We start from the raw sequence: 56,892 nt of genomic DNA, 5'->3' as shown, positions 1-56,892 counted from the left end.
GCCGCCGCCTGCGCCGTCCATTCGGTGAACCGGCGGGTTGCGCCGCGTCCCGGCAAGGTAATGCGCGTCCGCCGCCATTCGACCGGCGAAGTCTTCCCGCGCGACCTGCAGGTGAAGGCCGCCGGCCTGATGCCGACCGAAACCGTCGACGTCATTTTCTCCGACATCTGACCGCGCACGAAGAGAGCAACATGGCGTTCGAGAAACTCTGCACGCTCGACGACGTCTGGGAAGGCGAGATGGAGGAATTCACCACCGCCACCGGCCGCGACGTCCTCGTCGTCTGCATCGAGGGCGGCCGGATCAAGGCCTTCCAGTCCATGTGCCCGCACCAGGAAATCGCCCTGATCGACGGCAGCTTCGAGGGCGGGGTTATCACCTGCAAGGCGCATCTCTGGCAGTTCGACAGCGAGACCGGCGCCGGGCTGAACCCGACCGACTGCCGGATCGCCGAATATCCGGTCGATATCCGGGGCGACGATGTCTTCGTCAATGTCGAAGGCGTCGAACCCTGCAAATCACATACCTGACGCGGGAGAGAAACATGTCCAAGCACAATGCCGCCGGCGACGCCTATCGCAACAACCGCGTCGGCCCGATCCTGCGCGCCGGGGAAGTGGCCCAGGCCGCCATCCAGGCGGTCGAGGAAGACAATCCCGGCAAGGAAATCCACGTCGAGGACCGCACCGCCTATATCCGCATCGAATGCGAGGACGAATGCATCCTGACCCGCGCGTCGATGGAGGAAGCCCTCGGCCGGCCGTTCCAGATGCGCGAGATCGAGATCAATCTCGGCTCCTTCTCGGGCCAGATCGACACCTCGCCGGAACGCGTGCGCTTCTACCTCGCCAAGCATATCTGACAAGAACCGACTGCCGGGAAGGAACCCCCAATGTCCGCCGCCCCCGAACCCCTGAAGCCGCTGAAGACCTGGTCGCATCTCGCCGACCGCCGCAAGCGCCCGAGCGAATACGACATCGTCAACACCCGCCTGCATTACCGCCAGCGTAACCCCGACGCGCCGTGGGAACTCGATCCCAACCTGCCGATGAACGACTGGTACCGCAAATATTGTAACGAAAGCCCGCTGAAGCACGGCGACTGGGACCTGTTCCAGGACCCGGACCAGCTGGTCTATCGCACCTACAATATCCTGCAGGACGGGCAGGAGACCTATGTCAACAGCCTGTTCGACCAGTTCAGCGACCGCGGCCACGACCAGATGATCTCGCGCGAGTGGATCGCCACTCTAGCCGCCTTCTTCGCCCCCGCCCGCTATCTCTACCACGGCCTCCAGATGGGCTCGGCCTATGTCGCCCAGATGGCGCCGGCCAGCACCATCACCTCCTGCCTCTATTTCCAGTCCGCGGATTCGCTGCGCTGGGTCACCCATACCGCCTATCGCACGGTGGAACTCGGCAAGGCCCAGCCCGACGCCGGCTTCGGCCGCAACGAGCGGCAGATCTGGGAAGACGCGCCGCAGTGGCAGGGCTTCCGCCGCCTGCTCGAGGAAGCGCTGGTGGTCTGGGACTGGGCCGAAGCCTTCGTCGTCTTCAACCTGGTGCTGAAGCCCGCGGTCGAGGAGGCCATGCTCGGCACCCTGTCGGAGGTCGCTCTGAGCAACGGCGACACGCTGTACAGCCTGCTGTCCCAGGGCCAGATGCGTGATGCCGAGCGTCACCGCCGCTGGGCCTCGCGCCTGGTCGAGATGGCGCTGGCGGTCGAGGGCAACCGCGACTGGCTGCGCGCCCGCGTCGCCGCCTGGACGCCGCGGGCCGAGGAGGCGATCGCCGCCTATGCCGCCGCCCTGCCGGAAGCCGACGGCGGCGCCCAGGCGCTGGCCCGCCTGCACGCCTTCCAGCGCGGCCTCGGCCTCAAGGATTGAGGCAGGGACCGGGCCCCGCCGCAGCGGCAGCGGGGCCCGATGCCGGATTGAACACGAATGACCCCAAACCCGGGGCAACGAAGAATAAAGCCTGAACGGGTGCGTAATCCCGATAGTCGAGGGAATAGTCATGTTATAGTCGCAATCAAACAAGGCTCCGCAACAAACAAGGGCCCGATAAAGATAACGGGGGGGATCCGAAAAATGGCGGCGGTCATCAGAAACTTTGCAGCAGCAAAGAGTGGCATGTCAGACCAAAATTCACCTTCCGGTAAATCGCGCACTTTCCCCGACATGGATGATCTCGCGGCACGTCTGCGGTTCTGCCCCCAGGTGGGGCGGATCTGGCTCGACGACAACCGCATGATCATGCTGCATAATCATGCGTTCGGGGCATTGCGCAACGAGCTGATCGAGACGATCGGCCTGCAAGGGGCGCGCGCCCTGCTCACCCGCATGGGCTATGCCTCGGGGGCGCGGGATGCCGAACTGGCGGTCAAGGTCCGCCAGGGCCGCGACTTCTTCGATTTCTTCAATGTCGGGCCGCAGCTTCACATGATCGAGGGCATCGTCACCGTCGAGCCGGTGCGCGTCGAATCCGATGTGAACACCGGGCGTTTCTACGGCGAATACCTGTGGCACGACAGTTGCGAGGACGAGGTCCATATCGCCTCGCACGGGATCGGTTCCGACCCCGCCTGCTGGATGCAGATCGGTTATGCCTCGGGTTACACCAGCATCTTCATGGGCCGGCCCATGCTGTTCCGCGAGGTGGAGTGCCGCTCGATGGGCCATTCCGCCTGCCGCATCGTCGGCAAGCCGGTGGCCGAATGGCCGGACGCGGAGGAAGACATCCGCTATCTCCAGCCCCATGCCTTCGCCAACCGCAAGAGCCAGGGGCCGATCGTGGTCAATTCCCGCGCCGCGGTCATGCCCGCGGCCGATGCCGCCGAGGCCAGCCGCTCGCCGGTGAAGGACCTGGTCGGCGCCTCCGCCGGCTTCAACATCGTCTGCCACATGCTGGAGAAAGTCTCCCGCACCAATGCGACCGTGCTGCTGCTGGGCGAATCCGGCGTCGGCAAGGAAATGTTCGCCCAGACCCTGCACCGGATCAGCGCCCGCGCCGAGGGCCCGTTCATCGCCATCAACTGCGCCGCGATCCCGGAACACCTGATCGAATCCGAACTCTTCGGCGTCGAGAAGGGTGCCTTCACCGGCGCCGTCTCCTCCCGCCCGGGGCGGTTCGAGCGGGCGAACGGCGGCACCCTGTTCCTCGACGAGATCGGCACCCTGTCGCTGGCCGCCCAGGGCAAGCTGCTGCGCGCCCTTCAGGAAGGCGAGATCGAGCGGGTGGGCGACCAGCGCAGCCGCAAGGTCGATGTCCGCATCGTCGCCGCGACCAATGTCGATCTGCGCCGCGGCGTCGCCGACGGCAGTTTCCGCGAGGACCTGTTCTATCGCCTGAACGTCTTCCCCATCCATATCCCGCCGCTGCGCGACCGGCGGGCGGATATTCCCCTGCTGCTGAACCATTTCCTCGGCTATTTCTGCCGCCGCCACGGCAAGAGCCTGACCGGCTTCACCCAGCGCGCCATCACCAGCCTCTATTCCTACAGCTGGCCCGGCAATGTCCGCGAACTGGAGAACATGGTGGAACGCGGCGTGATCCTGGCGCCGGAGGACGGCGCCATCGACCTCTGCCACCTCTTCACCTCGGGCGAGCGCTTCGAATCGGCCGTGCTCGGCATGGACCAGGAAGGCCACCTGAGCCCGGTGAACGAGGAGCCGGCGCCGGCCTCCGGCACCACCAGCCCGGAACAATTGGTGCAGACCTTGCTGCGCTCGCGCATTCCCCTCGACGAGCTTGAGGAATCCCTGCTGCGCGGCGCGGTCGAACTGGCCGACGGCAATATTTCGGAGGCGGCCCGCATGCTCGGCATCAGCCGGGCCCAGCTGGCCTACCGCCTGAAGAAGAATTGAGCGCCGGCCTATTTCACCTGCCGCTTCTCGAGCTTGCGCGCCAGGGTCCGGCGATGCATGCCGAGGCGGCGGGCGGCCTCGGAAATGTTGAAGTCGGTCTCGACCAGGGTCTCGTGGATGCGTTCCCATTCCAGCGTCTTGATCGAGGTCGGGCGCTGGCCCAGGGGAACCTGGGCGTCGCCGCCCGCGCGCTCGAAGGCGGCGATGATATCGTCGGTGTTGGACGGTTTCGGCAGGTAGTGGCAGGCGCCCAGCTTGATCGCCTCGACCGCGGTCGCGATGCTGGCGAAACCGGTCAGGACCACGATCCGCAGTCCGGCATCGTGCCGGTGCAGCAGCCGGACGCATTCGAGGCCGGAACCGCCGACGACCTTGAGGTCGACGATGGCATGGCGGGGCGAGAAGCCGGCCAGCAGGGCGGGCAGGCCCTCCGCCCCCTCGCAGCAGCGGACGTCGTAGCCCCGGCGCTCGAACGAGCGGCGCAGGGCGGTGGCGAAGGCGACGTCGTCCTCGACGATGAGCAGGCTGAGGTCAGCGCTCATGGGCGCCCCCTGCCGGCAAGGGCACGGGCGAAAGGGCGGCCACCGGCAGGGCCAGGGTGACGCTGGCGCCGCCGTCGGCGCCGTTGCGGGCGCTGACCGTGCCGCCAAGTTTCCGCACCACATTGGCGACGAGATAGAGCCCGAGCCCGCCCCCCGGCCGCCCCTTGGTCGAGCGATAGGGCTTGCCGAATTCCTTCAGCATCTCGGGCGCGAAACCGGGGCCGGCATCGCTGACAGTGACGACGATATTCCCGCCCTGGCGGCCGGCGGCGACGCCGATCCAGGCGGGCGAGGCTTCGAGCGCATTGTCGAGCACGTTGAAGATCACCTGTTTCAGGGCGGTGTCCGAGACGATAGGGACATCGTCGGTGATCACGCTGGTATAGTCGAGGGCGGCGGGATTGCGGCTGTCCCGCCATTCCTCCACCGTCTCGTCCAGGAAGCCGGCGAGGGTCGTGCGCAGCGTGCCCTCGCCCCGCATGTCGCCGGCGGACAGCAGGATGCCGGAGACGATCGCTTTGCAGCGTTCCAGCTGGGCCTGCATTTCCGCCATCTCGCGCTTCAGGTCCGGATCCCCGGCCAGGGCCGGCATGCGCTGCCAGTCGCCGAGGATGACGGACAGCGTCGCCAGCGGCGTGCCCAGCTCATGGGCGGCGCCGGAGGCGAGCAGGCCGAGGCGGACGACGTGATCCTCCTCCAGCGCACGCTGGCGCAGCGCCGCCAGATTGGCCTCGCGCGAGCGGAGGTTGCCCTGGATGCGCGACAGGAACAACACGACCAGGAAGGCGGCCAGGAAGAAGCCGATGAACATGCCCTGGACATGCAGGCTGAACAGGTCCTGCGGCCCGCCGTGGGGCAGGTTGAGCGGGTAATGGGCGAAGGTCAGCGCGATGAAGCCGCCGATCGAGACCGCCACCACCAGCCAGGCCGACCAGGCTTCGAGCAAGACGGCGGCCAGGATCACCTGCAACAGGTAGAGCGAGATGAACGGATTGGACGCCCCGCCGCTCAGGTAAAGCTGGATGGTGAGGGCGACGACATCGAGCAGCAATTCCAGCATCAGCTCGAAATTGGTCACTTCCTCGAGCTGCCGATAGCGGGTCAGGGCGACGATATTGAGTGCGATCAGGAACAGCACCACCGCCGCCATGGACGGCAGCGGCAATGTGATCCCGAGCATGTAGTGGACCACCTCCATGGTGATCACCTGCCCGCAGACCGCCAGCCAGCGCAGCTGGATCAGGATCAGCAGGTTCTTCTTGTTGGTGAAATCCTCCATCGCCCGCCGCTGCCGCCTCTGTCGTCCCCGGACCGGGATCAACTGTCTGATAGGCGATCCGGCACGGGAAGTAACGCACTATCCGGTCAGCGGAAGATCAGGTCGAGGCTGGCCTCGAACATGGCGCCGATGTCGAGCGGCCGGTCCGGCGCGATCACCCCGTTGTTGACCATGCCGACCCAGAGCGGCGCGATCAGCAGGTGGGGATGGCGGGCCAGGATCTCGCCCCCCGGCTCGCCCCGGGCGATGGCGCGGGCGGCATGCAGGCGGATATGATCGACCAGCGGGTGGAACACTTCTTCGCGGTAGACTTCCGCCAGGACCGGAAAGCGCGCCCCTTCCGCCAGGATCAGGCGGGCGACGGCGGCGCGGCCGCTGCTTTCGATCCGGCGCATGACCGGGACCAGGGTGCGGCGGAAATAGTCGGCCACCGTTTCCTCGGCACCGATCGCCTGGGCCTCCGCCTCCTGCAAGGGGTTGGTGACGATATCGCGGACGATGCCGGCGAACAGCGCCTCCTTGGTCGGGAAATAGAGATAGAGCGTGCCCTTGGCGAGACCGGCCCGCCGCGCGACCCCGGCCATGGTCGCGGCCGAATAGCCCTGGTCCAGGAATTCCGCCATCGCCGCCTGGACCACCTGGGCCCGGGTCCGCGCCGTCTTTTCCGGGCTGGGCCCCCGGCGCCGGGCCGGACCGGCCGATGCCCGCGCCCCCTGCCCGCTGTCCGTCCCCATTCGCCGCCCTCCATTCCTGCATGGCCGCATGTTCCGGCGGCATTTGATCTAAAATGACCAATTGGTCATTTTAAATGGGAATCACCGTCCCCCGACGGCTGGAGGCAATGATGGCACCATTTTCGCCGCGCTCTCCCTGGCTTTCCTTCATCCTCGTTGCCCTGGCCCTGGTCGCCGGGACCATGGGGGCGACCATGCCCAGCCCGCTCTATCCCCTGTATGAGACCGCCTGGGGCCTCGTCCCCAGCGACATCGCCGTGATCTATGTCGCCTATATGGCCGGGGTGGTCGCCAGCTTCCTGTTTCTCGGGCGCCTGTCGGCGCGCTTCGGCGCCCTGCCGGTGCTCAAGGCGGGGCTGGTGGTGGTCCTGGCCGGGCTTGCCCTTTGCGCCCTGGCGCCCGACCGCACCGTGCTCATCCTCGGGCGGGCGGTGATCGGGGTCGCGTCGGGCCTGATCACCAGCGCCGCCACCCTGGGCCTGATCGAGACCGAGCCGGCGGGGCCGGGGGGCCGGGCCTCGATCATCGCCTCCTCGGTGACCATGGCGGGGTTCGGCCTCGGGCCCTTCGTCACCGGCCTCGTCGGGCAATGGGCGCCGGCGCCGCTGCTGACCCCCTATGCCGTGGTCTTCGTCCTGGCCGGGCTGGTCCTGGCCGGGCTTGCCGTCTTCGCCGGGCGCGGGCAGCGCCCCGAGCCGCCGCCGGCGCTTTCCTTCATGCCGCGCCTGGTGCTGCCGGCGCAGCGCGGGCTGTTCCTGATCGCGGGCTTCGCGGTCTTCTGCGCCTATGCCCTGTTCAGCCTGATCGCCTCGCTGGCGCCGTCCTTCATCGCCGGGGTGCTGCCCTGGCACGGGCCGGCGGTCAGCGGCACCTTCGTCGCCGCCGTATTATTCTGTTCGGCCTCGGTGCAATGGCCCGGGCGGCGGCTCGACACCGGCCGGGGCCTGACGCTGGCCCTCGGGCTGATGAGCCTCGGCTCGGCCGGGCTCGGCTATGCCGGGGCGAGCGGCTCGATCCTGGCCTTCGCCGCGGCCGATATCGTCATCGGCATGGGACACGGGCTGGCCTTCATGTCCGGCCTCGGCCTCGTCAACCGGATCGGCCGGCAGGAAGGCGGGCACGCCGGCATCCTGGCCAGTTTCCTGACCATCGGCTATCTCGGCACCATCGTGCCCATCCTGGGCATCGGGCTGCTGGCCGATCGCATCGGCCTCGGCCCGGCGATCGCCGCCTTCTGCGCCGGCACCGGCGGCTTCTGCCTGCTGTTGCTGGCAGCCTGCCGCGGGCACCGGCGCCCGGCCCCGGTCAGAAGCTGGTCGTGATGCTGAGATAGAAGGCGCGGCCGGGCTCGTTGTAGGTATTGGCGCCTTCGCCGTTCGAATTGGCCTCGCGGAACAGGCGTTCGTCCAGCAGGTTGCTCACCCCCGCCGTGACCGAGGCATAGTCGGTCACGTCATAGGTCCCCGAGAGACCGAAGATCGCATAGGGATCGCGGGTGCGGAGCTGGTCCCCGGTCGATGCCGCCCCCGAGGTCTGGATCGTGCGCGGTTCCTGCTCGCCGTAATAGGTGACCGAGCCGGTCAGCACCAAAGCCTCGGTCGGGCGCCATTTCAGGGTCGAGTTGATGGTATATTCCGGGATCACCGACAGCGGCTGGCCGTCTTCCTTGTTATGGTTCTTCAGCATGTAGGTGAAATTCGTGTTCCAGGAGATATCCTGCGTCACCGGCACCAGGATATTGCCCTCGAGGCCCTCGACCAGGGCTTCCGGCGCATTGTCCCATTTGAACACGCGGCCGGTGCTGGTGCCGCCCGTGGTGTTGCCCACCGGCACGTCGCCGGCGACGATCTTGTTTTCATAGTCGTTGTGGAAATAGGTCAGGCTGGCGTTCCAGCCGTTCCGGTCGAAGCTGAGGCCGATTTCCTTGTTCACGCTGACCTCGGGATCGAGATCGGCATTGCCCAGGATATAGCAGCCGCCGCCCAGGTTGGGATAATCCACCGGGCAGCCCATGCCCATGGTGTAATAGAGGTAATTCGGATTGGCCTGATAGAGATTGGGGGCCTTGAAGGCGCGGGCGATACCGCCCTTGACGAAGATCCCGTCCGCCACCTCGACCGAAAGATTCAGCGACGGGCTGACGTTCGAGCCGAAATTGGAATTGTGATCGAAGCGAAGGCCGGGCGTCACCATGACCCCGGGCATCACTTCGATATTATCCTCGAGGAAGAGGGCGAAATTGTCCTGCTCCGCCTCGCCCGAGCGGCCGGAAGCCGAGATGCCCCCGATCGAACCGGTGGCGGCGCCGACCGTCTGCGAGACCGAGAACGGGTCGTCCAGCTTCTGCGTGCTCCATTCCGCGCCGGCGGTCAGGGTCTGGGGCGCCAGCACTTCGAAGGGGATGTTGATCTCGCCATGCGCCGTGTAATTGTCGAGCGTGGAAGTCGAAGTTACCGTCGCCGTGTTGATCGAGCCCTCGGGACCACCGGCCAGCCCTTCGTTCAGGCGGGTGTTGCGCGTATTTTCCCACTGGACATAGGCATTGGACCAGGCCCAGCCCCATTCGCCCTTGTGGGTGACCGCGAAGGTCCGCCGCAGCATGCGGTTGGTCTCCGCCCCGTCGTTGGCGAGCGAGGTCAGCAGGTCCGTGCCGGTGCCGCTGACCGCGCGGTCGCCGGCGTAGATATTGCCCTGGCGGCTGTAGGCGGCCTCGAAATCCAGGGTCTGCTGGGCGTCGAGCGCCCAGCGGGCGAGCGCATTGATATCCCAGTTCTCGACGCCCTCGCGCCCGGCCGGCGGGGTGACCCCGCCCGTGGCCAGATAGTCGCCGTTGAGGTCGAGGTCGTCCGCATCGGTCCGGTTGTAACCGCCATAGATGCGGAAGGACAGGGCGTCCTGCACCACCGGGCCGCTGAGGTTGAAGTTCAGGCGGCGGGAATCGCCTTCCTCGCCATGTTCGGGGACATTCACATAGGCCGTGGCCGAGCCGCTCAATTCGTTGGTGATCTTCTTCGTGATGATGTTGATCACGCCGCCGGCGGCGCCCGAGCCGTAGCGCGCGGCCGCCGGGCCGCGGATCACCTCGATCCGTTCGACCTGGTCGGCCGGCACCCAGTTGGAATCGCCGCGGGTGTTGCGCTCGCCGCTGCGGCCCATGCGGATCGAATTGCGCGAGGTCACGGGCTTGCCGTCGATCAGGATCAGGGTGTTTTCCGGCCCCATGCCGCGCAGGTCGATCTGGCGGTTGTTGCCATATTGCCCGGACGAGGAATTGCCCGACAGGTTGACGCCCGGCATGGTGCGGATGATGTCCATCAGGTCGTTGGTCGCGGGGCGTTCCTTCAGGTCCTGTTCCGTGATCACGGAAACGCCCGGCGCCTGCTTCAATTCCTGCTCGGCGGTCACCACCACGGTCGGCAGTTCCTCCGCCGCCGTCTCCTCGGCGGGGGTCGCCTGCTGGCCGAGCGCCACCGCCGGCATCAGGGCAAGCGAGAGATAGATCGCGGTCTGGCAACCGCGGGCAAAGGCATGGGAACGCATGTCGGACCTCGAACCAAAAGACAGGGAAGGGGAGCGCGGCCGGCGCAATCCCGATGGTTACGACGCCGTTCGATGCCGCCACGGTTCCGAAATCGCGCAGACCCCGGCGATGCCCTCCTAGCCCAGGCACCGCGGTCTTAGGATCATGATCTTAGTCGATTTTTCAAAATGATTTTGATTATCATTATTTGATCAAAATGGCGGCGCTAATCACATTATGCGCTCACCCCCGCAGGAGATTTGTGTGCGAAACGTCTTCGCACCGGGACCCCGCAGTCCCGCCCCTTCCCGTCCGATCATTGCAGGGAGAACTGACCATGACGGTGACTGTCCGGTCGACATCGGCGCGCCCCCTTTCGCGCGCCCTCATCCTCGGTTTGCTGCTGGCGCCACTGCCGGCGTTTGCAGACGGCGCCTTCGAGGCCCCGATTCCCTTCGCCGGCACGCTGCGCGTCTCGGGCGAGCAGGCGGGCGGCCCGATCGTCGCCGGCAATACGGTGACGGTGCAGGGCCAGGGGCTGGTCGCGGGCCAGAAGCTGGTCCTGCAGCGCGGCGCCACCGTGCTCAACCCGGGGGCACCGCTCGTCGTCGGCGTGGACGGCAAGGTCAGCGGCGATTTCAAGCTGCCGGCGGACGCCGCCATCGGCATCCATCCGATCGTCGTGATCGCGGAACAGCCCTCGGCCGCCAGCATCCTCGACCTCAAGGTCTCGCCGCTGGTGCCGGTCTCGGGCGCCGACCGTTTCGAGATTTCGGCCAACCGCATGGTCCGCGGCCTCTATCAGGTCGCCTATGGCGAGAACAGCAAGGCGCTGTTCGTCACCGCCGCCGTCGGCCGCCCGCCGGTGCGGGATTCGGCGCTGCTGAAGGTCGATCCGACCACCCTTGAAATCATCGCCCGGGCAACCCCGGCGGCGGCCCCCGAGCGGCCCCGTCCCGATCCCGCGGCGCGCCCCGCCTTCCTGGGCGGCGCGCCGGCAGCACCGGCGGCACCGGGCCCCGGTCCCGGCGGCGAAGGCCAGCAGCCCCAGGGGCCGGCGGTCTATGCCGTCTACGGCGTCGGCGTCGACGATGCCAACGGCACGGTCTGGGTTACCAACACGCGGCAGAACACGGTCGCCGTCTACAAGCAGTCCGACCTCTCCCTGGTCAAGCAGTTCGAGCCCGAGGCGGTGAACCATTCCCGCGACGTCGTGGTCGACGACAAACGCGGCCGCGCCTATGTCTCGGCGGCGATGACCAGCCAGATCGTCGTCTTCGACACCAAGACCCTGGAAAAGACCGCGACCATCGACATCCCCTCGACCAAGCGCGGCGACGAATTCCAGGTCATGAGCCTCGACCTCGACGCGGCGGGCGGCCAGCTCTTCACCGTCAGCCAGACCACGCCCGAAATCGCGGTGATCGACGTCGCCGCCGGCCGCGTGACCAAGGTCATCACCTACGAGGGCGCGAAGGGGGCCACCGGCGTCGCCTATGACCCGGTGACCAAGCGGATCTTCGTCTCCTCCTTCTCGAACGACAATCTCATCATCGTCGACAGCGAGAGCGGCAAGACCCTGCAGGTCGTGCCGGTCGGCGCCGGGGCGCTGAACGTCGAGTTCGAGCCGGTGAAGCGCCTCGCCTATGTCTCGAACCGGGGTTCGGGCACGCTGACCGTGGTCGATCCGGACGGCAAGATCGTCGCCAACCTGGACAATGGCGCGATGCCGAACTTCGCCGCCGCCGACGGCAAGGGCACCGTCTATGCCGTCAACAAGGGCCGGGGCGAGGATGAATCCGCCGATCGCCTGACCCGCATCCGGCTGGTGAAGTAAGCCGGCCCGCTCTCAGGCCCTCGGCAGTGCGCTGCCGAGGGCCGCGACGGCCCGCCAGCCATAGGCTTGGCCTTCCCCCTCGATCAGATCGTTCACCCGGCGTTCGTCGCCCCGCCCGGCCGGCAGCACGGGATGGGCGAAGCCGGCGAACAGGGCCATGGCCAGCGCCTGCCACGCCGCCCCGGCATTGCCGCGAAAGACCGGCAGGCGGGCGAGATCGGCGAAATTCCGGGGCCCGGCCGCCAGGGCCTCGAACAGCGGCGTGAACAGGGCGCCGGCCCCGGTGACCGGGCCGATCGGCGTGGCGAAGCTGATGTCGCCGCCCCGGGGCGCCCGGTCCGATCCGGCATAGGCAAAGCCGCACAGCGCCTCGATCCGCGCCTGGCCCGCCAGGGGTTGCACGCCCCGGACATAGAGATCCTGGCGCCGCCCCTGGTTCCGGGCGAGGTCGCGGATGGTCTCGGCCATGGCGGCATCCGCCACCCCGGCCAGGGCGGCGGCGGTCTGCCCCGGCAGGCACACGGCATCGATATTGTCGAAGGGATTGGCGCTGCCGGCATAGGCGCAGCCGATCCCCGACAAAGCACGGATGACGTCGCCCACATGCTGCGGCTGCCAATGCTCGTTCAGCAATTCATGGGCGAGAAAGCGGGGATCGTCCGCCAGGGCCCGCTCCACCCCTTGCGACAGCACCAAAGGATGGACGGCGAAGTAACCGGCCCCGGCCCGGCCGAGATCGGCCAGCAGGCGCAGGCCCGCGGTCAACCGTGCTCCCCGGTCCGACCCCGCGCCGGCATGGAGACGCAGGAACTGCCGCGCACCGGCAAAGGCCGACAGGCCGGGGTGGCACATGTAGTGAAGATAGACGACCCCGCCCGGGCGCAGGCGGCGGTCGATGAAGTCGAGCACGGCCTCGCGCTTTTCCGGCGCCAGCCAGGACCAGACGCCGTGGCAGACGATGAAATCGAAGCCGTCCCCATCCGCCGCGGCAGCGGCGAAATCCGCCGCCTGGAAACGGGCGTTGCCGATCCCGGCCCTGCCGGCGAAATCAACGGCATGGGCGATGTGCCGGGCATTGAAATCGATCCCGGTGAACTGCCCGAGGGGGTTCACCGCCGCCGTCAGCGCCGTGCCGAAGCCGGTGCCGCAGCCGAGGTCGCACCAGCGATAAGGCTTGCGGATGTCGGGCGCCGGCCAGCCGCGCCCGGCCAGCAGGGCGGCGATCCACACCGGCGTCATTTCCCGGTGGAAGAAATGCGGATAGTCGAGATCGTCGATATAGCCGGCCATGGCGCCCGCCGTCAGCGCCCGAAGGCGGGCCCTGCGAACAAGCGCCCGCGCTCGGTCCAGCCGGTCACCCCGAGGGCGAGACTGCCGAGGACCAGGAAGCCGCCCGCCAGCGGCACCACCGTGCCGTCGTAAAGCGCCCCGACCACGCCGCCGAAGACCGCCCCCAGCAGCATCGAATAGAAGCCGATGACCGAGGACGCGGTGCCCGCGATATCGCCCAGCGGCATCATGGCCAGCGCATTGAAATTGGGCATGGTCAGGCTGAGCAGGAACAGGCAGGCCGAAAGCAGCGCGGCGAAAAGCAGGAAGGGCGGCCGCCCGTCGAAGGCCAGCGCCACCAGGAACAAAACCGCCGACAGGACGACGAAGCCGCATTGCCCGGTGTGCAGCAGCCGGTGGATGCCGAGCCGCCGCACCAGCCGGGCATTGGCGAAGGAGGCCCCGCCCATGATCGCCGCGATGATCCCGAAGGCGAGCGGAAAGCCGGCGCCGAGCGGGTAGATCCCGGTCGCGAAAACCTGTTCGGACGAGGCGATATAGGCCATCAGGCAGGCATACATCAGGCCCATGGCCGTGGTCGCCCCGGCGCTCTGCCGGGTGGTGAAGCAGCGCGCGGCGGCAGCGGCCACGCGCCCGGGGGCAAGCGGCAGGCGCCGGGCGGGGGCCAGGGTTTCCGGCATGCGAAGCGTGAACCACGCCGCCAGCAGCAGCCCCGGCACCAGCATGCCGACGAAGGTCGCCCGCCAGCCGCCCGCCAGCAGCAGCAGGCTGCCATAGGCCGGCGCCAGCACGGGCACGGTGATGAACACCATCATGATCAGGGCCATGACCCGGGCCATGTCCGGCCCGTTGAAACGGTCGCGGGTGACGGCGGTGGCGATGATGCGGGTTGCCGCCGCCCCGCTGCCTTGGATCGCGCGGGCGACCACCAGGGTCTCGATATCCCGGGCGAGCAGGGCGACGATCGAGCCCAGGGTGAAGACCGCAAGCCCCGCCAGCAATACCGGGCGGCGCCCGAAGCGATCGGCCAGGGGGCCGTAGGCAAGCTGGGCGACGGCGAAAAAGCCCATGAAGACGATGACGACCAGTTGGATATCGTTCGGATCATGCAGCCCGAGATCGGCCCGCATCGCCCCGAAGGCGGGCAGCATGCTGTCCATCGCCAGCGGGCCCAGGGCCATCATGAAGGCGATGATGGCGACGAATTCGGCGAAGGGAACGCGGGGCGTGGCATCGGTCATGAAAGGGGCTTTCCCCGAAGGACAAGGGCGGCGCGTACCCTACAACCCCGCGCGCCCCGACCCATGATCGACATTTCCGATGCAGGGCCGCGGCTTTCTGCGGTCGGCACGGCCCGCTTGATCTGCTAGGACAGCGGGGCCGCTGCCTTTCGGGATCGACCATTGCCGCATCCGACCGATGGCGCGCTCGCCGCCTATGACAGGCTGGTGGCCCGCCGCCTCGCCCTGCTCGCCGCGCTTGCCGCCGGCGTTCTTGTTGCCGTCGCGCTCGACATGGCGACGGGCGCCTCCGCCCTCAGCCTGGACGATCTTCTGGCCGGGATCGCCGCGCCGGACAGCCTGTCGCCGCGGGCGCGGGTGATCCTGTTCGAGCTCCGCCTGCCGCTGGCCCTGATGGCGGCGGTGGTCGGCGCCGCCCTGTCGCTGGCCGGGGCCGAGATGCAGACGATCCTGAACAATCCCCTGGCCAGCCCCTTCACCCTCGGCGTCTCTTCCGCCGCTTCGCTGGGCGCGGCGCTGGCCCTGGTGCTGGGCATCAGCCTGCCGGGCATTCCGGCGGACTGGATCATTTCGGCCAATGCCTTTCTCTTCGCCTTCGGCTCGGTCCTGCTGTTGCAGGGCCTGACCAGGATCCGGGGCGCGGGGGTCGAGACCCTGGTGCTGCTCGGCATCGCCATGGTCTTCACCTTCAATGCATTGGTCGCCCTGCTCCAATATGTCGCCAGCCAGGAAGCCCTGCAGCAATTGGTGTTCTGGAGCATGGGCAGCCTCGGCCGGGCCGACTGGAACAAGCTCGCCGTGCTGTCCCTGGTGGTCGCCGTCGTCCTGCCCTTCTCGCTGCGGGCGGCGTCGGCGATGACGGCGCTGCGCCTGGGCGAGGACCGGGCGCGCAGCTTCGGCATCGACATCGGGCGGCTGCGCTTCGCCTCCATGCTGCGGGTCAGCCTGCTGGCCGCGACCTCGGTCGCCTTCGTCGGCACCATCGGCTTCATCGGGCTGGTCGGCCCCCATGTCGCCCGCCTGCTGATCGGCGAGGACCACCGCTTCTACCTGCCGGCCAGCGCGCTGGCGGGCGCGCTGATCATGTCGCTGGCCTCGGTGGTGGCGAAGATCCTGGTGCCGGGCACGGTGATGCCGGTCGGCATCATCACCTCCCTGGTCGGGCTGCCGGTGTTCCTGGCCCTGATCCTGGCCGGGCGTGGGCGCTGACCATGGCACTGGCCTTCGAGGTGCGGGGGCTTTCCGTCGGCTATCGCCGGCGCCCGGTGATCCGCGAGCTCAGCCTGTCCCCCCTCGCGGGCGGGCAGGTGGTCGCCCTGCTGGGCCCCAATGCGGCGGGCAAGACCACGTTGATGCGCGGCCTTGCCGGCCTGCTGCCGGCCCGGGGCTCGATCCGGCTGGACGGGCGGGAATTGATCGGCCTTGCGCCCGCCGCCCATGCCCGCCATGTCGGCTATATGCCGCAGACCCTGCCGCAGGGGGTGAGCCTGTCCCTGTTCGAGAGCGTGCTGGGCGCGCTCCGGGCCAACGGCCTGCCGGGGGGATCCGCCCGCACGGCGCGGGAACAGGCGCTGGCGACCATCGAACTGGTCGGCCTCGGCGCGCTGGCCCTGCGGCCGCTGGCGGAAATGTCGGGCGGGCAGCGGCAATTGGCCAGCCTCGCCCAGGCGATCGTCCGCGCGCCCGAAGTGCTGCTGCTGGACGAGCCGACCTCCGCCCTCGACCCCCGCCACCAGTTCGAGGTCATGCGCCTGATCCGGAGCCAGGCGCGGGCGCACGGGCTGCTCGCCATCGTCGTCTGCCACGACATCGCCCTCGCCTGCCGCTGGGCCGACCGGGTGGTGGTGCTCGACCCCCGGGGCCTTGCCGCCGAAGGCCCGGCGGCCGAGGTGATCACGCCGGAGGTCCTCGCCCGGGTCTATGGCATCGTCGCCCGGGTGGAGCGCTGCGCCCGCGGCTATCTTCAGGTCATGGTCGACGATACGGTCTGAGGGAAGAGCAAAGGCACGATCCGCGCCACCGCCGCCGCCCCGGTCAAGAGACCGTGGGGCAGCGGCAGGTCGTGGCGGACCAGCCGGCCGACATGGGGCAGCCAGCCATCGGGATCGATCACCCGGCCGTCCTCGCCCTGGGCCGCGCGGAAATGGAGCACCGGCCCGTCGAAATGGCCGTGGCGGTGACCGCGCACCAGCCGGTCGTTCGCCTCGACCACCCGGATCACGCCATCCAGCGCCCGGTCGTCCAGCGCGGCCAGGGCATGGCCTTGGGCGCGCAGGAAGCCGACCACGCCATCCCGGGTCAGCGGCCCGGCGCCGAGATCGGCGGGATCATGGCCGGCGATATAGAGCAGGGCGCGCAGGGCGGCGCCCGGCGCCGGCGGCGGTTCCGCCCGCCAGACCTCGGCCGGATAGGAATCGAGCATGGCGACGAGGCCGACCTCGCGCCCTTGCCGCCGCAATTGCACTGCCACCTCATGCGCGACGATGCCACCCACCGACCAGCCGAGCAGGTGGCACGGGCCGGCGGGCCACAGGCGTTCGATCTCGCCGGCATAATCGGCGGCCATGGCCGACAGGCTGTCCGGCAGGCGGGCCGCGGGATCGAGGCCCCGGGCCTGCACGGCATGGACCGGCCGCGCCGGCGCCAGCGCCGCCGCCAGTTCGCGATAGCACCAGCCGATCCCGCCCGCCGGGTGCAGGCAGAACAGCGGCGCCCCCGGCCCCTGGCCGAAGGTGATGACCGGGCCGAGGCCGTGGCCACCCTCGCCCCCCTCGCCCTCGATCCAGGCGGCAAGGCGGGCCACGGTCGGCCGCTCGAAGACGAGGCCGAGGCCGATCTCGCCCCCGAACCGCGCACGCAGGCGCAGCGCCAGCCGCGCCGCCAGCAGGGAATGGCCGCCAAGGGCGAAGAAATCATCCTCCGCCCCGACGTCCGCCCCGCCGAGAACCTCGGCGAAAAGGGCGGCGATCGCCTGTTCCGTCGCCGTCTCCGGCGGGCGCCCGGCCGCGGCCGCCACCACGGGCAGCGGCAGGCGGCCCCGGTCCAGCTTGCCGTTGGCGGACAGCGGCAGGGCATCCAGGGGCACGATGGCCGCAGGCACCATGTAATCGGGCAGGACGTCGGCAAGGCGGCGGCGGATCAGGCCGGGGTCCACCGTCGCGGGCACGGCATAGCCGACGATCTGCGCCTCCCCGCCGGCCCCGGGCGCGGTGATCACCGCCGCCTGGGCCACGCCGGGCTGGCGGGCCAGGTGCACCTCGATCTCGTCGAGTTCGATGCGCAGGCCGCGGATCTTCACCTGATGGTCCGACCGGCCGAGATAGACGATGGCGCCATCGGCCCGGTAGCGGGCGACATCGCCGGTCCGGTACATGCGCCCGCCGGGGCGGAAGGGATCGGCCAGGAAGCGTTCCGCCGTCAGGTCCGCCCGGCCGAGGTAACCGGCCGCGACCTGGCGCCCGGCGATGTAAAGATCGCCCGCCACCCCGGGCGGCAGCGGGCGCAGACGCCCGTCGAGAATGTAAAGCGCGGTGTTCCAGACCGGAAAGCCGATCGGCACCGGCCGGCTGTCGTCGTCCGGGCCGGCGGGCCAGAAGGTGACATCCACCGCCGCCTCGGTCGGGCCATAGAGATTGTGCAGCTCCACCCCGGGCAGCAGGTGGTGGAAACGGTCGCGCAAGGGCGCGGGCAAGGCTTCCCCGCTGCAGAAGACCCGGCGGGGGGCAAGGCCCGCCACCGCCGGCTCGTCCAGGAATACGGCCAGCATCGAGGGCACGAAATGCAGGGTGCCGACCGCTTCGTCCCGGATCAGGCGGGCAAGGCCGGCGGGATCGCGGTGCAGGCCGGGCGGCGCGATCACCAGGGTCGCCCCGGCGATCAGGGGCAGGAAGAATTCCCAGACCGAGACATCGAAGGTCGCCGGCGTCTTCTGGAGGATGCGGTCCGCCGGCCCGATGCCGTAATGATCCCGCATCCACAGCAGCCGGTTGACGATCCCCCGGTGCAGGTTGACCACGCCTTTGGGCGCGCCGGTCGACCCCGAGGTGAAGATGACATAGGCCGGATCCTCCGGCCCCGCCGCCGGCAGGTCGCCCGCCGCCCCGCCATCGGGGCCGAGCACCGGCACGCCGTCCGGCACCAGGGCTGCCAGGGCGGGCGACGCCACCGCCAGCACCGGGGCGGCGGTGGCGACCACGGCGGCGATCCGGGCCGGCGGATGATCCGGGTCCAGGGGCAGATAGGCGGCGCCTGCGCGCAGGATCGCGACCAGGGCGATCACGAGGTCGAAGGAACGGGGCAGCATGACCGCGACCACCCGCCCCGGCCCGGCCCCCTGCCCCACCAGCCGGCCGGCCAGGGCCCGGCTGGCGCGATCGAGGTCGGCGAAAGACATGTCCCGCCCGTCGAAACGCAGCGCCGATGCCGCCGGGTCCAGGGCGAACCCGGCCTCGATCAGGGCGGTCAGGGTGGTTTCGGGTACCGGGTGATCGGTCGCATTCACCTGTTCGACGAAGCGGCCGGCCTCGGCCGGGGTCTGGCTGGGCACGCCGGCCAGCCGGGGCGCCGTGGCGGCGGCGTCCAGGAACCACAGCAGGCGGTCGCGATGGGCTTCGGTTTCGGCCGCGCTGAACAGGTCCGGGTTGGCATCGACATCGAGGGTGATCGCGCCGCCGGCCGGATCGGCCCGGAAGGTCAGGGTCAGGTCGTCGACCGCGCCCGTGCCCAGGGTCACGCTGCGGCACGCCAGCCCCGGCAGGGCGAAGGGCCGCTCGAAAGGCAGGATATTCACCAGCGGCCCATGCAGCCGCCGCCCGCCGCCGACAAGGCCGAGGTCGCGGCGCACCTGTTCCCCGCGATAGCGCCCGTGGCGCCGGGCCTGGCGCAGGGCCTTGGCGGCCGCGACCAGGACATCCGCCAGCGGCGCCTCCTCGTCGACCGCGAAACGGACCGGCAGGACATTCATCACCATGGCCGGGGCCCGGGCCGCGACACTGCCCATCCGCCCCATGAAGGGCACGCCGAGCACGACTTCCGTTCCCCCGCCGCCGTGGCGGGCGACATAGGCGGCGACCAGGGCCGTCAGCACGTCCGGCCATGTCAGGTCGTTGGCCGCGGCAAGGTCGTGCAGCGCCCGCGCCAGCGATGCCGGCACCAGGGCGGCGGCGCGGTGGAAATGGGCGGCGGTGGTGGCCGGGCCCGGATCGGGCGCCGGCCGCGCGAACAGGTCGCGCCAGAACTGCCGGTCCCGGTCCCGCCTTGGATCGGCGCGGTAAGCCCGGTCCTCGTCGATCACCGGGCCCAGGGGGGCGAAGCCCGGCCCGGCCGCCTCCTGCCCGCTTTCTTCGCCGTAAAGCCCGGCGATGCGGCCAGCCAGCAGGGCGGCGCCATAGCCGTCGACGGCAAGATGGTGGATGCGCTGATACCAGAGCACCAGCCCCGGGCGCAGCAGGAACAGGACCTCCGCCGCCATGGGGGCGCGGGTCGGGTCCAGCGGGCTGGCCATGTCGGCGGCGATGCGGGCCCGGGCCTCCGCCCCCGGATCGGGCAGGGCGGTGAGATCGACCACCCGCAGGCGGGGGGCTTGGGCGGGATCGATCACTTGCAGGGGGCCGTCCGCCGTCTCGATCACACGCAGGGCCAGGGCTTCCGCCTCGGCGGCGGCGCGATCGACGGCGCGGGCGAAGGCGGCGACATCGAGCGGGCCTTCGATCTCGACATAATGCCCGGTGTTGTAGATCGGATTGCCCGGGGCGAGACGCTGGGCATACCAGATGCCTTCCTGCGCCTCGGTCAGCGGGAACGGCGGCGCGCTCATGACCCGCCCTGGGCCCGGCGCGCCACCGCCCACCAATGGGCCAGGGTCGGCACTTCGGCGAAGGCGGCGAATTCCGCCTTCAGGCCGCGCTCCTGCCAGCGCTGGACCAGGGTCATCGCGCGCATGGAATCGAGGCCCAGGTCCATCAGATTGTCGCCGTCGCCGATCTCGGCCGGGTCCTCGTGCAGGATCGCGGCGATCTCGGCCCGCATGGTTTCAAGCGTCAGCATCAGCCGGCCTCCGGCCCCAGGGTGGCGCGGAGATGGGCGCGCAGCGCCTTGCGGCTGATCTTGCCGACCGCCGTTTCGGTGAAGCGCTCGACGAAGACCACCTGGTCCGGGACCTTGAATTCGGCCAGGCCGCGCTGGCGGATCCAGGCCTTCAGGGCCGCCGCCTTCGGCTTGTCGCCGCGCGGGATGACGAAGGCGCAGCTCCGCTCGCCCAGGAACTCGTCGGGAATGGACACCACGGCGGCATCGAAGACCTGGGGATGGGCCAGGAGATGATCCTCGATCTCTTCCGCCGAGATTTTCTCGCCGGCGCGGTTGATATGGTCGCCGGCCCGGCCCTGGACGACCAGGGCGCCGTCGGCCCGGCGCAGCACGATGTCGCCGGTGCGGTAGAAGCCGTCGGCGGTGAAGGCGCGGGCATTGGCGCCGTCGTCGTTGTGATAGGCCCGGATGGTATAGGGCCCCCGGGTCAGGAGATGGCCGGCCTCGCCCGGGGCGACGTCCCGGCCGTCGTCGTCGACGATCAGGATCTCGTCGTCCGGGCTGATCGGCCGGCCCTGGGTGGTGACGATCGTCTCCTCGTCGTCGTCGAGGGCGGTGTAATTGACCAGCCCTTCCGCCATGCCGAAGACCTGCTGCAAGGTGCAGCCCAGCACCGGGCGGATGCGCCGCGCCACTTCGGGCGCCAGCTTGGCGCCGCCGATCTGGATCACGCGCAGGCTGGAAAGATCGTGCTGCCCCGCCTCGGCCGCGCTCAGCCACAGCAGGGCGACCGGCGGCACCAGGCTGGTCATGGTCACCCGCTCCCGCGCGATCAGGGGCAGGCAGGCATCGGGCGAGGGCGAGGGCGCCAGCACCACCCGCGCCCCGACATAGAAGGCGGACAGCGAGCCGGGCGAACTCATGGGGAAATTATGCGCCGCCGGCAAGGCGATCATCAGCGTGTCCGCCGCCGTCAGGCCGCAGATCCGCGCACTTTCCCGCAGGGTGTAGATATAATCGTCATGGCTGCGCGGGATCAGCTTGGACAGCCCGGTACTGCCCCCCGAAAGTTGCAGGAAGGCGACGCCGGCGGGATCGCGCGCCGGCAGGTCGCGCGGGGCGGCGCGCAGCAGGTCGTCATAGCCGACCTCCCCCGCCCCCGCCGCGCCGACGGTGACGACATGGCTCAAGCCGGGCACCCGGCCCCGGACGTCATGGGCCAGGGCGCAATAATCGAAGCCCTGGCCGGCCGCGACGATATGGGCCGCGGCCTCGCCCTTTTCGGCGAAATGGGTGATTTCGGCGCTGCGATGCCCGGGCAGGGCGAAGATCGGCAGGATGCCCGCCTTGAACAGGCCGAAGACGATGATGAAATATTCGCCGATGTTCGGCAGTTGCACGATCGCCCGGTCCCCGGCGCGCAGGCCGAGGTCCAGCAGCCCGGCGGCGAAGGCATCGCTGTCGCGGTCGAAATCGGCATAGGTCCAGCGCCGGGCGCCGCAGACGATGGCCACCGCATCGGGCGTCGCCTGCGCCCTGGCGCGGAGAAAGGCCCCGAACGTCTCGCCCCGCCAATACCCCTTGCTGCGATAGCGCGCGGCGGCTTCCGCTGACCAGGTCTGGGTGACGGGGATCATGTCCGCTCTCCGGCGCTGTAACATAGCCGATAACGGGCGGCCCGGCGGCGGGGCCCGGCACGGCGACCGAGGTTTCGGCTATGCCCCCTCCGGGCTTCTCCTGTCAACCGCGGCAGGGTCTTTCCCGCCCTCGATAAGATATTGATATCAAAGGCTTGCGCGGGACGAAGGAGACCCGGCACGTTCAATGCTATGTGGTGGTCCGGGCAGTTTCGGCGGTGAGCGGTGGCGCAGATCTTCGCACTTCAGGACACGGAAATCCTCGACGGCGGCGGCGGGCGCCGGCTTGCCCTCGGCGGGCCGCTGGCGCCGGCGCCGGCGGGGGGCATGCCCGTGCTCTATGTCCTCGACGGGGAAGAGATGTTCGCGACCGTGGTCGAGAGCCTGCGCCGTGCCTGCCGCCGGCCCGGCGCCACGGGCGTCGCGCCGGCGCTGGTGGTCGGCATCGGCACCGGGCCGCGCGGCCGGGCGTTCGACTTCGCCCCGGGGCCGGAGGGGGGCGCCGACGCCTTCCTGGCCATGATCGCGGACGAGATCTTTCCGCTGGTCGCGGCCCGCCACCCGGAAGCGACCGGGCCGCGCTTTCTCTTCGGCCATTCGCTGGCCGGGTTCCTGGCCCTTTACGCATTGGCGACCCGGCCCGCGCTGTTCGACGGTTATGTCGCCGCCAGCCCCTCGATCTGGCGCGACCCGGCCCGGCTGTTCCAGGGTATCGGCGCGCTTCCCGCCGCGATCGGCGACCGGGCGCTGCGGGTGATGACCGCGGTCGGCACCTGGGAACAGGATATGGCCCCCTGGCAGGCGCAGGCGCCCGACCGCGCCGCCATGGCCGCACGCCGGGCCGACCGGCGCATGGTCGACAATACCCGCGACTTCGCCGCCGCCCTGGCCGCCCTGGCCCTGCCCGGCCTGACCCTGCGCCATGAAACCCTGCCGGGGGAAGACCATGCCTCGATCGTGCCCATCGCCATTGCCCATGGGCTGCGCTTCCTGACCGCGCCGCCGGCCCTGCTCAAGGGCTGGCCCCAGCCATGACCGCGACCGCGCCATGATAGCCCTCAGGCACCGCGATCAGCGCCACCCGGACCGCCGCCGGCCCTGCCGCCAGGGGCTGGAGTTCCGGGCCGGGGCGATGCAGGACGAGGCCGGGGAAGCCGGCGCCGATGCCCTGGCCGGTCGCCTTCACCACCGCCTCCCGCGCGACCCAATGGTCGAACAGCGCGTGCAGGGGCCGGCCGTCCCGCGCGATCCGCTCGGCCTCGGCGGGCGCGAAGGCGCGGCGGGCGAAGGCCCCGACCTCCATCGCGCGGCGCTGCTCGACATCGATGCCGACCGGCACGGCGGCAAAGGCAAGCGCGATCAGGCCGCCGCTGTGGGCAACGCTGAAATGCAGGCCGGCACAGCCGGGGCCCAGCCCGGGCTTGCCGCCCGGCCCCTCCACGATCGGCACCGCCAGGGGATCGAGGCCCAGGCGCCGGCCCAGCTCGCGGCGCAGCAGGGCGCGGGCCAGCAGGCCGCGGGCCCGGTCCGCCGGCTGGCGGCGGCGGCCGATCGCCGCCCGCTCCGCCGCGGTCAGGGGCAGGCCGGCCTCGTCCGGGGCCTGGGCCGGGTCCAGGGCCTGGAGAATCACGTCGAACACCCTGCCGCCCCCCTCGCCCGGAAGCCGACATGACCCCCGCCTACGACCGTATCGCCATCGCCCTGCATTGGGCCGTCGTCCTGCTGATCCTGGTGCAATATACGACGGGCTGGACCTGGGGCAATTTCGAGCGCGGCAGCGAACCCCGCTTCTATCTGTTCAGGACCCATATCTATTCCGGCTATGTCGTGCTCGGCCTTGCCGTGATCCGCCTTGCCTGGCGCCTGGGCCATCCGGCGCCGCCCCTGCCGGCGGGTATGGGGCGGGCGGCGGTACTGGCCGCCGGGGCGACCCACGGCCTGCTCTATCTCGCGATTTTCGTCATGCCCGTGCTCGGCATCCTGGCCTCGACCGCCTTCGGCAAGAGCCTGGGACGCTGGCCGGGGGGCGTTCATGTCGCCCTGTCCTATGTCGTGTTCGGGCTGGTCGCGCTTCATGCCGCCGCCGCCTTCTGGCACCAGTTCGTGCGGCGCGACGGCCTGCTGCTGCGCATGTGGCCGGCCCGCCCCCGATGAAAGAGGAGACCATCTTGATCCGCGCCCCGATCACCCTCGACCGCCGCCGGGCCCTTGCCGCCGGCGGCGGGCTGTTCCTGGCCCTGATGGGCGCCGGGCCCGCCCGCGCCGCGCTCGACTTCACCGACATCCGGGGCCGCCCCATCCACCTGGACGGGCCGGCGCGCGCCCTGATGATCGACGACAGCCGCTATCTCGTCGCCCTGTCGATGATCAGCCCGGAACCGATCGCCCGGGTGGCGGCCTGGCCACGCGACCTGAACCGCCTGGGCGCGACCAATTTCAAGCGCTTCCAGGCCCGTTTCCCCGCGATCGACGGCCTGGCGCGGGTGCCCTCCTCCTCCGAGAGTTTCGAGGCGGAGCCGGTACTGGCGGCCATGCCCGATGTCGCCATATTCACCCTGAACACCGGCCCCAGCGACGCCCAGGTCGCCCTGCTGGAAGCCGCCGGGATCAAGGTCGTCTTCCTCGATTTCTTCACCGCGCCGTTCCGCCACCAGGCGCCGAGCTTCGAGATCCTCGGCCGCCTGATCGGGCGCGAGGACCAGGCCGCGGCCTTCAACAAATTCCGCCAGCAGCGCCTGGACCGGATCGCCGCGCGTCTCGCCGGGGCGACGGGCACCCCGCCCAAAGTCTTCGTCGAAGTCCATGCCGGCATTTCCCCCGAATGCTGCAATTCGCCGGGCAAGGGCAATGTCTCCGATTACATCGCCTTCGTCGGCGGCCACAATATCGGCGCCGACGTGCTGGCGACCACGGTCGGCCGGCTCAATCTCGAATATGTGATCGAGGCCGCCCCCGATATCTATGTCGCCACCGGCGGCTCCCATCTGGAGAAGGCGGGCGGGCTGGTGATCGGCGCCGGCTACGACCGCGAGCGGGTGCTGTCCGCCTTCCGAAAGATGGCCGGGCGCCCCGGCATCGCCCAGCTGGGCGCGGTCACCGGCGGGCGGGCCCACGGCCTTGCCCATGAATTGCTGAACTCCCCCCTCGACATTCTCGCGGTGGAAAGCCTGGCGCGCTGGATCCGGCCCGATCTCTTCGCCGATCTCGATCCCGCGGCGACCATGGCCGAGATCAACCGGGACTTCCTCGCCATCCCGCTCGACGGCACCTATTGGATCGACCTGCCACCAATTTAGAGACCTCTCAGGCGCGCAGCGTCGCGCCGCCGTCGACATAGAGGTCGGCCATGGTGATATGGCCCGCCCGGTCGGAGAGCAGGAACAGCACCGCATTGGCCACATCCTGCGGCACGGCCAGCTTGCCCAGCGGAATGCCGGCCTTGAAGGCTTCCGGCACGCCGGCGATCACGCGGGCGGCGCCGTCCGCGTCCGCCCACATGCCGGTCTGCATCGCCGTCAAGGTCGAGCCCGGGGCGACGATGTTGCAGCGGATGCCATGGGCCGCGAGTTCGAGCCCGAGGCAGCGGGTGAACATGGTCGCCGCCGCCTTGGACGCGGCATAGGCGGCCATCGAATGGCGCGGCACGCCCGCCGCATTCGAGCCGACGGTGACGATGGCGCCCCGGCGCCGCGGCTTCATGTAACCGGCCAGCGCGCGGGAGACATGGAAGACGCCATGGGTATTGACGGCGAAGACCCGCTGCCAGGCCGCGTCGCTGGTTTCCGTCACCTCGGTGGTCGAGAGCACGCCGGCGACATTGACGCCGAAATCGATCGGGCCCTCGTCGCGTTCCACCGCCGCAACCAGTGCATCGACCGCGCCGCTGTCCGCGACGTCGAGGGGGCGGATGCGGCCGCCGCCGGCGATATCGGTGGCGATTACGCGGGCGCCCGCCGCCTCCAGCCCTTCGACCACGGCGGCGCCGATGCCGCCGGCGGCGCCGGTGACCAGGGCGATGCGCCCGGCGAATTCACCCGCCGTCATCGCGCCGCCCCCGCGAAAACATCGGCAACCGTTTGCGTTGCCAGCGGCACGCCGACGCAATCGGCAATATAGGCAAGCGTCATCTCGTGCTGTTCCCGGGAAAAATCGGCCATGGCATCGGCGACGACGAAAGCCTCGACATCGCGCATGAAGGCATCGGTCGCCGTCGCCAGGCAGCCGATATGGGCATAGACGCCGCAGATCACCAATTGGTCGCGCCCGCGCGCCCGCAACAGGTGTTCGAGGTTGGAGCGGTGAAAGGCGCTGTAGCGGTGCTTGGTCAGGACGATATCGCCCGCCGCCGGTTCGAGGCCGGCGGCGATATCGCGATGTTCCGGCGCCGCCGTCATGCCCGGGCCCCAGAGATCGGCCTGAAGGCCCCGGTCGGGCCGGTACTGGTCGCCGTCCTGCGCGGTATAGAAGACCGGCACGCCGGCTTGCCGCGCCGCCCGGACCAGCAGGGCGACGTGGCGGACCAGGGGCGCCAGCGGCGCGGCGCCGGGGTCGTAGATGCGCAGGAAGTAATTCTGCATGTCATGGACCAGCAGGGCCGCCCGCGCGGGCGCCAGCCGCCAGGGCCCGCGCGGCGCCGGCAGGCGGGCGGGATCCGGCATGTCGTAGGGAGCAATCTTCGGCAGGGCCATGGGCGGACGTCAAACCTCCTTCCGGTCGAGATCGAGGGCGTCGAGCATGGCGCGGAACTTGGCCGCCGTCTCGGCGATCTCGGCCACCGGGTCGGACCCCGGGACGATGCCGGCGCCGGCATAGAGCACGGCCGCCGCCCCCGCGATCTCGGCGCAGCGGATCGAGACCATCCAGCGCCCGTCGCCCGCCTCGTCGACGTAACCGACCGCGCCGGCGAAGAAATCCCGCTCGAAGCCCTCGAGGTCGGCGATCAGGCGGGCGGCCTCGGCGCGCGGGGTGCCGCAGACCGCCGGTGTCGGGTGCAGCGCCCGGACGAGATCGAGCAAAGGCGCTTCCGGCACCTTCAGCGTGCCTTCGATGCGGGTGCCGAGGTGCCACATGCTGTCGGTCGAGATCAGGTCGCCGACCTTGGGCGCGGCCAGGTCGCGGCACCAGGGGGCGAGCGTGTCGAGAATGGCCTCGACCACCAGTTCATGCTCGCGCCGGTCCTTGTCCGAGCGGGCCAGCCCTTCGGCCGCCGCCCGGTCCAGCGCCGGGTCGCGGTCCCGCCGGGCGGAACCGGCAAGGGGATGGGAGAGGACACGTGTCCCCCGCTTCTCGATCAGAAGCTCGGGCGAGGCCCCGACCAGGCGGCGCGGTTGCCCGGCCCGCGCCGGCAGGGCAACCCCGAAGGCGGTGGCCGCGCCGTCCCGCGCGAGACGGCGCAGGATCCACGCCGGATCGAAGGGTTCGGCGGCGAGAAGGCGCAGGCTTCGCGCCAGCACCACCTTGCGCAGGCCCGCGGCCCCCTCGAGGGCGGCCAGCGCCCTTGCCACCGCGCGGCCATAGTCGGCGGGTGACGGCCGGGGCTCGATCGACAATACCGGGGGCGCCGCCGTGCCGGCCGCCATTTCGCGGCGGACGAGGCCGCGGCCGCGCCGCACCTCTTCGGGCACGAAGAAATGGCCGGCGCGGGTGCGGTCGAAAGGCAGGGCCCCGGCGATGAACACCGGGCGCGCAACCGGATCGGTTCCGTCCCGGGGACGGAGTCCGTGGCAGACGATATCCTCCGCCGCGGCGAGAAAAGCAAAAGACGAGGACGATAGATCCCAGCGCCCCGGCACCCGCTCGTCGGGCGCCGTCATGAAGCTGGCCATGGCATTCTTCCTGTTGTGCGCCGCTTCGGGGGCAGCGCGTGCACCATTATCGCCGCCCGAGCCCCCGGGGGCCGAAATCGGAATTCACGATCGGGCGGCGCCGCGCTCAAAGCTCGGCCCATTGGCGCAACAGGTTGTGATAGGTCGCGACCAAAGTCCGGACCGAGGGATGATCGTCCGGCAATTCCCCGCGCAGGCGGCGGATCGCGCCGTCCATCTCGTAGAGAAGGGCGCGCCGGCCGTCGTCGCGAATCATCGATTGCGCCCAGAAGAAGGAGCACCAGCGGCTGCCCCGCGTCACGGTTTCGACCCGGTGCAGGCTGGTCGAGGGATAGACCACCATATGGCCCGCGGGGAGTTTCACCCGCCGGGTGCCGAACGTATCCTCGATGGTCAGGTCGCCGCCGTCGTAAGCGGCGGGATCGGACAGGAACAGGGTGCAGGAGACATCGGTGCGCAGGCGGATGCCGTGCCCCGTGACCGAACGGATGGCGTTGTCGACGTGATCGTCGAACTTCATGCCCGCGTCGTAGCGGTTGAACAGCGGCGGATAGACGCGGAGCGGCTGGGCCGCCGAAATGAATTCGGGGCAGGTGCCGAGAGCGCGGAGCAGGCGGTCCGCCAGCCGGCGCGCAACTTCCGAGGTTTCCGGGATCTGAAGGTTGAACTTCGCCTTGGCCGATTGCTCGCCCGCCGTCACCTTGCCGTCGACCCAGGCGCTCCGCTCCAGTTCGGCGCGGATTCCGGCGACCTCGGCAGGTTTCAGGACGTCGGGGATGGCGATCAGCATGGGTTCTCCCTCAAGGCATGGGGCGGGCCGCCCGGCCCGCCCCCGCCCCGTTGCGCGTGACGCTCAGAAGGTCGCCGTGGTCGAGAAGATCACGGTGCGGCCGGCCGCCGGCACCAGGCGGTTGCTGCGGGTCTGGTCGTAATTGTCTTCGCGGTCGAACAGGTTGTAGCCGTTCACCTGTACGGCCAGGCCTTCCGAGAAGCGGTATTGCGCCATGGCGTCGACCGCCAGGTAATAGGGCACTTCGGTGGTCGTAACCTCGTTGGTGCCCGAGCGGTAGCCCTGCGAGACGAACATCTCGTCGTGGTAGCGGACGCCGGCGCCGAGGGTCAGCGCCTCGAGCGGGACATAGGTCGTCCACAGGTTGAAGGAATTGCGCGGCACGTTGTTGACCTCGCGCCCGTTCATCAGGGCGTTGGTGGTCGCATCCGTGCTGGCGAAATCGAGATATTCGCTGTCGATGAAGGCATAGGACGCCTGCACCGTCCACGCCTCGGTCAGCTTGCCGGTCGCGGTGAGTTCGAGGCCGCGGTTGCGGACACTCTGGCCCGAGGTGGTGATCGTGTTGGTGACCGGATCGACTTCCTTCGAATTGTCGCGCTCGACCTGGAACACGGTGATCCCGGTGCCGAGGCGGCCGCCGAAGAAGTTCAGCTTGGCGCCGACCTCGAAAGTCTCGCTGGTCGTCGGCTGCAGGTCCTGCACCGCCGTGGTGGTCGAGACCGGGTTGGTGCTGTTGCCGACGGAGGTGCCCGTCGCCGGCTCCGACGAACGCGACCACGACAGGTAATAGGTCTGCTCGTCGCTCGGCTCCCACACCAGGCTGGCCCGCGGGTTCCACAGGGTCTCGTCGATTTCGGCGCTCGACGTCGTGTTGGGCGTGGTCGGCACGAAGGTGGTGCCGGTCACCGTGCCGAAGGTGGTCAGGGTGCTTTCGGCGCTGTAACGCTCGAAGCGCAGGCCGCCCAGCAGCGACAGTTCATTGGTGAACCAGATCTGTTCGCTGGCGAAAAGCGCGAAACTGGTCGCATCCGAATCCCGGTTGTTGGTCGCGACATAGATCGGCGCCCAGTCGGCCTTGCTCGGGTTCAGCATGTCGACGGCGGCGGGACGGCCCTGGCCGATATTGCCGTTGGACTTGCGCACCGCCTCCTCATAGGCGAGGTCGGCGCCCAGGACGAACTGGTTCTTCAGCCCGCCCAGGGTGAATTCGGCAATGCCGGTGGTGATGTTCTGGACACCCCATTGCTCGGTATAGGTCGGGGTCGACGGGCCGCCCCGGCTCGCCACCGGCACCGTCGCCGGGTTGCCGTCGAGCAGGTTGGCCAGGCAGCTGCCGGCCGTAACCACGCCGGTGGTGGCGTTGGCGCCGGCGCAGCTGGGAGCGGTGGGCAGGAAATCGCGGGTGTAGAAGCCGAGCCGGCTGTCGTTGTGGACCTTCAGCCAGGGCGTCGCCTGATGGGACAGGCGGACGGTCAGGACATCGGCGACCGTATCGTCGTGATCGAGCGTGCCGCCGTACCAATTGCTGCGGTCGACCGGGGCCGGGCCGCTCGCCGCCGAGGCGATGCCGCCGGTGATGGAATTGGCGGTGGTCGGAATGCCGTAGTCCGGTACCCGGTCGTCTTCCTGGTGGAAATAGCCGATGGTCAGCTCGGTCGAGGTGCCGAGGCCGAAACCGATGGAGGGCGCGATGCCCCAGCGCTTGGATTCCGGGCCGTCGCGGTCGACCGGCCTTGTATCCGTATACATCAGGTTCAGGCGGACCGCCGTGGTATCGCCGATCTTGCGGTTGACGTCCGCCGTGGTGCGGGCGTGCAGGCCGAGGCCCAGTTCGCCGTGCAGGGTGATGAAATCGCCCAGCACCGGCGCCTTCGAGGTGGTGTTGATCGTGCCCGCGAAATTGCCGCGGCCGAACGTCTCGCCCGAGGGGCCGAGGAAGACCTCGACACTTTCGGTGTTCCAGGTGTCGCGCGTGTAGACGCCGAAATCGCGCAGGCCGTCCTGGGTGACGTCGGTCTGCGAGGAGAAGCCGCGGATGCGGAACTGGTCGCCGTTCAGGGCGCCGCCCTCGCCGATCTCGACCGTGACACCCGGCACGTTGCGCAGCGCCTGTTCGAGGCTGGTGACGCCCTGCTGCTCCAGCGTTTCCTCGTTGATCACATGGATCGTCTGCGGCGTGTCCTGGACGTCCTGCGGCAGGCGGTCGACCGCGGTCTCGCGCTTCTGGTTGTTGGCCGGGGCCGGCTCGCCGGTCACCGAGACCGTGGGCAGGGTCTCGACCGTCTGCCCGGAGGCGGCGGTCGGCGCCCAATTCCCCTCGGGCGTCAGCGTTTCGCCGGCAAAGGCGGGTGCCGCCATTGGAACGGCGGCAAGAAGCACCAGCATGGCGCAATGCGACACCCGGTTGCGTGAAATCATCGACATGGGCAGTCCCCCTAGACCTGCTCGATGGAAGGTGGGGTATTGCTATATTTTTTGATAATGACTCTCAATATCATTATCAGAAATAAAAATATACTCCCGGACGGATGCCCCGGCATTCCCGCGTTCTCGGTTGTGAAATTGGGCGGCACCGCCCCTCGCCGGCACAAATCGCCTGAAGTTCCGGCGGTGGTTTGCGCGAAATCAAATGCCGGCCGCAGTGCCCGTGATTACCTGACGCAAGAACATCTGCACTCGAATGGTGGTTACATGACAGTTCTGTTTCAATTGTTTAACCCCGTCGTCACAAGAAACGATGACGGCTTGTCGTTTCATCGTCTCTCGCTTGACTGTCCCGAATATTGCTCCCCACCACCCCCGAGGTCCGAGGAAAGAGGCCGATAATGGAGAAAGCGGAAGTCGTCGCCGCGCTTGGCCAGCAGAAACTGCTGCTGCCCGCACAGATCAAGGCCGCCCTGGCCGCCAACGACCGCCTGAAGTTCGCGCTGACCGCCCTTCAGGCCGCCGCCGCCCATGCGGACGGCGGCACCGAGGCGCCGCCCGACCTGCGCCGCGACTATGCGGCCGCCCATCTCGACGCGCCCTGGCTGCTGGCGCTGCCCGAGACCGCCTGGCGCGAGGGCGGCCTCCTGCACCTGACCGACCTGCCCCGGCTGGCCGAGCGCCTGCGCGAAGACATCCGCCTGATGGCGCGCCCCCTGAAGGACAGCGGGGACGCGGAACACCAGGCCCAGACCGCGCGGGTGGAACATTGGTGCGACTGGCTGGGCGGCTTCGACGCCGGCACGCTGGATGCGCCCCAGCTTGCCGCATTGACCGGCGGACGCCGGGGCGGCGAGGACACGTTCCACATCCTGGTCATGGACCTGCACAAGAGCCTGAACCGGCTGGCCGCGGCGCTTTCGGACGAAACCATCGACGGCGCCCACGCCTGGCAGCTCGAGACCGACGACCGCCTGCGCGTCGCCGCCTTCATGCGCGGCCTGAACAGCACCAAGGGCCTGAAGTTCGACCATCCGGGCCTCGATACCGCCGCCACCCGCGACGGCAGCCGGCTGCTGATCCAGAACGACATCGGCACCAACGACGTCCACGTCCTGGTGATCCAGGTCGAAGGGCTTGCGATCACGCTGATCTATTCCGACCTGCACGAGCTTCGCTTCAATTTCTTCCGCGACCTTCTGTCCGAAATCGGGGCGCAATGGTCGGGGGTCGGCGCGCAGCGCAGCGCCGGCCTGAACGCGGGCACCGACTATATCGTCGGCACCGCGCGCTTCGACTCCGCCGACACGGTGGCGCTGGACGCGGCACTGGAGGCGCTGGGGTCGCGCATCGTCTTCCTGATCGACTGGAACCGGGCGCGCAAGCGGCTGAACCGGCTGGTCGCCAAGCCGCTGTCGCTGTCGGTCCTGGCCGAGGCGGCCCGCCGCCGGGCCGGCCATATGGGCTGGCTGCTGGCCGGGGCCGAACAGGTGATCTTCGATGCCATGGAAGCGCTCTCGCCCGGCCATTTCCGCATCGGCGACCGGCTCGACACGGTTCTCGGCAGCCAGGACGCGGCGGACTTCCTGATCGAGGCGCTGGATCTGTCGGCCCAGGCGATGCTGGCCGGCCAGACGCCGGCCCTGATCGCCGACCAGATCCGCCTGCTGCTCTCGCGCCATGTCGCCCGCCACCGCGACGAATTCGCCCTTCTCGGCGAACATGCGGCCTTCTGCCACGCCCTGGCCGAGGGGCTGCGCGATGCGCTCGCCCATGGCCACGAAAGCGACCTCGCCGCGGCCCGCCGGCTCGCCGAACGGGCCAAGGTATGGGAGCGCAAGGCCGACCATCTGGTGATGCGCCTGCGCGAACAGGCCGCCGGCAACCCGCGCTGGCTGCCCTTCCTGCGCCTGATCGAAGAGGCGGACGATGCCGCCGACGCGCTGGAGGAAGCGGCCTTCATCCTGTCGCTGATCGCCGAGGACCATCACCAGGGCTGGACCGGGGAATTGCGCGCGGCCATCCAGCGGCTGGCCGACCGGGTGCTGGAAGCGACCCAGGACCACGTCAAGGCGATCGCCGTCGCGCGCATGCTCGACGAGGCGAGCCTGGCCGAGGACCAGGACGAATTCCTGGCCGCCTGCTGGCGGGTGGTCAATGCGGAAAAGGCTTGCGACGCCCTGACCCGCGAAGCCCGGCGCCTGTTCGCGCGCCGGGTGACGGATGCCGCCGCCCTCACGCTCGGCAATGATTTCGCCGCGGCGCTGGAAACCTCGACCGATGCGCTGCTGCGCACCGGCTATGCGATGCGCGACCTCGTCTTCACAAGGGTCGGCGCCGACGGCGAGAAGAGGCGGGCATGAGCGGGACGACCATCGGCGCGCCGGACCAGGAGCGCGCGGCACTTCACCTGATCGCGGCCGGAGCCCCGCTGGAGGCGGCGGCACGGCCGGAAACCATGGGCTTCAAGGCCTACAACCTGGCCCGGATGGCGGCGCTGCGGCTGAATGTGCCGCCGGCCTTCGTCCTTGGCACCGGTTACTGCGCGATGCCGGCGGCGGTCACCCCGGACCTGTGGCGGGGCGCCCTGGCGCGGCTGGAAGGGGCGACCGGGCTTCGCTTCGGCGACCCGCGGCGGCCCTTGCTGCTTTCCGTCCGCTCCGGTGCGCCGGTGTCGATGCCGGGGATGATGGAGACCCTGCTGAACATCGGCCTGACCGAGGAAACCCTGCCCGGCCTCATCCGCCTGACCGGCCACCCGCGCCTTGCCTGGGATGCCTATCGCCGGCTGATCGCCGGCTATGGCGAGGTGGTGGCGGGCATTGCCGCCGATGCCTTCGAGGCGGATCTTGCCGCCGTCCAGCAGGGCGAGGACGAGCGCGCCCTGGATTTCGCGGCCCTTCGCGATCTCGCGCGCCGGCATCTCGAAACCTACCGCCGGCTGGCCGGCGCCCCCTTCCCGCAGGATCCGACCGCCCAGCTCCAGACCGCGATCGCCGCCGTGTTCCAATCCTGGTCGAGCCCGAAGGCCACCGCCTATCGCGACCTGCGCGGGCTGGATCACGGCATGGGCACGGCGGTGACGGTGCAGCGCATGGTCTTCGGCAATGCCGGCGGCCTGTCCGGCGCCGGCGTCGGCTTCACCCGCAACCCCAGCGACGGCGTGCCCCTGCCCTGGGTCGATTTCCTGTTCAACGCCCAGGGCGAGGATGTGGTCAGCGGCCGCCGCAGCGCCCAGGGCCACGACCGGCTGGAGGCGGTGGCGCCCCGGGTCTGGGCCGAGCTGGTGGAGGCGACGAAAATCCTCGAGCGCCATTTCGGCGACATGCAGGACTTCGAATTCACGGTCGAGAACGGCGAGCTGTTCATGCTCCAGACCAGGGACGGCAAGCGCACGCCCCAGGCGGCCGCCCGCATCGCCCTCGACATGTTCGACGAAGGCCTGATCGACCGCGACACCGCCCGCGCCCGCACCGCCGGCCTCGATGCTGCGGCCCTCGCCATGCGCGTGGTCGTGACCGAGGCGGGCGAGGTGCCCGTCGCCCTCGGCCATGCCGCCACGGCGTCGAGCGGTGTCGCCACCGGCGCGATCGCCCTGGACGAAGCCCAGGTCGCCGCGCTCGAAGCCGGGGGACGGCCGGCGATCCTGGTCCGGCAGAACGCCGAAACCCATGACGTCGCCGTGCTCGACCGCGCGGTCGGCCTTCTCACCCGGCATGGCGCCCGCACCTCCCACGCCGCGGTGGTCGCCCGGCAATTGGGCAAGGTCTGCCTCGTCGGCTGCGAGGCGATGCGCATCGACGAGGCCGCCGGCCGGATCGGCTTCGGCGAGGCCTGGCTGGACCCGGGCGCGGAAATCACCCTGGACGGCAACAGCGGCACCATCTACCCGGGGCGGCTGCACACGATCGAACAGGTGCCGCCCGAGCTTCTCGACCGGTTGAGCCGGCTGGCCGAGCCCGCGTAAGCGGCGGCGCCCGGGCCGGGCGGAGGGTGTCGCCCCGGGGCGGCCCCCTCTCGCCGCCGCCCAAATAAACACATTAATTACGTAAATATATAATTTCTATTCGAAGAAAGTGTTTTTTCTGTCGGATCACAGAAGCATGCATTATTTTTATCTCATGAAACCCGGTGCCGTAGATTCCCGCCTCAGTCTTTCTAGGCTGCCGCCCATGACGGCGCTGCGCGCCTTCGTGGTCGCGGCCCAGCATCGGAGCTTCGTGCGGGCGGCGGATGCCCTGAACGTGACCCCGGCGGCGATCGGCCAGCAGATCCGGCAGTTGGAGGCCCATCTCGGCCAATCCCTGTTTCACCGCGACCGGCGCCAGCAACTGGTGCTGACGGAAACCGCGCTGCGCCTGCTGCCCGGGCTTGTCGACGGTTTCAACGCCATCATGGCCGCCGTCCAGCAATTGGCCGCGGACGACGGCGACCTGCCGCTGAATGTTTCGGTCGCGCCCTCGTTCGGGCTGAAATGGCTGCTGCCGCGCCTGAACCGGCTGCGCGAACGCCACCCGCAGTTCGACGTCCGCATCAATACCAGCGCGGCCCTGGTCGATTTCGCGCGGGAACAGATCGATTGCGCCATCCGCTTCGGCGCCGGCAATTACGAGGGCCTGTATTCGGAACTGCTGCTGTCGGATTTCATCCTGCCGGTGTGCTCGCCTGCCCTGCTGAACGGGCCGAACGCCCTTACCGATCCGGCCATGCTGCGCCATCACACGCTGCTGCATGACGATGGCGAAAGCTCGGCCGTCGGCGCGCCCGACTGGCGCAGCTGGCTGAAGCTGGCCGGCCTGCACGATATCGACGCCAACCGCGGCCCCCGCTTCGACCAGGCCCTGATGGTGATCGAGGCCGCGATCGCCGGCCAGGGGGTGGCGCTCGCGCGCAGCAACCTGGTCAGCGACGATCTTGCCGCCGGCCGGCTGGTGCATCCCTTCGGCGACCCGAAGAAGGTGCAGCATTCCTATTATTTCGTCTGCCCGCCGCACCAACTGCCGTCGCGGCGGATCCAGCTCTTCCTGGCCTGGCTGAAGGGGGAGGCGGCGCAGGAAGCGCCGCTGCTGCGCGCCCCCACCTCACCCCTCCCCGCGGAGGAGGAGGGCGCGGGCCGGTGAAATCCCGAGGGTAACCGCGGCCCCGACCCCCGGCACCGCATCGCCGGGGCTGAGACGGGCGACGACCTCGTCCCCGGTTTCGGTGCGGCCGTGCAGCAGGCGCCCCTCGCCGACGAAGATCACCTTCTCGACCCGGACGATGATCCGGTTCGCACTGTCGAGTGCCGGATGGGCATCCTCCGGCCGGAACGCCAGCAGGGCCTCCGCCCCCGGAGCGAAATCGGCGCCGAAACGGGCGGCGACGGTGAAGGTGCCCACGGCGCCGCGCACCCGCAGCCCCTGGTCGCCCGGCCCCTCGACGATCACCGGCAGGAAATTGGTGCGGCCGACGAAATTGGCGACATAGCGGGATTGGGGCCGGCTGTAGATTTCATCCGGCGTGCCGACCTGGGCCACCCTGCCGTCGCGCATGACGGCGATCCGGTCCGACATGGTCAGCGCCTCGCCCTGGTCATGGGTGACGAAGATCGCGGTGATGCCCAATTCGCCCTGCACGCGCTTGATCTCGGCCTGCAATTCCTCGCGCAGCTTCAGGTCGAGGGCGCCCAGCGGCTCGTCCAGCAGCAGGACCTTGGGGTTGATCACCACCGCTCGGGCCAGCGCCACGCGCTGCTTCTGCCCGCCGGACAATTGCGCCGGATAGCGTTCGCCGAAGGCTTCCAGCCGGACGAGGCGCAGCGCCTCCCGCACCCGGGCCGCCACTTCGGGCTTGGGCAGGCGGCGGACCTTCAGGCCGAAGGCGATATTCTCCGCCACGGTCAGATGAGGGAACAGGGCATATTGCTGGAACACCATGCCGATGTTGCGGCGGTGCGCCGGAACCCTGGTGATATCCTCGCCGTCGAACAGGATGCGCCCGCTCGACGGCGGCACGAAGCCGCCGATCATGCGCAGGCAGGTGGTCTTGCCCGATCCCGAGGCCCCGAGCAGGGTGACGAATTCCCCCTGCCCGATATGCAGGTCCACCTCGCGCGCGGCGTGGGACTTGCCATAGACCTTGCTGATATTGTCGAGACGAACCGCGACCATCTGCCTGCTCCCCGATACGCGTTACATCGATACGCTTTACATTACTTCCGGGCGATCACGAGGCGCTGCCAGAGCTCGACCGCCTTCTCGTGGTTGTCCCAGAACACTTTCCAGTCGGGCTTGAACAGGGCGCGGATCTCTTCGACCGTGCCCGGCAGCCGCTGCGCCAGTTCCGGATAGGCGGCGATCACCGGCGCCACCGATTTGTTGGACGGGCCATAGGGGATTTCCCAGGCCTGGCCGACCTGCGCCACCGGATCGAGCACGTAATTGATGAAGAGATTGGCCTCGCGCACATGGGGCGTGCCCTTCACCACTTCGATCGTGGTGGTGGAAGCGACGGCGCCTTCCTTCGGCAGCACGAATTTCAAGGGGAAACCCTTGTCGATCAGGCCCCAGCCCCGGCCGGAGGCGATGGGCGCTGCCCAAATGTCGCCGGTCGGGAACAGTGCTTCCAGCTGCACGGTCGAGGAGAAATAGGAATGGGCCTTCAGTTCGGCGATCTTCTCGATGCCTTTCTCAGGCGTGGAAACATCGCCGCCGGCAAGGCGTTCCGCCTGGATCAGCAGGGCGCGGCCGGCGCCATGGGACAATTCGCCCACCGCCACCTTGCCGGCCAGGCGCGGATCCCAGAGATCGGCCCAGGAGGTCGGTTCCGGAATGCCCGCCGCCTTGAACTTCTCGACATTGTAGAGAATGCCGAAGGAATAGAAGATCTGCACCGGGCCGTAACCGTCCGGGTTCTTGGCCTCGTCGTAGAGCCGGTCGAGGTTGGTCACGATCGCCGGATCGACCTTGTCGATGATGCCGGCCTCGATCGCGGTCGGCTGCAGGTCGCCATCGATATAGATGACGTCATAGGGCACATTCCGGCCCTTGGCCGCGACCAGCTTGGCGATATGGTCGAGGGGGTTGGCGTCGATGAACTGGACCTTCACGCCGGTATGCTGGGTGAAGAGGTCGGCGGCATATTTCTTCTGCGTTTCGGTGAAACGCCCGCCGTAATTGCCGACGCGGAGCACGACGTCCGACGTCGCCTGCGCCAGGGCGCTACCGGCCAGCAGCGTGGTCAGGGAAACTGTTGCAGCGGCGATGATGGTCTTCAACATGGTGGTCACCAGGAAAGAATGGGATCGAGAGCGGACGGGGGAGCGGCAGCGCGGCGACAACAGGCGAAGGCAGGGGACATGATACGGTTCTCCGTCGTTGGAAAGGTCAGCCGCGGGCGGCCGTGGCGAATTTCTCGATGCCCGTCAGCCGGTCGAGGCCGAGCATGATGAGCAGCGAGGCAAGGGTGACCAGGGTGCTGATGGCCATGATGTCGGCATCGAAATTGAACTCGACGGCGGTATAGATCTTCACCGGCAGGGTCATGGCATCGCCGCCGCCGACGAACAGCCCGACCGCGATATCGTCGAAGGACATGACGAAGGCGAAGATCGCCCCGGAAATGATGCCGGGCAGCAGGATCGGCAGTGTGACCTTGAAGAAGGTCTCGACCGGGCCGGCGCCCAGGCTCTGCGCCGCCTCCTCCAGGGAAACGTCGAAATTGGCCTGGGCCGCGATCACGGCGCGCACCACGAAGGGAATGGTGAAGGCCGACTGGCCGAGGATGAGGCCGGTCACCGTCCCGGCCAGGGAGAGATCGAACAGATCCCACAGGACCAGGGTGAATTGGAAGGCGGCGACCGCGATCACCAGGGTCGAGACCATGAGCGGCGACAGGCAGAAGGCGGACAGCGCCTCGCGTAAGGGAAAACGCCCGCGCACCAGGGCGAGCGCCGCCGGCGTGCCGACCAGGGTGGCCAGCGCGGTGGTCCCGGCCGCGACCACGAGGCTGACCTTCAGGGCATCGATGTAACCGCTGCCGATCGATTCGTACCAGGCGGTGGTGAAGCCGGTGGGCGGAAAGGTGAGCGCCCCGGAGGTCGAGAAGGACGAGACCGCGACCGCGAGGATCGGCAGCAGCAGGAAGACGAAGACGCCGGCGATGAAGAAGGCCAGCAGGACGCGGACCAGGCGGTTCATTGCCTCTCCCTCCCGATGCGAAGTGCGAGCAGGGTGGCGGCGATCACCACGGCGAGAAGCACCACCGCCGCCGTCGCCCCGAAGGGATAGTTGAGGACGGAGCGCACCTGCTGCTCGATGAAGACGGCCATGACCAGCACGCGCTTGCCACCCATCATCGCCGGGGTGATATAGGCCGCGATCGACAGGGTGAAGACGAGAAGGCCGCCGGCCAGCAGGCCCGGCCGCGACAGGGGCAGCACCACCCGCCAGAAGGTCTCGAACGGGCCGGCGCCGAGGTTGGTCGCCGCCTCCTCCAGTTCCGGTTCGATGCGGCGGATCACCGTGATCAGCGACATGATCATGAAGGGCGACAGGGCATGCACCAGCCCGATCACCACCCCGGTCAGGTTGTAGACCAGCTTCACCGGCTGATCGACGAGGCCGAGCGACAGCAGCAGCCAGTTGACGAGGCCGGAATCGCCCAGGATCGGCAGCCAGCCGAGGTTACGCACCACGACGCTGATCAGCATGGGCGCAAGCACGGCAAAGGTCAGCGCGCCGCGCCAGCGCGACCGGGTGCGCGCCAGGAAATAGGCGACCGGGTAACCGATCACAGCGCAGATGGCGACCACGGCGAGGCCCACCACCAGCGTGTCCAGCAGGATGCCGAGATAGAAGGGATCGCCCAGGAAACGCAGGTAATTGTCTAGCGTCCAGGCCGGGCCGATGCGCCCCATGCTGCCGCCTGGGTGCAGGCTGTTGACGGCCAGGAAAGCCAGCGGCAGCACGAAGACCAGCAGCAGGGTCAAAAGCGCCGGCACCAGCAGGCTGAACCACCCCGGTTTCACGATGCGCCGCGCCGGCGCCGCCAGGCGCACGGGCCGGCCGGCCGCCGCCCCCGCCGCCAGCAGGACATCGATATCGGCCGTGGCCGTGGCGGCATGTTCGCCCCTCGCCTGTTTCGAAAATGCCATTGCCCGCCCCTTTTACACACCACGAAATCCGGTCAACCTGCCCACGGAAACATTGATCCGTATTTATCGACGTCCATCACGTCATTTGTGTATTTTACAGGCGCAAGTTTTTCTTTCCCGCCCGCCCGTCATCATAGCTTGGTCGAGATCGGCGGCAGGCGGCCGTTCAGCAGGAAATCGCCGATGGTCCGGTATTTGTAACTGACCGGATCATGGGTGGTATGGGTGCGGGCATTGCGCCAATGCCGGTCCATATTGTGCCGCCGCAGCGTGGCCGAGGCGCTGCCCAGGCGATAGAGCCCCTCACTGACCCGGAGCGAGCCGACCTCGGCGCTGGCCTTCGCCTCGGCCACCGCGATCGAGGCTTCCGAGAGGGCAAGCTCCAGGGCCTCGCCGCTCAGGGTGCCGGTCACCTGGGCCTCGGCGGCTCGGTCGAGAATGCGGGCGGCGCGCAGGATCATGGCTTCCGCCTGATGGACCAGCACCGCCATCTCGCCCGCGGCCAGCAGGGCATAGGGATCGTCGGTCTGGCGCTCGACGCCTGCTTCCGGCATGGGACGGGTATTGTTGCGGGCGTAGTCGATCACCTCGTCCAGGGCGGCCCGGGCGATGCCGGCGTCGATGGCGGCATGGAAGATCTGGGCGCTGGCCCCGACATAGGAGCGCTGGCGGCCGAAATGGGGCTGGCGGATCACCTCCGCCTCCTCGACCGGGACATCGTTCAGGATCGCGGTGCCGCTGGCCGTGGTGCGCTGGCCCATGCTGTCCCAGTCGTCCTCGATGGTGAAGCCTTCGCGCTTGCGCGGCACCACGGCCAGGATGCGCTCGCCCTGCTCGGTATCCGCCGAGACGAAGAGATATTCGGCGAAGAGACTGCCGGTGCAGTAGTATTTCCGCCCGCGCAGCAGCAGGCGGCCGTCTTCCCGCACCAGGCGGGTATTGACCTCGCCGATGGTGCGGCCGCCGCGCTCGGCGAAGGCATTGGTGATCAGGTTGCCCTCCAGCACCTTGCGGTACCAGAATTTCCGCTGCTCCTCGGTCCCGTCCAGCAGCAGGACGTCGAGGAAGAACAGATGCGGCTGGATCGACTGGGCGATATTGGGATCGCCCCGGGCGATCTCGATCAGCGCCTCCGACATCTCCACGAAACCGACGCCGCGCCCGCCATAGCGCCGGGGCACGCGCAGGGCATGGAAGCCGCTGGCCTTCAGGCGCTTCATCTCGTTGAAGGGCAGGCGGCGCTCGCGGTCGCGGTCGGCGGCGTCGCGGGCGAAATCATCGGCCAGAAGGCGGGCGAGACCCAGGGCGTCGCGGGGATCGTCGCCGTTCTGGGCCAGGAGGGTGACATTGCGGCTCATGACGGGTCCTCAGACGGCAACGGGCTGGCGCAGCAGGCGGAAACGATTGTCGGGGTCCCGGTTCAACTGGCTCAGCAGCTTCACCTCCCAATCCAGGTAATCGATCATGTGGCTGGTGGTGTCGCCCGGCCGTTCGCGCGGCGTGAACCAGACGTCGTCCACCGTATCGAGCGGGTGGGGAATGCCCTTTTCCAAAGGCTGGCCCGCCGCCGCCCAGGCCCGGTTGCCGCCGCCGAGCAGCAGCAGGCGCGGCCGCCCCGGCACGCCGGCGACCCCGGCCGCCCGGAGATCCGCCGCCGCCAGCCGGGCCCAGGTGCCGTCTTCCGAGGTCAGCACCAGCGCCTCCGCCCCTTCGGGCAGATGGTCCGCCAGCCGGGCCCGGATGCCGAAGCGCGCCCCCGGCACATGCCCCGCCTTATGGGCCTTGCTCAGCGCCAGGTCGATCACCTCGACCCCGCGATCGCCCAGCAGGGCCAGCAGGCGCTGGGGCGAGACGCGTTCGATATCCTCGTCCTCGATCCCGGCGAGGCCGAGCACGCGGGGCGTCCCCGGCCCGGTTTCCAGGGCGCCCTGGCCAAGGCCGCCATCGAGGACGAAGACATCCGCAAAGCCCAATTGCTTCAGCCAGAAGGCGGTGATCCGCGCCCGCCCGAGGCCGGCATCGTCGACCAGCACAATACGGGCGCCGAGCACGGCGGCGAAACTGTCCGTCTCCTGCACCAATTGGCCGCCGGGGGCGGACAGGCTGCCGGGCATATGGCCCTCGCCATATTCCGCCGGGGTACGGACATCGAAGAGATAGAGCGTGCGCTCGCCCGCCGCCTGCCACGCCTCGAGTTCCGAGCGGGCGACGGTGCGAACCCCGGCCTCGGCCGCGACGCGGGCCCCGGCCACTTCGGCGAAGGCCCGGGCCTTGGGCGAGACGGTGGCGGGCGGCCGCCCCTCGGCGCCAATGGCAAGGTCGAGCCCCGCCATCGCCCAGGCCATGGTGCCATCCTTCAGGGAAACCACGGGATTGGGCAGGCCGGCGCTGATCAGGGCCTGGGCGCCGATGATGCTGCGCGTGCGCCCGCCGCAATGGACGACCACGAGTTCGTCCGGATCGCGCACCAGATCGGCGATCCGGAACGGCAATTCGGCGCCGGGCGCGAAGATGGAACCGGGCACGGTGTGATTATGGTGTTCCTCGAAGGGGCGGGCATCGAGCAGGGCGATCTTCTCGCCCCGGGCCCGCCGGTCCGCCAGCTCGCGCGCGGTGATCCAGGGCGTGCCCCATTCATGTTCCACCACTTCGGCGAAAGCCTTGCTCGGGACATGAACGCCGGCATAGAGCGGATGGCCGGCCGCCGCCCAGGCGCCGTTGCCGCCCTCAAGGACATGGACGCCGGTATAGCCGAAATCCGCCAGCCGAACGGCGGCACGCTGCGCCACGCCCTCGCCCGCATCGGTCAGCACGAGCCGCACCGCCGGCCGGGGCAGCAGCGCGGGCGCCAGCACTTCGAGCCGGGACAGCGGCAGGTTGGCGGCATGCAGCAGGTGGGAGGCGGAGAAACTCTCCTCTTCCCGCGCGTCGAGAATGGCCAGTTCACCGCCGTCATGCAGCCATTGGCGCAGCGTGGCGGGGGTGATCGCGGGGATTTTCGTCGTCATGTCGCTGCTCCCTCAGTGGCGCAATCCCGCCTGCCGCAGCAGGGGCAGGATGCGGGCACCGAAAAATTCTAGATCCGGTTCGTAATCGAAGAAGTTCACCTGGATGCCGTCGCAGCCCGCCGCCTTCAGGCGCAGGCATTGCTCCACCACCTGTTCCGGCGTGCCGAAGATCTGGATATTGCCGCCGATGATCCGCTGCTCGCGCCGGTGGCCGGACCAGGACTTGGAATCGCCGCCGGAGAAGCCTTCGACGAAGGCGGTCAGCGCCGCCTCGTCGGCGCCCTCGACGATGCGGCGGTGGACGGCCTCCACTTCCGCCGTACTGTCGCGGGCGATGATATGGGGGTTGATGATGGTCTGAAGGCGCCGGCCTTCCTCCGCCGCATAGGCTTTCAGCCGCGCATTCACCGCCGGCAGCACGTCGAGCGCAGCCTCGATCGCGGCCCCCGCCGGGCTGGTGATGAAGACGAGGTCGGAATGGCGCGCGGCATAGCGAAAACCGGCATCCGACGAAGCCGCACTCACCAGCAGCGGGCGGCGATGGGCCGGCCGGGGCGAGACATAGGCCCCCTTCAAGGACCAGCGCGCCCCCTGGAAATCCAGTTCCTCATCCTCGGTCCAGAGCTTTTCGACGATGGTCGAGAATTCGTCGAGCAGGCGGTAGCGCTCGTCATGGGCGATGGGGGCCTGGCCGAATTTATCGGCCTCGCCCTGCAGGAAGCCGGTGACGAGATTGGCGCCCCAGCGCCCGCCGGTGATGTGGTCGAGGGTCGCGCCGATCCGCGCCAGATTGAGCGGATGCCAGCCGTAAAGCGCATGCACGGTGGACAGCAGCACGATGCGCGAGGTCCGCGCCGCCAGCGCCGCACTGGACGCGAGCGAATCGAGCGAATTGGCCCGGAACCGGGTGCGCCCGCCGAAACCGTCCTTGCCCAGCCAATTGGCGAAGCCGAAGGCGAGGTCGAAGCCGATCGCCTCCGCCCGGGCGACGAGGCGGGCGTTGTAGTCGAATGTCCAGTCGGTGCCGCGCGGGGCGTCCGACACCGTCCAGCCGCCGGCGTATAGCGGCAGGAACAGGCCCAGCACCAGGGGCTGGGCCTGCAACCGCGCCAGGGGCGCCTGATCTTCCCGCGCAGGGGTGATGATGGACAATGCGGTGTTCCATTGCGTTGCCGGTTCCAGCCGGACTATCCGCGCAGGCACCGCTTTCGGCCAAGGCAATTACAATCGTGACCCGACAAACAAATTTTTTCCGAATTCCATCTGTGCTTAATGGAAAGCCGCGCTTTAGCCCGGCCCAAGAATTCCTTTCTTGCAAGGCCGGCCCCGGGCGGCGGCAAATGGCCGGCCGGCGGCCCGCGCCCGCCGGATACCGTTTATGTTACATGAAGGCAGCCCATGTCCGACCGCGCCCGCCAGATGTCCCTTGCCGGTTTCCTGATCGCCGGCCCGGTGGTGCACAGCCATGCCCTTTGGCGCAACCCGGCCCGGCCCCTGCCCTTTCTCAGCGCCGATTATTATCTCGATATTGCCAGGACGCTGGAGGCCGGCTGTTTCGACCTCCTGTTCTTCGCCGATCGCCTGGGCATCGGCGACCGTTTCGGCGCGGACAAGGACACTGGGCTCCGCCACGGCGACCAGGATGCGACGCGCCTGGACCCGATCCCCGTGCTGTCCATGATCGCGGCGGTGACCCGGCACCTGGGGCTGGGGGCCACGCGCTCCACCACCTATGACCAGCCCTATAACCTGGCGCGGGAATTCCGCACCCTGGATCACCTGTCGGACGGGCGGGCGGCGTGGAATGTCGTCACCTCGATGAACGACGGCGAGGCGGCGAATTTCGGCGTCGACAGCCACATGGGCCACGACGAGCGTTACGACCGCGCCGACGAATTCCTCGACCTCGCCTTCAAGCTGTGGGACAGCTGGGAAAGGGACGCCCTGATCCTGGACCGCGAGACGGGCCTGTTCGCCGATCCGGCCAAGGTCCATTACGTCAACCACGAGGGGCGTTACTTCAAGTCCCGCGGCCCCCTGAATATCCCGGCCAGCCCCCAGGGCCGCCCGGTGATCATCCAGGCCGGCTCCTCCGACCGGGGGCGCAGCTTCGCCGGCAAATGGGCCGAGGTGATCTTCACCCTGGCGCCCGACCAGCCGTCGCGCCGGCGCTTCACCGACAGTATCCGCGCGTCGCTGGTGGAGGCCGGGCGGGCGCCGGACAGTTGCAAGGTGCTGCCCGCGATCATGCCCTTCATCGGCGAAACCCGGGCGGCGGCGGAAGCGAAGCGCGACCTGCACAACAGCCTGGTTTCCCCCGTCGTCGGCCTGTCCACCCTGTCCGGCCATGCCAATGTCGATCTTGCGGGCTTTCCCATCGAGGCCCCGGTCGACGAATTGCGCGGCAGCGGCACCCAGGGCAATCTCGCCATGGTTTCGCGCATCGCCCGCGAACGGCAGATGACGCTGGCCGATGTCGGCCGGGAATACGGCCAGAGCGTGATGGTGCCCCAGATCTGCGGCACCGGCGCAGAGGTGGCGGAGGAACTGGCGGCGATCTTCCTGTCCGGCGCCTGCGACGGTTTCGTCGTCTCGCCCGCCTTCCTGCCCGAGACTTATCGCGAGTTCGTGGCCGGGGTGATCCCGCATCTACAGGAACGCAGCGTGTTCCGCCGGGCCTATCCGGCCGGGACGCTGCGGGACAGGCTGTTCAATTAAAACAGAACACGTCAGTAAAAATTTCCATTTCTCACCATCGATAATTTAATTGGCTTCAAGAACACACATCATCCGTCCAAATTCGGCCGTGGATATCGACCGCGCGGCCCGCCGCGCGGCATGGAGGGGATATGATGCGTGTGACGAAGACCCTGGGCCGGCTCGCGGCCCTGAGCGGGGCTGCCCTTGCCCTGGCCCTCGGCCTTGGCGCGACCGCTGCGCGGGCCGAGGAGAGCTTTCCCATCGGCGTCTGCCAGAGCACGGCCCAGGGCCCGGCGAAATTCGCCGCCGCCCTGCTGAAGGGCACGGAACTCGCCCTTGAAGGCGTCAATGCCAATGGCGGCATCGACGGCAAGAAGGTCGTCATCGTGCCGGTCGACGTCGGCAACAACGATCCGGCGCAGGCACGGCTGTCCTTCACCAAGGCGTTCGAAGTCGACAAGATCAAGGCGCTGCTGTGCTGGGGCACCAATGTCCTGGTCCAGAACGGCCCGCTGATCGACGAGGCGGGGGTCGCCACCTTCACCATCTCGCAAGGCTTGAATGTCACCGCCAAGGCGAAGCTGATCCAGCAGTTGGAGGCGGTCACCACCCTGCAATGCCGCGCCGTCGCCCGTCACCTGAAGGCGAATTTCCCGCAGGTGAAGACTTTCGCCGTGCTCTATGTGAACTACGAATTCGGCATCGAAAGCCGTGACCAGTGCGAGATCGAATTCGGCAAGGAAGGGATCAAGCTGGTCGCCTCGGAAGGCCATCCGAACGCGCCGAGCGACCTGCGCGCCCAGACCACCAAGCTGCTGGAAGCGAAGCCGGATGCGATCTATCTCGCCCCGATCGGCGGCGGCACGGTGCCGCTGGCGATCCGCGCCGGGCGCGAACTCGGCTATGAAGGCCTCTACATCACCCATAGCGCCGGCGATACGCCGGACGTCTATCGCCTGAAGCTGGCCGAGCAGAATTTCTTCTTCATCAGCCATGTGACGCCGGATCAGGCGCCGCAGGCGGTGAAGGATGCGATGGACACGCTCGGCGGCTATGCCGGCGCCGGCTTCGACTATGGCTGGACCATCGCCCATATCGCCAACGAACTGAAGGCGGACGGCAAGGAAATCACCGGCACCGCCCTGATCGAGCGCCTGCGCGCCGACAGCCGGGTCACCACGCCGCTGAACGACTTCATCTTCCTTGCCGACGGCAAGACCGTGCGCCCGCTCGGCGTCTTCGGCGTGAAGGACGGCGGCCGTTACCTGGTGAAATCGATCGCGGCCAGCGATCTCGAATGACGCGTACGCATCCGGCCGGCACCCGCCGGCCGGACCGTTCCGGCGGAGGCAGTACATGCTTGGCAGCCTGACCCCCTATGTGATCAATGGCATCGCTCTCGGCCTTGCCATTTCGCTCGTCGCCCTCGCCCTGGCGCTGGTCTGGCGCACGGTCGGGCATATCGATTTCGGCCTGGGCGCGGTCTATCTCGGCGCGGCCTATACCGTGCTCTATCTCAAGGGGGAAGTGCAGGCGCCGCTCTGGGTCGCGACCCTGGCGGCGCTGGCGGTCGGGCCGGCCATCGCCATCGCCATCTACTGGCTGGTCTATCGCCGCTTCGTCTCGCGCGGGGCGCCCCTCTTCGTCCTCGTCCTGGTGGCGCTGGCGGTCTTCATCGCGGCGCAGAACGGTGCCGGCGCTGTCGTTTCCGCCCAGAAATTCTATTTCATCGACGACATCATCCCGGGCTGGACCGTGGCCGGCACGCGCCTCAACGCCGTGCAGATGGTGAAGGTCGCGGTCAGCCTGCTCGCCCTCGGCGGGGTTGCCCTGTTCTGCCTGCGGACCGACATCGGCCGCTGCATCCTGGCGGTCGCCGACAACCGCAACCTGGCCCAGGGCCTCGGCATCAGCAGCGCCGTGGCACATACCTGGACCTATGGCGTCGCGGGGCTGATCGTCGCCGCCGCCGCGATCCCGGAGGCGGCGGAATCCGGCGTCGATCCCTATATCGCCACCAGCCCCGTCTTTCTCGGCATGGCGGCGATCATCATCGGCGGGCTCGGCCGGTTCCGCAATCCGGTGCTGGGCGCCATCCTTCTCGGCCTCTGCTTCCACCTCGCGGTCTGGGCCTTCTCGTCGCGCTGGCAGGAGGTGATCGCCTATTCCCTGGTGATCGCGGCCCTAGCGATCCGGCCCCAGGGCCTGTTCGGCGGCATGACCATCGCCCGCGAGCGGCCTTGAGCGCGGGAGACCCAGCATGTCCTATCTGATCGACGTCGCCACCCTTGCCGCAATTCTCGCCATCGCCACCCATGGTTACATGCTGATCAAGGGATTGGGCGGGTTGCTGCACCTCGGCCATGCCGTCTTCTACGGCCTCGGCGCCTATGGCGCGGCCATCGCCAGCGTGAAACTGCTGCCGGCCGGGGCCTTTCCCCTGTCGCTGCTGCTCGGTGCCCTTACCGCCGGCGTCGGCGGGTTGCTGGTCGGCCTGCCGGGGCTGCGCGACCGGGCGCGCTATTTCATGATCGTGACCTTCGCGATCCAATTGATCTTCGTCACCTTCATGATCAACCTCGAGATCACCGGCGGGCCGGACGGCTTGAACAATATCCCCGGCATCGCGCTCGGCCCCTGGCAGCCGGGCTCGAAGGACGTGATCGCGCTCGGGCCGCTTCAGGTCACCTATCCGGTCCTGAAGCTGGCGGTGATGATCGGCTTCGCCGCCCTTTCCTTTCTGCTCTGCACCCGGCTCATCCGCTCGCCCTATGGCCGGCTGGTCCGGGCCACGCGGGAAGATGAACTGGTGGTCGAGGCCTATGGCCGCGCGGCGACGCCGGTCAAGCTCGGCATCCTGGTCATCGGCGCGGCGCTGACCGGCTTTGCCGGTGCGCTCTTCGCCCATCATTTCAACTATGTCGGCCCCAGCCAGTTCGAATTGGACGCCACGGTTCTCTTCCTCGTCATGCTCATCGTCGGCGGCCAGTACAGCCTGCTGGGGGCGACCCTCGGCACCGTGCTCATGATCGCCCTGCTCGAAGTGCTGCGCTATCTGCTGGAAAGCGTGCTGGTGGTGCCCTTCGAGATGACGGCGCACCTTCGCCAGGTCTTCTTCGCCGTCGCCCTTCTCGCCATGCTGTCGCTGCGCGGCGGCGGCATCATGCCCGAGCGCCTGCCGCGCTACCGCAACGCCCGCCCCGCCCCGGCGCCCCAGGGCGACGATGAATTCGCCCCCGTGCCGGTGGACTCCTTGCCGGTGGACTCCGCGCCCCGCGTCGTGCCCCTGCCCAATCACGGACCGGAGACGAAGCCGATCCTGAGCGCCCGGGGCCTGGCCAAGCATTTCGGCGGCGTGCAGGCGGTGGCGGATGCCGGTCTCGACCTCTACAAGGGCCGGATCGTCGCCATCATCGGCTCGAACGGCGCCGGCAAGACCAGCACCTTCAACATGCTGAGCGGCTTCGAGACGCCGGACAGCGGCACGATCACCCTGGCCGGGCACGCGATCGCGGGCAAGCGCCCGGCCGCGGTCGCCCGCCTCGGCCTTGCCCGCACCTTCCAGGATGTCCGCATGTGGAAGGGCCTGACGGTGATCGAGAATATCCTGGCCGCCGGCCTGGACCAGCCGGGCACCCATCCCCTGGCCCTGCTGTTCCGGGGCGGCCGGGCGCGGGCGGCGGAGCGGGCCAATGTGGAACGCGCCTGGGCCCTGCTCGAACGCTTCGGTCTCCAGCATCATGCCAACCTGCGGGCGGACCAGATTTCCTATGCCCAGCGGAAGATGCTGTCGCTGGCCCGGATCACCGCCTTCGACCCGGAAGTGATGCTGCTGGACGAGCCGACCTCGGGCGTCGATCCCCGGCGGCTGTCGATCTTTCTCGATCACATCCGCGCCTTCGCCAAGGTGGACAACCGCGCCGTCTGCCTGATCGAACACAATATGACCGTGGTCCGCGAGCTGGCCGACTGGGTGATCTTCATGGACGAGGGCCGTACCGTCGCCGCCGGCCCGCCCGAGGAAATCCTGGGCGACCACGGTCTCATGCGCACCTATCTCGGCCACCGCGAAAAGAAGAGGGCGTGATGCTGGCGATCGAACATCTCGTCACCGGTTACGGCAGCGACGCCATCATCCGCGACGTCAGCTTCACCATCCCCGAACGCAGCATCACCGCCGTGCTGGGCCACAACGGCGCCGGCAAATCGTCGCTGGTTCGGGCGCTGATCGGGCTGATCCCCGCGTGGTCGGGGCGGATCGTGCTGGACGGCACCGATCTCGCCCCCCTGCCCTCGGCCCGGCGCATCGATGCCGGCATCGCCGTTTCCTTCCAGGACGATGCGGTATTCCCGACTCTGAGCATCGCCACCAACCTCCGCCTCGGCGCCAAGGTGCGCTGGGGCCGGAAGGCTTGGGTGGAGGAACGGCTGGAGCATATCCTCACCCTCTTCCCCAAGCTCAGGGAGCGTTACACCCAGGTCGCCTATACGCTGTCCGGGGGCGAGCGGCGCATGCTGTCGATCGGCATGGCGCTGATGAGCGATCCGCGCCTGATCGTCCTCGACGAACCCTCCACCGGCCTCTCCCCCAGCATGACCCAATTCGTGCTGGAGACGGTCGGCGACATCCGCGACCGCCTGGGCAAGTCCATCCTGCTGGTCGAACAGAATGTGCAGCAGGCCCTGGCCCTGGCAGACCGGGCGGTGGTGCTGAAGACCGGGCAGGTCACCTACCAGGGCAGCGCCGCCGATCTTGCCAGCGACGCCACCGATCTCGTGATGATGTTCTGATGTCCCGGCCGATCCGCCTCAATGCCTTCGCGATGAATTGCGTGGGCCATCTCGCCCCCGGCCTCTGGGCCCATCCGCGCGACCAGTCCCATCGCTACCGCGAACTCACCTATTGGATGGACCTCGCCCGTCTCCTTGAACAGGGCCTGTTCGACGCCCTGTTCCTGGCCGATGTGAACGGGATCTACGACGTCTATGGCGGCAAGCCAGATACCGCCATCCGCAATGCGGTGCAGGTGCCGGTGAACGATCCCCTGCAGATCGTGCCGGCCATGGCGGCGGTGACCCGCCATCTCGGCTTCGGCATCACCTGTTCCACCGCCTCCGAGCATCCCTTTCCCTTCGCCCGGCGCATGTCCACCCTGGATCATCTGACCGGGGGGCGCGCGGCGTGGAACATCGTCACCTCCTTCCTCGCCAGCGGCGCCAAAAGCCTGGGCCAGGACCGCCTGACGGCCCATGACGACCGCTATGCCTATGCCGACGACTATCTCGACGTCTGCTACAAGCTGTGGGAGGAAAGCTGGGCCGACGGCGCGGTGATCGCGGACAAGGCCCGGGGGATCTATGCCGATCCCGCCCTTGTCCGCCCCGTGCAGCACCAGGGCCCGCATTTCACCGTCGAGGGCATTCATCTGTCCGAACCCTCGCCCCAGCGGACACCGGTGCTGTTCCAGGCCGGCGCCTCGGGCCGGGGCCGGCTGTTCGCCGCCACCCATGCCGAATGCGTCTTCATCGGCGGGCCCAGCCGCACGGTGCTGAAAGGCTACGTCAAGGCGATCCGGGAGCAGGCGGCGGCGCTCGGCCGCGATCCCCGGGATCTCGTCATCTACAACCTGCACACCGTCATCCTCGGCCGGACCGAACGGGAAGCGCGGGAAAAACTGGAGGATTACCGCGCCCACGCCAGCCTGGAAGCGGGTCTTGCCCTGCTCTCCGGCTGGACCGGGATCGATCTCTCGCAATACGACCCGGACGATCCCTTCCGCCGCATCCATACCGAGGCCGGACAATCGGCGATCGACTCCTTCACCTCCGCCGATCCGAACAAGGTCTGGACCATTCGCGAACTGGCGCAATGGGCAGCACTAGGCGGCCGCGGGCCGGTCAGCGTCGGCACGGCGGCCAGCGTTGCCGACGAGCTGCAAGCCTGGGCGGCGGAGACGGGCGTCGACGGTTTCAACCTCGCCTTCGCGGTGATGCCGGAAACCTTCACCGATGTGATCGAACACTTGATCCCGGAATTGCAGCGCCGCGGTGTCTATCAGACCGCCTATGCCGAGGGCACGCTGCGCCAGAAACTGTTCGGCCGGGGCGACCGCCTGCGGTCGCCGCACCCGGCGGCCGGGCACCGTCAGGCCCTGTCGGCCTGACCGTCGGTTTCCGCCGAACGCACGCGCCACGCCTCGATATCACGGCGGAAGGCGTCCGTCCTGGCCAGGGCGCGGCCGATGGCATTGCCGCCGACCACCAGCCGGAGCGGGGGTTCCGCCGCCGCCAGCGCCTCCACCACCAGGGCGACGGCCCGGGCCGGATCGCCGCCCTGGGGTGCTCCCACCGCCGCCCGGCGCCGGCCGGCCGGGGTCTCGGCATAATCGGGATGGGCGGGCGCCAGTTTCAGCGAGCGGCCGGCGAAATCGGTCTTGAACGGCCCCGGTTCCACCACGAGAACCCGGATGCCGAAGGGCGCCACCTCGATCGCCAGGGCATCCGACAGGCCCTCGACCGCGGCCTTGCTGGCGGCGTAATAGCCGACCCCCGGATTGGGCGCGATCCCGGCAATGGACGAGAGGTTGACGATCCAGCCCCCCTGGCGGCGGCGCAGCACCGGCAGCACCCGCCGGGTGACATCGGCAAGGCCGAAGACATTGACATCGAACAGGGCGCGGATGCCCGCGTCCTCCCCCTCCTCGACCGCGGCGATGTAACCATAGCCGGCATTGTTGACCAGAATGTCGATGCCGCCGAAGCGGGCGACGGCGGCATCGACCGCCGCCTGGACCGAGACGCCGTCGATCACATCGAGCGCCAGCACCAAGGCGCGCTCCCCCGCCAGATCGGCAATCGTGGCGGGATTGCGCGCCGTCGCCACCACCCGGTCCCCGCGGGCGAGCGCCGCCGCCGCCAGCAGGCGGCCGAAGCCGGACGAACAGCCCGTGATGAACCAGACCGCATTCCCGGGCAGCGCCATGCCCCGCCTCCATCCTTGACCACCGCCGATTGATAGCCGGCGGCAGGGCTTCCGGCCAGCATTCAACACATGATTTCGAAACAATAATTCTTTCATACACAGGAAGTTTATTATTCTCGCCTCCGGGCGGCGGGCGCACCACCATGGCGACATCGGTGTTCGAGGTTGCCCATGTCCACGCCCCTGCGTTCCGTTACGAATGACGTTCCACCAGTCCTGCCCGGCAGCGCGGCGCTGGACGACCTGATCGCCGCCATCACCGCCGATGCCGAGGCGCGGGACCGGGGCGAGATCGGCGCGCAGCCGGCCGTGGACCTTCTGAAGCGGGCCCGCTTCGGCGCCTTCCGCATTCCCCGCGCCGAGGGCGGCGGCGGTGCCAGCCTGGTCGAATTGTTCGAGGCGGTGATCCGCCTGGCCGAGGCGGATTCCAACATCCCCCATATCGTCCGCAATCACCTGGCCTTCGTCGAAAAGGCGCTGCGCACGCGCGACAATGCGAAGTACCGCCACTGGCTGCGCCTGTCGGCGGCAGGCAACCTCTTCGGTCTCGGCGCCAGCGAATTGGGCGTGCAGCATATCGGCAAGGGCAATGGCGCGACCGTGCTGGAACGCCGGGGCGATGCCTATGTCCTGAACGGGCGGAAGTATTACAGCACCGGCAATCACTATGGCGATTACATCTTCGTCTATGCCTATACGCCGGCGGGCGAGCCGGTGGCCGCCATGGTGCCGGTCGGTCGCGACGGTGTGGACACTACCGACGATTGGGACGGCATCGGCCAGCGCCTGACGGCCAGCGGCACCACCACTTTCACCGCCGTCCATGTCGCCCCCGACGAGGTGATCCACCAGGGCGAGGAAGACTTGAAGCTGCCCTTCGAGGCGACCTTCCCGCAGATCTACCTGACCGCGATCATCACCGGGATCCTGCGCGCCATCGTCCGGGATGGCGCCGATCTCCTGCGCGGGCGGGGCCGGAACTATTATCATGCGGTCGATCCCGTGCCGGCCAACGATCCCCTGCTGCAACAGACGATCGGCCGCCTGTCCAGCCTTGCCTATGTCGCCGAGGCGGCGGTTCTCCGCGCGGTCGAGGCCTTGGGCCGGGCGCAGGACAGCGCCGAGGCCGGCCACCCCGATCCCGCCCTCTACCGCGAAGCCAGCCTTCGCGCGGCGAAAGCCAAGGTGGTTCTCGACGAGTTGTCGATCGCGGCCGCCGGCCAATTGTTCGATGTCGGCGGGGCGTCCGCCGCGCGGCAGGCAACCCGCCTCGACCGGCACTGGCGGAATATCCGCACCCTGTCGTCCCATAACCCGGTCGCCTACAAGGCGCGCGCCATCGGCGCCTATGTCATCGACGGCAGCCCCCTGCCCAATGCTTCCTTTTTCTGAGGGCCGGCCATGACACAGGATCTGACCGGCAAGGTGATCTGGATCACCGGCGCTTCCGGCGCCCTGGGCAAGGCGACGGCGCTTGTGCTGGCCGCGCGGGGGGCGGTGGTGATCGCCTCCGGCCGCAGCGTGGCCGAGACGGCTTTCGGCACCGCCGCCATCGACCGCCTGCCCCTGGACGTGCGGGACGATGGCGCCGTGCGCGCCGCCCTCGCGACCCTGCTGGCGCGCCACGGCCGGATCGACGGCCTCGTCACCAGCACCAATGTCGGCGCCTTCGGCGATTTCCTGGACCTGACCGACGAGGACTGGCAGCGCGTGCTGGAGGCCAAGCTGCTGGGCACGGTCCGCCCCGTCCGGGCAGTGGCGCCCCATCTGGCCGCGCAGGGCGCTGGCTCCATCGTCATCATCGGCGGGCGCGGCGGCATCGATCCGCCACCCCAGCATTTTCCCGGCGCCAGCGTGAATGCGGCGCTCGACCTGCTCGTCATCGGCCTCGGCCGCCGCTTCGGGCCGCAGGGGGTGCGCAGCAATGTGATCGCCCCCGGCCCTATCCAATCGCCCCGCTTCGCCGGCATGGAGGCGACCAAGGCGGGCACGGCGCGCTACAACACCGAGAGTTCCATCCCCGGCCCCGGCCTGCCCGGCGACGTGGCCGAGGCGGCGGCCTTCCTGCTGTCGGACGCCGCGCGTTTCGTGAACGGCACCTCGCTTCTCGTCGACGGCGGCGGCCCGCCCTATAATTGATCGAGTTCCACCATGGCCAAGGAAATCAGGCTGAACGCCTTTCACATGAACACGCCCAGCCATTCCTGGGCGGGCCTGTGGCAGCACCCGCGCGACCGTTCCCTCGATTATACGACGCCCGGCTATTGGGCCGATCTCGCCCGCACGGCCGAGCGCGGCTTGTTCGACGGTGTTTTCCTGGCCGATGTCTTCGGCACCTATGACGTCTACGGCGGCAGCCGCGATGCGGCGATCGCGACGGGGGCGCAATCGCCCTCCAACGATCCCTTCATGGTCGTGCCCTTCATGGCCCAGGCGACGAGCCATATCGGTTTCGGCATCACCGCGACCTTGACCTACGAGCAGCCCTATCAATTCGCCCGGCGCTTCTCGACCCTGGATCACCTGACCGGCGGGCGCATCGGCTGGAATATCGTCACCGGTTACCTGAAGTCGGCGGCCACCGGCATGGGCCAAAGCACCGTCCGCAGCCACGACGAGCGCTATGACGCCGGCGACGATTTCATGGCCGCGGTCTACAAATTATGGGAAGGCAGCTGGGAACCGGGCGCGGTGCTGCGCGACAAGGCCCTCGGCCGCTTCACCGATCCCGCCCGCGTCCATACCGTCAGCCACCACGGCCCCTATTACCAGGTCGAGGCCGCGCACCTGAGCGAGCCTTCGCCCCAGCGCACCCCCGTGCTCTATCAGGCCGGCTCGTCCGGGCGGGGCCGCGATTTCGCCGCCCGCCACGCGGAATGCGTGTTCCTGAACGGCCAGACCAAGGCGATCGTGCGCGATGCTGTTGCGGCCATCCGCCGCCGGGCCGTCGCCTTCGGCCGGCGGGCGGAGGATATCGTGATCTTCCTCGGCGCCACCGTGGTCATCGCCCCGACCGCGGCCGAAGCCCGCGACCTTGCGGCGGATTATGCCGCCCATATCGACCCCATCGGCCAATTGGCGCTGGTTTCCGGCTGGTCCGGCATCGATTTCGCCAAATACAGGCTGGACGAAGCCATCCGCCACGAGAAAAGCAATTCGATCCAATCCTTCGTCGAGAATATCACCACGAAGGCGGCGGCGCCGATCACCCCGCGCGACCTAATCGGTTTCAACGGCATCGGCGCGCGGGGCCCCTTCGTCGTCGGCGATCCGGCGGCGGTGGCCGACGAACTTCTGTCCTGGGTCGATGAAACCGGGGTCGACGGCTTCAATCTGGCCCGCCTTGTGGTGCCGGAATCCCTGAACGCGCTGGTCGACCTGCTGGTGCCGGAATTGCAGAACCGGGGCCGCTTCAAGACCGCCTATGGCGAGGGGCCCCTGCGCCGGAAACTCTTCCCCGGCGACGGCCCCCACCTGCCCGAGCGCCACGCCGGCGCCGCCTTCCGGCACCGGTAGGCGCGTCAGGTCAGGGCTTGGCCCGGGTTTCCGAGACCAGGGCGACCTTGGTGAAACCGGCCTCGTTGATGAGGCCCATCACTTCCATCACCCGGCCGTAGGGCAGGGTCTTGTCGCCGCGCACATGGATGCGGCGGTCGGGCTCGCCCGCGGCCTCGGCCCGGATGCGGGCGATCAGCTCCGCCGGCACCACTTCGGCCTTGTCGACATAGACTTTGCCCGCACCGTCGAGGCTGACCACGATCGGCGGCTTCTGCTCGATCAGCGGCTGGGCCGAGGCGGTGGGCAGGTTCACCGGCACGCCGATGGTCATCATCGGCGCGGCGACCATGAAGACGATCAGCAGGACCAGCATGACATCGACCAGCGGGGTTACGTTGATCTCGCTGATCGCGCCGCCCAGGTCGTCGTCGTCGTCGCCGGATTTCAGGGAGAAGGCCATCTCACGCCCTCCCCGCCAGCGGCTGGCCGAGCGGGACGTCCGCCGCGGTCCCGCCCTCGATCACCAGCGGCCGGCCGGCGGCGAGGTGACGGGACAG

49 protein-coding genes (2 of these 49 only partly in view) are annotated in these 56,892 nt (G+C 68.8%); 24 read left to right on the top strand and 25 right to left on the bottom strand.

Going from position 1 to position 56,892, the window contains the following annotated elements; translation table 11 throughout:
* From DKG75_RS22165 to DKG75_RS22145, 5 genes are all read left to right on the top strand, one after another.
* Positions 1 to 171, top strand: the 3' portion of a protein-coding gene (locus tag DKG75_RS22165) for a toluene-4-monooxygenase system B family protein (RefSeq protein WP_109923377.1). Its footprint begins 90 nt before the window's first position; 171 of the gene's 261 nt are visible here — the last part of the coding sequence; its start codon lies beyond the left edge, outside the window; the stop codon is at positions 169 to 171.
* Positions 172 to 191: 20 nt separating this feature from the next.
* Positions 192 to 530, top strand: coding sequence for a monooxygenase system ferredoxin subunit (locus tag DKG75_RS22160; protein ID WP_109923376.1), 339 nt, complete (start codon positions 192 to 194; stop codon positions 528 to 530).
* Positions 531 to 544: 14 nt separating this feature from the next.
* Positions 545 to 862, top strand: a complete 318-nt coding sequence (locus DKG75_RS22155; RefSeq protein ID WP_109923375.1) for an MmoB/DmpM family protein — start codon at positions 545 to 547, stop codon at positions 860 to 862.
* A 30-nt stretch (positions 863 to 892) separates the two neighbouring features.
* Positions 893 to 1,885: an aromatic/alkene monooxygenase hydroxylase subunit beta gene (locus tag DKG75_RS22150; RefSeq protein ID WP_109923374.1), complete on the top strand. Its 993-nt coding sequence runs from the start codon at positions 893 to 895 to the stop codon at positions 1,883 to 1,885.
* Positions 1,886 to 2,179: 294 nt separating this feature from the next.
* The gene (locus tag DKG75_RS22145; RefSeq protein ID WP_208111906.1) at positions 2,180 to 3,865 is read left to right on the top strand and encodes a sigma-54-dependent Fis family transcriptional regulator; all 1,686 of its coding nucleotides are present in this window, start codon (positions 2,180 to 2,182) and stop codon (positions 3,863 to 3,865) included.
* Positions 3,866 to 3,873: 8 nt separating this feature from the next.
* On the opposite strand, the gene DKG75_RS22140 is transcribed toward DKG75_RS22145, so the two are convergent.
* The 3 genes from DKG75_RS22140 to DKG75_RS22130 all read right to left on the bottom strand — a co-directional run bounded on the left by DKG75_RS22140 (position 3,874) and on the right by DKG75_RS22130 (position 6,420).
* Positions 3,874 to 4,407 carry a response regulator transcription factor gene (locus tag DKG75_RS22140; RefSeq protein WP_109923372.1) on the bottom strand — a complete coding sequence of 178 codons (534 nt, stop codon included), beginning with the start codon at positions 4,405 to 4,407 and terminating at the stop codon, positions 3,874 to 3,876.
* On the bottom strand, positions 4,397 to 5,686 hold the full coding sequence (locus DKG75_RS22135) for an ATP-binding protein (protein WP_109923371.1): 1,290 nt from the start codon (positions 5,684 to 5,686) through the stop codon (positions 4,397 to 4,399). Before DKG75_RS22135 ends, DKG75_RS22140 begins: the two co-directional genes overlap by 11 nt.
* Positions 5,687 to 5,772: 86 nt before the next feature.
* A complete protein-coding gene (locus DKG75_RS22130; RefSeq protein ID WP_109923370.1) occupies positions 5,773 to 6,420 on the bottom strand; it encodes a TetR/AcrR family transcriptional regulator in 648 nt (215 codons plus the stop codon).
* A 110-nt stretch (positions 6,421 to 6,530) separates the two neighbouring features.
* Here DKG75_RS22130 and DKG75_RS22125 point away from each other — a divergent pair, with 110 nt between their 5' ends.
* Positions 6,531 to 7,742 carry an MFS transporter gene (locus DKG75_RS22125; protein ID WP_166646306.1) on the top strand — a complete coding sequence of 404 codons (1,212 nt, stop codon included), beginning with the start codon at positions 6,531 to 6,533 and terminating at the stop codon, positions 7,740 to 7,742.
* Here DKG75_RS22125 and DKG75_RS22120 read toward each other — a convergent pair.
* On the bottom strand, positions 7,726 to 9,960 hold the full coding sequence (locus DKG75_RS22120; protein WP_109923368.1) for a TonB-dependent siderophore receptor: 2,235 nt from the start codon (positions 9,958 to 9,960) through the stop codon (positions 7,726 to 7,728). The two genes, DKG75_RS22125 and DKG75_RS22120, sit on opposite strands and share 17 nt — an antisense overlap.
* Positions 9,961 to 10,277: 317 nt before the next feature.
* Here DKG75_RS22120 and DKG75_RS22115 point away from each other — a divergent pair, with 317 nt between their 5' ends.
* Entirely contained in the window at positions 10,278 to 11,777 is a 1,500-nt protein-coding gene (locus tag DKG75_RS22115; protein WP_109923367.1) for a YncE family protein, read from the top strand.
* 12 nt (positions 11,778 to 11,789) lie between these two features.
* On the opposite strand, the gene DKG75_RS22110 is transcribed toward DKG75_RS22115, so the two are convergent.
* Together DKG75_RS22110 and DKG75_RS22105 are read right to left on the bottom strand one after the other, a co-directional pair.
* The gene (locus tag DKG75_RS22110) at positions 11,790 to 13,067 is read right to left on the bottom strand and encodes a class I SAM-dependent methyltransferase (protein ID WP_109923366.1); all 1,278 of its coding nucleotides are present in this window, start codon (positions 13,065 to 13,067) and stop codon (positions 11,790 to 11,792) included.
* Positions 13,068 to 13,078: 11 nt separating this feature from the next.
* Positions 13,079 to 14,308 (bottom strand): multidrug effflux MFS transporter, encoded by a 1,230-nt coding sequence (locus DKG75_RS22105; RefSeq protein WP_109923365.1) that lies wholly within the window; start codon positions 14,306 to 14,308, stop codon positions 13,079 to 13,081.
* Between the two features lie 162 nt (positions 14,309 to 14,470).
* On the opposite strand from DKG75_RS22105, the gene DKG75_RS22100 reads away from it, so the two are divergent.
* Positions 14,471 to 15,517: a FecCD family ABC transporter permease gene (locus DKG75_RS22100; protein ID WP_243746416.1), complete on the top strand. Its 1,047-nt coding sequence runs from the start codon at positions 14,471 to 14,473 to the stop codon at positions 15,515 to 15,517.
* A 2-nt stretch (positions 15,518 to 15,519) separates the two neighbouring features.
* Positions 15,520 to 16,299 carry an ABC transporter ATP-binding protein gene (locus DKG75_RS22095; protein ID WP_109923364.1) on the top strand — a complete coding sequence of 260 codons (780 nt, stop codon included), beginning with the start codon at positions 15,520 to 15,522 and terminating at the stop codon, positions 16,297 to 16,299.
* Here the strand turns inward: DKG75_RS22095 and DKG75_RS22090 are convergent.
* The 3 genes from DKG75_RS22090 to DKG75_RS22080 are packed head-to-tail and all read right to left on the bottom strand — an operon-like array spanning position 16,272 to position 21,972.
* On the bottom strand, positions 16,272 to 20,123 hold the full coding sequence (locus tag DKG75_RS22090) for a non-ribosomal peptide synthetase (RefSeq protein ID WP_109923363.1): 3,852 nt from the start codon (positions 20,121 to 20,123) through the stop codon (positions 16,272 to 16,274). The two genes, DKG75_RS22095 and DKG75_RS22090, sit on opposite strands and share 28 nt — an antisense overlap.
* Positions 20,120 to 20,353, bottom strand: a complete 234-nt coding sequence (locus DKG75_RS22085) for a phosphopantetheine-binding protein (protein WP_109923362.1) — start codon at positions 20,351 to 20,353, stop codon at positions 20,120 to 20,122. Before DKG75_RS22085 ends, DKG75_RS22090 begins: the two co-directional genes overlap by 4 nt.
* Positions 20,353 to 21,972, bottom strand: coding sequence for a (2,3-dihydroxybenzoyl)adenylate synthase (locus DKG75_RS22080; protein ID WP_109923361.1), 1,620 nt, complete (start codon positions 21,970 to 21,972; stop codon positions 20,353 to 20,355). Before DKG75_RS22080 ends, DKG75_RS22085 begins: the two co-directional genes overlap by 1 nt.
* Before the next feature lie 225 nt (positions 21,973 to 22,197).
* Here DKG75_RS22080 and DKG75_RS22075 point away from each other — a divergent pair, with 225 nt between their 5' ends.
* Positions 22,198 to 23,007, top strand: coding sequence for an alpha/beta hydrolase (locus DKG75_RS22075; RefSeq protein WP_109923360.1), 810 nt, complete (start codon positions 22,198 to 22,200; stop codon positions 23,005 to 23,007).
* On the opposite strand, the gene DKG75_RS22070 is transcribed toward DKG75_RS22075, so the two are convergent.
* Positions 22,985 to 23,611: a 4'-phosphopantetheinyl transferase family protein gene (locus tag DKG75_RS22070; RefSeq protein WP_109923359.1), complete on the bottom strand. Its 627-nt coding sequence runs from the start codon at positions 23,609 to 23,611 to the stop codon at positions 22,985 to 22,987. The two genes, DKG75_RS22075 and DKG75_RS22070, sit on opposite strands and share 23 nt — an antisense overlap.
* A 29-nt stretch (positions 23,612 to 23,640) precedes the next feature.
* Between DKG75_RS22070 and DKG75_RS22065 the strand changes: the two genes are divergently transcribed.
* On the top strand, positions 23,641 to 24,126 hold the full coding sequence (locus DKG75_RS22065; protein ID WP_109923358.1) for a cytochrome b: 486 nt from the start codon (positions 23,641 to 23,643) through the stop codon (positions 24,124 to 24,126).
* Between the two features lie 14 nt (positions 24,127 to 24,140).
* Complete coding sequence (locus tag DKG75_RS22060) at positions 24,141 to 25,268, top strand: TroA family protein (protein ID WP_208111904.1); 1,128 nt, start codon at positions 24,141 to 24,143, stop codon at positions 25,266 to 25,268.
* A gap of 7 nt (positions 25,269 to 25,275) precedes the next feature.
* Here the strand turns inward: DKG75_RS22060 and dhbA are convergent, their stop codons facing one another.
* The 5 genes from dhbA to DKG75_RS22035 all read right to left on the bottom strand — a co-directional run bounded on the left by dhbA (position 25,276) and on the right by DKG75_RS22035 (position 31,014).
* Complete coding sequence (gene dhbA / locus DKG75_RS22055; RefSeq protein WP_109923357.1) at positions 25,276 to 26,016, bottom strand: 2,3-dihydro-2,3-dihydroxybenzoate dehydrogenase; 741 nt, start codon at positions 26,014 to 26,016, stop codon at positions 25,276 to 25,278.
* Positions 26,013 to 26,660: an isochorismatase family protein gene (locus tag DKG75_RS22050; RefSeq protein WP_109923356.1), complete on the bottom strand. Its 648-nt coding sequence runs from the start codon at positions 26,658 to 26,660 to the stop codon at positions 26,013 to 26,015. Before DKG75_RS22050 ends, dhbA begins: the two co-directional genes overlap by 4 nt.
* A 9-nt stretch (positions 26,661 to 26,669) precedes the next feature.
* A complete protein-coding gene (locus DKG75_RS22045) occupies positions 26,670 to 27,797 on the bottom strand; it encodes an isochorismate synthase (RefSeq protein ID WP_109923355.1) in 1,128 nt (375 codons plus the stop codon).
* Positions 27,798 to 27,903: 106 nt separating this feature from the next.
* A complete protein-coding gene (locus DKG75_RS22040; RefSeq protein WP_109923354.1) occupies positions 27,904 to 28,587 on the bottom strand; it encodes a Fe2+-dependent dioxygenase in 684 nt (227 codons plus the stop codon).
* Between the two features lie 63 nt (positions 28,588 to 28,650).
* Complete coding sequence (locus tag DKG75_RS22035) at positions 28,651 to 31,014, bottom strand: TonB-dependent receptor (protein ID WP_109923353.1); 2,364 nt, start codon at positions 31,012 to 31,014, stop codon at positions 28,651 to 28,653.
* A 401-nt stretch (positions 31,015 to 31,415) separates the two neighbouring features.
* Here DKG75_RS22035 and DKG75_RS22030 point away from each other — a divergent pair, with 401 nt between their 5' ends.
* The 3 genes from DKG75_RS22030 to gcvA all read left to right on the top strand — a co-directional run bounded on the left by DKG75_RS22030 (position 31,416) and on the right by gcvA (position 36,134).
* On the top strand, positions 31,416 to 33,377 hold the full coding sequence (locus tag DKG75_RS22030) for a DUF47 family protein (protein WP_109923352.1): 1,962 nt from the start codon (positions 31,416 to 31,418) through the stop codon (positions 33,375 to 33,377).
* On the top strand, positions 33,374 to 34,981 hold the full coding sequence (locus DKG75_RS22025; protein WP_109923351.1) for a PEP/pyruvate-binding domain-containing protein: 1,608 nt from the start codon (positions 33,374 to 33,376) through the stop codon (positions 34,979 to 34,981). The genes DKG75_RS22030 and DKG75_RS22025 overlap by 4 nt, the downstream gene beginning before the upstream one ends.
* A gap of 136 nt (positions 34,982 to 35,117) precedes the next feature.
* Complete coding sequence (gene gcvA, locus DKG75_RS22020; RefSeq protein ID WP_109923350.1) at positions 35,118 to 36,134, top strand: transcriptional regulator GcvA; 1,017 nt, start codon at positions 35,118 to 35,120, stop codon at positions 36,132 to 36,134.
* Here gcvA and DKG75_RS22015 read toward each other — a convergent pair.
* The 7 genes from DKG75_RS22015 to DKG75_RS21985 all read right to left on the bottom strand — a co-directional run bounded on the left by DKG75_RS22015 (position 36,096) and on the right by DKG75_RS21985 (position 44,307).
* A complete protein-coding gene (locus DKG75_RS22015) occupies positions 36,096 to 37,163 on the bottom strand; it encodes an ABC transporter ATP-binding protein (RefSeq protein WP_109923349.1) in 1,068 nt (355 codons plus the stop codon). The two genes, gcvA and DKG75_RS22015, sit on opposite strands and share 39 nt — an antisense overlap.
* 41 nt (positions 37,164 to 37,204) lie before the next feature.
* The gene (locus DKG75_RS22010) at positions 37,205 to 38,272 is read right to left on the bottom strand and encodes an ABC transporter substrate-binding protein (RefSeq protein ID WP_109923348.1); all 1,068 of its coding nucleotides are present in this window, start codon (positions 38,270 to 38,272) and stop codon (positions 37,205 to 37,207) included.
* A 106-nt stretch (positions 38,273 to 38,378) separates the two neighbouring features.
* On the bottom strand, positions 38,379 to 39,191 hold the full coding sequence (locus DKG75_RS22005; protein WP_109923347.1) for an ABC transporter permease: 813 nt from the start codon (positions 39,189 to 39,191) through the stop codon (positions 38,379 to 38,381).
* A complete protein-coding gene (locus DKG75_RS22000) occupies positions 39,188 to 40,147 on the bottom strand; it encodes an ABC transporter permease (RefSeq protein ID WP_109923346.1) in 960 nt (319 codons plus the stop codon). The genes DKG75_RS22005 and DKG75_RS22000 overlap by 4 nt, the downstream gene beginning before the upstream one ends.
* 131 nt (positions 40,148 to 40,278) lie before the next feature.
* Positions 40,279 to 41,505: an acyl-CoA dehydrogenase family protein gene (locus DKG75_RS21995; RefSeq protein WP_109923345.1), complete on the bottom strand. Its 1,227-nt coding sequence runs from the start codon at positions 41,503 to 41,505 to the stop codon at positions 40,279 to 40,281.
* A 9-nt stretch (positions 41,506 to 41,514) separates the two neighbouring features.
* A complete protein-coding gene (locus DKG75_RS21990; protein WP_109923344.1) occupies positions 41,515 to 43,155 on the bottom strand; it encodes a rhodanese-like domain-containing protein in 1,641 nt (546 codons plus the stop codon).
* Positions 43,156 to 43,167: 12 nt separating this feature from the next.
* Positions 43,168 to 44,307: an LLM class flavin-dependent oxidoreductase gene (locus tag DKG75_RS21985; protein ID WP_109923343.1), complete on the bottom strand. Its 1,140-nt coding sequence runs from the start codon at positions 44,305 to 44,307 to the stop codon at positions 43,168 to 43,170.
* A 246-nt stretch (positions 44,308 to 44,553) separates the two neighbouring features.
* Between DKG75_RS21985 and DKG75_RS21980 the strand changes: the two genes are divergently transcribed.
* From DKG75_RS21980 to DKG75_RS21955, 6 genes are all read left to right on the top strand, one after another.
* On the top strand, positions 44,554 to 45,873 hold the full coding sequence (locus DKG75_RS21980) for an LLM class flavin-dependent oxidoreductase (protein ID WP_109923342.1): 1,320 nt from the start codon (positions 44,554 to 44,556) through the stop codon (positions 45,871 to 45,873).
* 140 nt (positions 45,874 to 46,013) lie between these two features.
* On the top strand, positions 46,014 to 47,156 hold the full coding sequence (locus tag DKG75_RS21975) for an ABC transporter substrate-binding protein (protein ID WP_166646305.1): 1,143 nt from the start codon (positions 46,014 to 46,016) through the stop codon (positions 47,154 to 47,156).
* 55 nt (positions 47,157 to 47,211) lie between these two features.
* Positions 47,212 to 48,099 (top strand): branched-chain amino acid ABC transporter permease, encoded by an 888-nt coding sequence (locus tag DKG75_RS21970; protein ID WP_109923340.1) that lies wholly within the window; start codon positions 47,212 to 47,214, stop codon positions 48,097 to 48,099.
* Positions 48,100 to 48,115: 16 nt separating this feature from the next.
* On the top strand, positions 48,116 to 49,942 hold the full coding sequence (locus DKG75_RS21965) for a branched-chain amino acid ABC transporter ATP-binding protein/permease (RefSeq protein WP_109923339.1): 1,827 nt from the start codon (positions 48,116 to 48,118) through the stop codon (positions 49,940 to 49,942).
* A complete protein-coding gene (locus tag DKG75_RS21960; protein WP_109923338.1) occupies positions 49,942 to 50,646 on the top strand; it encodes an ABC transporter ATP-binding protein in 705 nt (234 codons plus the stop codon). Before DKG75_RS21965 ends, DKG75_RS21960 begins: the two co-directional genes overlap by 1 nt.
* Entirely contained in the window at positions 50,646 to 52,019 is a 1,374-nt protein-coding gene (locus tag DKG75_RS21955; RefSeq protein ID WP_109923337.1) for an LLM class flavin-dependent oxidoreductase, read from the top strand. Before DKG75_RS21960 ends, DKG75_RS21955 begins: the two co-directional genes overlap by 1 nt.
* Here DKG75_RS21955 and DKG75_RS21950 read toward each other — a convergent pair.
* Positions 52,001 to 52,837, bottom strand: a complete 837-nt coding sequence (locus DKG75_RS21950) for an oxidoreductase (protein ID WP_109923336.1) — start codon at positions 52,835 to 52,837, stop codon at positions 52,001 to 52,003. The genes DKG75_RS21955 and DKG75_RS21950 overlap by 19 nt on opposite strands.
* A gap of 171 nt (positions 52,838 to 53,008) precedes the next feature.
* On the opposite strand from DKG75_RS21950, the gene DKG75_RS21945 reads away from it, so the two are divergent.
* The 3 genes from DKG75_RS21945 to DKG75_RS21935 are packed head-to-tail and all read left to right on the top strand — an operon-like array spanning position 53,009 to position 56,353.
* Positions 53,009 to 54,229: an acyl-CoA dehydrogenase family protein gene (locus DKG75_RS21945; RefSeq protein WP_109923335.1), complete on the top strand. Its 1,221-nt coding sequence runs from the start codon at positions 53,009 to 53,011 to the stop codon at positions 54,227 to 54,229.
* Positions 54,230 to 54,238: 9 nt separating this feature from the next.
* A complete protein-coding gene (locus DKG75_RS21940; RefSeq protein ID WP_109923334.1) occupies positions 54,239 to 54,976 on the top strand; it encodes an SDR family NAD(P)-dependent oxidoreductase in 738 nt (245 codons plus the stop codon).
* 12 nt (positions 54,977 to 54,988) lie between these two features.
* Positions 54,989 to 56,353, top strand: a complete 1,365-nt coding sequence (locus DKG75_RS21935) for an LLM class flavin-dependent oxidoreductase (protein ID WP_109923333.1) — start codon at positions 54,989 to 54,991, stop codon at positions 56,351 to 56,353.
* 10 nt (positions 56,354 to 56,363) lie between these two features.
* On the opposite strand, the gene tolR is transcribed toward DKG75_RS21935, so the two are convergent.
* Together tolR and DKG75_RS21925 are read right to left on the bottom strand one after the other, a co-directional pair.
* A complete protein-coding gene (gene tolR, locus DKG75_RS21930; RefSeq protein WP_109923332.1) occupies positions 56,364 to 56,795 on the bottom strand; it encodes a protein TolR in 432 nt (143 codons plus the stop codon).
* A gap of 1 nt (position 56,796) precedes the next feature.
* Positions 56,797 to 56,892: the 3' end of a MotA/TolQ/ExbB proton channel family protein gene (locus tag DKG75_RS21925; RefSeq protein WP_109923331.1), read on the bottom strand. The gene runs 699 nt beyond the window's last position; the window shows 96 of its 795 coding nt (coding positions 700-795); its start codon lies off the right edge, out of view; it ends in the stop codon at positions 56,797 to 56,799.

This window comes from Zavarzinia compransoris (genome assembly GCF_003173055.1).
Lineage (GTDB): Bacteria > Pseudomonadota > Alphaproteobacteria > Zavarziniales > Zavarziniaceae > Zavarzinia > Zavarzinia compransoris.
The sequence above is the reverse complement of the archived record's forward strand: the minus strand, read 5'-3'. Positions and strand labels throughout refer to the sequence as shown.

Bases quoted from the DNA above. Each gene is read 5' to 3' on its own strand.
- DKG75_RS22160 (WP_109923376.1), top strand. From the start codon at position 192: ATGGCGTTCGAGAAACTCTGCACGCTCGACGACGTCTGGGAAGGCGAG.
- DKG75_RS22155 (WP_109923375.1), top strand. From the start codon at position 545: ATGTCCAAGCACAATGCCGCCGGCGACGCCTATCGCAACAACCGCGTC.
- DKG75_RS22150 (WP_109923374.1), top strand. From the start codon at position 893: ATGTCCGCCGCCCCCGAACCCCTGAAGCCGCTGAAGACCTGGTCGCAT.
- DKG75_RS22145 (WP_208111906.1), top strand. From the start codon at position 2,180: ATGGATGATCTCGCGGCACGTCTGCGGTTCTGCCCCCAGGTGGGGCGG.
- DKG75_RS22140 (WP_109923372.1), bottom strand. From the start codon at position 4,407: ATGAGCGCTGACCTCAGCCTGCTCATCGTCGAGGACGACGTCGCCTTC.
- DKG75_RS22135 (WP_109923371.1), bottom strand. From the start codon at position 5,686: ATGGAGGATTTCACCAACAAGAAGAACCTGCTGATCCTGATCCAGCTG.
- DKG75_RS22130 (WP_109923370.1), bottom strand. From the start codon at position 6,420: ATGGGGACGGACAGCGGGCAGGGGGCGCGGGCATCGGCCGGTCCGGCC.
- DKG75_RS22125 (WP_166646306.1), top strand. From the start codon at position 6,531: ATGGCACCATTTTCGCCGCGCTCTCCCTGGCTTTCCTTCATCCTCGTT.
- DKG75_RS22120 (WP_109923368.1), bottom strand. From the start codon at position 9,960: ATGCGTTCCCATGCCTTTGCCCGCGGTTGCCAGACCGCGATCTATCTC.
- DKG75_RS22115 (WP_109923367.1), top strand. From the start codon at position 10,278: ATGACGGTGACTGTCCGGTCGACATCGGCGCGCCCCCTTTCGCGCGCC.
- DKG75_RS22110 (WP_109923366.1), bottom strand. From the start codon at position 13,067: ATGGCCGGCTATATCGACGATCTCGACTATCCGCATTTCTTCCACCGG.
- DKG75_RS22105 (WP_109923365.1), bottom strand. From the start codon at position 14,308: ATGACCGATGCCACGCCCCGCGTTCCCTTCGCCGAATTCGTCGCCATC.
- DKG75_RS22095 (WP_109923364.1), top strand. From the start codon at position 15,520: ATGGCACTGGCCTTCGAGGTGCGGGGGCTTTCCGTCGGCTATCGCCGG.
- DKG75_RS22090 (WP_109923363.1), bottom strand. From the start codon at position 20,123: ATGAGCGCGCCGCCGTTCCCGCTGACCGAGGCGCAGGAAGGCATCTGG.
- DKG75_RS22085 (WP_109923362.1), bottom strand. From the start codon at position 20,353: ATGCTGACGCTTGAAACCATGCGGGCCGAGATCGCCGCGATCCTGCAC.
- DKG75_RS22080 (WP_109923361.1), bottom strand. From the start codon at position 21,972: ATGATCCCCGTCACCCAGACCTGGTCAGCGGAAGCCGCCGCGCGCTAT.
- DKG75_RS22065 (WP_109923358.1), top strand. From the start codon at position 23,641: ATGACCCCCGCCTACGACCGTATCGCCATCGCCCTGCATTGGGCCGTC.
- dhbA (WP_109923357.1), bottom strand. From the start codon at position 26,016: ATGACGGCGGGTGAATTCGCCGGGCGCATCGCCCTGGTCACCGGCGCC.
- DKG75_RS22050 (WP_109923356.1), bottom strand. From the start codon at position 26,660: ATGGCCCTGCCGAAGATTGCTCCCTACGACATGCCGGATCCCGCCCGC.
- DKG75_RS22045 (WP_109923355.1), bottom strand. From the start codon at position 27,797: ATGGCCAGCTTCATGACGGCGCCCGACGAGCGGGTGCCGGGGCGCTGG.
- DKG75_RS22040 (WP_109923354.1), bottom strand. From the start codon at position 28,587: ATGCTGATCGCCATCCCCGACGTCCTGAAACCTGCCGAGGTCGCCGGA.
- DKG75_RS22035 (WP_109923353.1), bottom strand. From the start codon at position 31,014: ATGTCGATGATTTCACGCAACCGGGTGTCGCATTGCGCCATGCTGGTG.
- DKG75_RS22030 (WP_109923352.1), top strand. From the start codon at position 31,416: ATGGAGAAAGCGGAAGTCGTCGCCGCGCTTGGCCAGCAGAAACTGCTG.
- DKG75_RS22025 (WP_109923351.1), top strand. From the start codon at position 33,374: ATGAGCGGGACGACCATCGGCGCGCCGGACCAGGAGCGCGCGGCACTT.
- gcvA (WP_109923350.1), top strand. From the start codon at position 35,118: ATGCATTATTTTTATCTCATGAAACCCGGTGCCGTAGATTCCCGCCTC.
- DKG75_RS22015 (WP_109923349.1), bottom strand. From the start codon at position 37,163: ATGGTCGCGGTTCGTCTCGACAATATCAGCAAGGTCTATGGCAAGTCC.
- DKG75_RS22010 (WP_109923348.1), bottom strand. From the start codon at position 38,272: ATGTTGAAGACCATCATCGCCGCTGCAACAGTTTCCCTGACCACGCTG.
- DKG75_RS22005 (WP_109923347.1), bottom strand. From the start codon at position 39,191: ATGAACCGCCTGGTCCGCGTCCTGCTGGCCTTCTTCATCGCCGGCGTC.
- DKG75_RS22000 (WP_109923346.1), bottom strand. From the start codon at position 40,147: ATGGCATTTTCGAAACAGGCGAGGGGCGAACATGCCGCCACGGCCACG.
- DKG75_RS21995 (WP_109923345.1), bottom strand. From the start codon at position 41,505: ATGAGCCGCAATGTCACCCTCCTGGCCCAGAACGGCGACGATCCCCGC.
- DKG75_RS21990 (WP_109923344.1), bottom strand. From the start codon at position 43,155: ATGACGACGAAAATCCCCGCGATCACCCCCGCCACGCTGCGCCAATGG.
- DKG75_RS21980 (WP_109923342.1), top strand. From the start codon at position 44,554: ATGTCCGACCGCGCCCGCCAGATGTCCCTTGCCGGTTTCCTGATCGCC.
- DKG75_RS21970 (WP_109923340.1), top strand. From the start codon at position 47,212: ATGCTTGGCAGCCTGACCCCCTATGTGATCAATGGCATCGCTCTCGGC.
- DKG75_RS21965 (WP_109923339.1), top strand. From the start codon at position 48,116: ATGTCCTATCTGATCGACGTCGCCACCCTTGCCGCAATTCTCGCCATC.
- DKG75_RS21960 (WP_109923338.1), top strand. From the start codon at position 49,942: ATGCTGGCGATCGAACATCTCGTCACCGGTTACGGCAGCGACGCCATC.
- DKG75_RS21955 (WP_109923337.1), top strand. From the start codon at position 50,646: ATGTCCCGGCCGATCCGCCTCAATGCCTTCGCGATGAATTGCGTGGGC.
- DKG75_RS21950 (WP_109923336.1), bottom strand. From the start codon at position 52,837: ATGGCGCTGCCCGGGAATGCGGTCTGGTTCATCACGGGCTGTTCGTCC.
- DKG75_RS21945 (WP_109923335.1), top strand. From the start codon at position 53,009: ATGTCCACGCCCCTGCGTTCCGTTACGAATGACGTTCCACCAGTCCTG.
- DKG75_RS21940 (WP_109923334.1), top strand. From the start codon at position 54,239: ATGACACAGGATCTGACCGGCAAGGTGATCTGGATCACCGGCGCTTCC.
- DKG75_RS21935 (WP_109923333.1), top strand. From the start codon at position 54,989: ATGGCCAAGGAAATCAGGCTGAACGCCTTTCACATGAACACGCCCAGC.
- tolR (WP_109923332.1), bottom strand. From the start codon at position 56,795: ATGGCCTTCTCCCTGAAATCCGGCGACGACGACGACGACCTGGGCGGC.